The organism is Ferranicluibacter rubi (assembly GCF_011603255.1).
Lineage (GTDB): Bacteria > Pseudomonadota > Alphaproteobacteria > Rhizobiales > Rhizobiaceae > Ferranicluibacter > Ferranicluibacter rubi.
In genome coordinates this window covers 57672-113654 of record NZ_JAANCM010000013.1, presented here as the reverse complement: position 1 = coordinate 113654, position 55983 = coordinate 57672, and the positions used below count along the sequence as shown (strand labels likewise).

Sequence of the window (55983 nt, the reverse complement as noted above, 5' to 3'; positions counted from 1 at the left end):
CCGCATACCCATCTCGAAATGCCGTTCATGGGCACCTATTCCGCCGACGATTTCGAGAGCGGCACTCGCGCGGCTCTTGCCGGCGGCACGACGATGGTGGTGGATTTCGCGCTGCCGAACCCCGGCCAGTCGCTGCTCGACGCGCTCGATATGTGGCACAACAAGACCTCGCGGGCGGCCTGCGACTACTCTTTCCACATGGCCATCACCTGGTGGGGGGCGCAGGTCTTCGAGGAGATGGAGACGATCGTCCGCGACAGGGGCATCAACACCTTCAAGCACTTCATGGCCTACAAGGGTGCCCTGATGGTGGATGACGACGAGATGTTCGCCTCATTCCAGCGCTGCGCGGAACTTGGCGCACTGCCGCTCGTCCATGCCGAAAACGGCGATGTGGTGGCGCAGATGCAGGCCAAACTGATGGCGGACGGCAATGACGGGCCGGAAGCGCATGCCTATTCACGGCCGCCGGAGGTCGAGGGTGAGGCGACGAACCGCGCCATCATGATCGCCGACATGGCCGGCTGCCCGGTCTATATCGTCCACACCTCCTGCGAGCAGAGCCACGAAGCCATCCGCCGCGCCCGGCAGAAGGGCTGCCGAGTCTATGGCGAGCCCCTGATCCAGCACCTGACGCTGGACGAAAGCGAATATGCCAATCCCGACTGGGACCACGCCGCCCGCCGCGTGATGTCGCCGCCCTTCCGCAGCAAGCAGCATCAGGACAGCCTCTGGGCCGGCCTCTCCTCCGGCTCGCTGCAGGTCGTCGCAACCGACCATTGCGCCTTCACCACGCAGCAGAAGCGCTCCGGCCTCGGCGACTTCCGCAAGATCCCCAACGGCACCGGAGGTCTCGAAGACCGCATGCCGATGCTCTGGACCCACGGCGTCGCCACCGGCCGCATCACCATGAACGAGTTCGTCGCCGTGACCTCAACCAACATCGCCAAGATCCTCAACATCTACCCGAAGAAGGGCGCGATCCTCGTCGGGGCCGATGCCGATCTCGTCGTCTGGGACCCGAAGCGGACAAAGACTATCTCGGCAAAGACCCAGCAATCGGCGATCGATTACAACGTTTTCGAGGGAAAAACGGTCACCGGCCTGCCCCGCTACACGCTGACCCGTGGCGTCGTCGCGATCGAGGAGGATACGGTCAAGACGCGAGAAGGCCATGGCGCCTTCGTGCGCCGCCCGCCGGTGACGCCGGTCGCAAAGGCGCTCTCTACCTGGAAGGACATTACCGCGCCGCGCAAGGTCACCCGCACCGGCATTCCGGCGAGCGGCGTCTGATGCGTTCACTCGCGCTCTTTGCCGCCTGCGGCTGCGTCTCCGGTGTGAGCATCGCGGCGCCCACATTTCTCGACGGGGCCTATGGCAATGCGGAAGGCTGCCTCTACACCAAGACCGGGGAATCGAGCGGTGCAGACGCCTTCTTCCTCCTCAACGATGAAGGCATCACCACGGCCACGGTCTATTGCCAGTTCGAGGGAACGGCCGCGAAAACTGCGTCGGGCTTTACCATCCGCACCCAGTGCGACGCCGACGGCGAGGTCGGCCCGACGGAAACCGTCGCGCTCGACGAGGGCGCGAAGGGCTACACGATCCGTTTCAAGGACGGCACCACATGGGGACCGCTTTCGCAATGCCGCAGATGATACAAGATGCCCTCGTTCCGAAAGCCGGGTCTCCGAATACCCGCTCCGTTGTATCCGCCCGGGATCTCGGGCTCACCTTCAAGACAGACGACGGCCCGGTCACCGCGTTGACGGGTGTCAATCTCGACGTCCGCAAGGGCGATTTCGTCTCCTTCATCGGCCCCTCCGGCTGCGGCAAGACCACCTTCCTGCGCGTCATCGCGGATCTGGAAAAGCCGACCGCCGGTACCATCACCGTCAACGGCACGACGCCCGAGGATGCACGCAAGAACCGCTCCTACGGTTACGTCTTCCAGGCCGCAGCCCTTTATCCCTGGCGCACGATCGAGCAGAACATCGCCCTGCCGCTGGAGATCATGGGCTACAGTGAGGCCGACAAGCGGGCGCGGATCGAGCGCACGCTTGCGCTGGTCAACCTCTCCGGCTTCGGCAAGAAATTCCCCTGGCAGCTCTCCGGCGGCATGCAGCAACGCGCCTCCATCGCCCGCGCGCTCGCCTTCGACGCCGATCTCCTGCTGATGGACGAACCTTTCGGCGCGCTCGATGAAATCGTCCGCGACCACCTGAACGAGCAGCTCCTCGAGCTCTGGGCGCGCACCGAAAAGACCATCTGCTTCGTCACCCACTCGATCCCCGAAGCCGTCTACCTCTCCACCAGAATCGTCGTCATGAGCCCGCGGCCGGGCCGGATCACCGACGTCATCGAGTCGACTTTGCCGCGGGAACGCCCCCTGGATATCCGCGAGACACCGGAGTTTCTGGAGATCGCCAGCCGGGTACGGGATGGGTTGCGGGCGGGGCATAGCTATGACGAGTAGCGTGGGGTTGTGGGGGGAAAGAAGGAAGGCCCTCTCTGCCCTGCCGGGCATCTCCCCCACAAGGGGGGAGAAGACTTGGAGCGGGCCTTCTACTCCACAAAGCGGGTTTAGAATTTTACTGAACTGTCTTCACATGTGGCAGCATGCGCTCCGCACTGCACATCGAAAATGGATCAGGGAGCAGGCCACAAGTCCTCTCCCCCCTTGTGGGGGAGATGGCCGGCAGGCCAGAGAGGGCCTTCCTTCCCCAAACCAACACCACCGCCTCACCGGGACCACCCGAACCATGGCCCACTCCAACATCACCTCCCTCACCCGAACCCGCGCCAAGCGCCTCCGTCGGGAACGCACCAAGGCCGAGCAAATCATGTGGAACATCCTGCGGGATTTCCACCCCCGCGGCGCCCGCTTCCGGCGTGAAACGCCCATCGGCCCCTACATCGCCGATTTCGCGTGGCTCATCGCCCGCATCGTCATCGAGGTCGATGGTGACAGCCACGAGACCGACGCGGGAAAACAACACGATCGGCGCCGCGACGCCTTCATGATGCAACAGGGCTTCACTGTCCTCCGCTTCGACAACGATCAGATCATCGGCAACCCGGATCATCTCACGCAGCTGATCGAAAGCAAGATTGCCGAGCGTCTTGCCGAGGTGGGAGCGTCGTGATGCCTGTTCGAAAGAAACACCCTCTCTGGCCTGCCGGCCATCTCCCCCACAAGGGGGGAGAAGACGTGCGGCGAGGTCTTTCTCTCACCATCGGCATCCAGAATGAATTTGCCCAAAATAGGGCGATCGGCAGCCACCTGCAGGTCTCCCCCCTTGTGGGGGAGATGGGCGGCAGCCCAGAGCGGGACTTCTTTCATCACCCCATCACCGCCGGGGTGCCCTATCCATGACCACCCGCGAAAAAATCCTCCCCGTCTTCACCATTCTCGCAGCCCTGCTCGCCCTGTGGTACGCCGCCGCCGTCTTCCTCAACGCGCCGTTCGAGCGCGACACCGCCGCCCGGGCCGGCACCACCATCACCTTTTCGGAAATCGTGCCCCGGACGATGGCGCAGGTGCGGCCCGTTCTCCCGGCGCCCCATCAGGTGATAGCAGAGCTGTGGGACACCACCATCAACAAGCCGGTGACCTCCAAGCGCAGCCTTGTCTACCACGCGTGGATTACGCTCTCGGCCACGCTCGTCGGCTTCGGACTTGGCACGCTGCTCGGCATCACGCTTGCCGTCGGCATCGTGCACAACAGGGCGATGGATCGCTCGCTGATGCCCTGGATCATCGCCAGCCAGACCATCCCGATCCTCGCCATCGCGCCGATGATCATCGTCGTGCTGAACGCCATCGGCATTTCCGGCCTGCTGCCGAAGGCGCTGATCTCAACCTATCTCTCGTTCTTCCCGATTGCCGTCGGCATGGTGAAGGGTCTGCGCAGCCCCGAGCAGATCCAGCTCGACCTGATGCGCACCTACAATGCCAGCCCCTCGCAGCTGTTCTGGAAGCTCCGCTGGCCGGCCTCCATGCCCTATCTGTTCACCTCGCTGAAGGTGGCGGTGGCGATCTCGCTGGTCGGGGCCATCGTCGGCGAGTTGCCGACAGGTGCTGTTGCAGGCCTCGGCGCGCGCCTGCTGGCTGGGTCCTATTACGGGCAGACGGTGCAGATCTGGTCGGCCCTGTTCATGGCTGCAGGCCTTGCCGCCGTCCTCGTCCTCATCGTCGGCGCGGCCCACAGCGCGGTGTTGCGCCGCATGGGAGCCCGCCCATGAACGCCATCCTGCCCGCCATCCTCTTCTGGCTCGCCGCCTGGGCGCTCAACGAATGGCTTGTGCGTCAGAAACTCGCCTCGAAAACCGCAGAGCGCACGATCCGGCTTGTCGTACCGGTCCTCTTCGGCGTCAGCCTGCTCGTCCTCTGGGAAGGATTCGTACGCGGCTTTGCCGTACCGGCGGTTCTGTTGCCGCCACCCTCCATGATCTGGACGCGCCTCATTTCGTCGCTGCCGACGCTCTGGGCGGATTTCCGCCAGACGTTCCTGAAATCCGTGCTCACCGGCTATGTCGCCGGCTGCGGGCTCGGCTTCCTCGTCGCCATCGCCATCGATCGATCGCCCTTCCTGCAGAAGGGCCTGCTGCCGCTCGGCAATTTCGTCTCCGCCCTGCCCGTCGTCGGCATCGCTCCGATCATGGTCATGTGGTTCGGCTTCGACTGGCCCTCCAAGGTCGCCGTCGTCGTCATCATGACGTTCTTTCCCATGCTGGTGAACACGGTGACCGGGCTTGCCGCCGCGAGCAGCATGGAGAAGGACCTGATGCAGACCTATGCGGCATCCTGGTTCCAGACGCTCGTCAAGCTCCGGCTGCCGGCCGCCTGGCCCTTCATCTTCAATGCGCTGAAGATCAACTCGACGCTGGCGCTGATCGGTGCCATCGTTGCGGAGTTTTTCGGCACGCCGATCGCCGGCATGGGCTTTCGCATCTCCACCGAGGTCGGGCGCATGAATGTCGACATGGTCTGGGCGGAAATCGCTGTGGCGGCACTGGCCGGCTCGGTGTTTTATGGTGTGGTCGCGCTGGTGGAACGCGTCGTCACCTTCTGGCATCCGTCCGTCCGCGGTGGGCGGGCGTAAAAAAGACGAACGATAACAAAGGGAACGTACATGAAACGGACAATCGCATCGCTTCTCATGTCCAGCGCGCTGACGCTGGCCGCCTTCGACGCCATGGCGGCAGACAAGGTAACGCTGCAGCTGAAATGGGTCACGCAGGCCCAGTTCGCCGGCTACTACGTCGCCAAGGACAAGGGCTTCTACGAGGCGGAAGGTCTCGACGTCGAGATCAAGCCGGGCGGGCCGGATATCGCACCGCCACAGGTCATCGCCGGCGGTGGCGCCGATGTCGTGGTCGACTGGATGCCGTCGGCACTCGCCACGCGCGAAAAGGGCGTCGCCCTCGTCAACATTGCCCAACCCTTTAAGAAATCCGGCATGATGCTGACCTGCCTCAAGGAGAGCGGCGTCGCGACCCCGGCCGATTTCAAGGGCAAGACGCTCGGCGTCTGGTTCTTCGGCAACGAATATCCGTTCCTCTCCTGGATGAGCCAGCTCGGCCTGAAGACGGATGGCGGGCCGGAGGGCGTAACCGTGCTGAAGCAGGGCTTCAACGTCGATCCGTTGATCCAGAAGCAGGCCGCCTGCATCTCCACCATGACCTATAACGAGTACGGCCAGGTTCTCGACGCCGGCATCAAGCCCGAAGACCTCGTGACCTTCAAGTACGAGGACCAGGGCGTCGCGACGCTGGAAGACGGTCTCTACGTGCTCGAAGACAAGCTGAAGGACCCGGCCTTCAAGGACAAGATGGTCAAGTTCGTCCGCGCCTCGATGAAGGGCTGGAAATATGCCGAGGAGCATGTGGACGAAGCCGCCGGCATTGTGCTCGAAAACGACGCCACGGGCGCCCAGACCGAAGAGCACCAGAAGCGCATGATGGGCGAGATCGCCAAGCTCACCGCCGGCTCCAACGGCGCGCTGGATGAGGCCGACTACACCCGCACCGTCGCATCCCTCATGAAGGGCGGTTCCGACCCCGTCATCACCAAGGAGCCGGCCGGCGCCTGGACGCACGAGATCACCGACGCAGCCCTGAAGTAGGCCTGCAACACGAGCAAATTCGGCAGCGCGCGGCTTCGGTCGCGCGTTTTGCGTTCTGCCTGAAAAATGCCTGATCCCGACGCCATATACCGTAAAGACTGCCGCATTTGCGCGGGTTCGGCGACGTGCGAGGGCGGCCTTCGCCTCCATTTCGACAAGCATCCGACACGGGATGATGGTATAGACGCTCAAGGGTGCAGTGCCGCGGGGGCGTGGCGCGTGCCGGGAGACGACGGGGCGGCAAGGCGACACAGTCGCCTTTCAGCATATTTCGACAGTGAGGACAGGCCGATGGCTGGTGAAGGTACGTTTGCATACGGCATGCGCACGGCTGCGCGGGTTCCCGCACTTCTGACGGCGCTTCTGCTGGCGGCGGCACCCGTGTTGACGCGCGACGCCCTGGCGCAGGACGCAACGCCGGCCAAAACGGAAACACAGGCAGCGCCCGACACCGCCTACCCCTCCATCGTCGTCACCAAAGCCGAAATACGGACGGTCATAGACCGTGTCATCGCGACGGGAACCATCCAGGCCGTCGAGGAAACCTTCGTGCAGCCGCTGGTCGAAGGCCTGTCGATCCGCAGTCTCACCGTCGATATCGGCGATACCGTCAAGGCCGACGGCACCATGGCCACGCTGAACGACGACGCTCTGCTGCTGACCCGCAGCGAGAATGAGGCGAACCTTGCCAGGGCGCGCGCCTCGCTCGCCCAGTACCAGGCGCAGCTGGTGGAAGCGCAGGCCAATGCGCAGGAGGCCGTCCGCGTCTCCGCACGCAATGCCAAGCTGCGGGAAGCCGGCTCTGTCTCGACAGCGCTTGCCGACCAGACGGAAGCGGCCGCTGCCGCCGCGCTCGCCCGCGTCAACTCGGCCGAGCAACTGATCGCGGTGGCGCAGTCCGACATCAAGGTCGTCGAAGCCCAGATCTCCGATGTCGATCTCCGCCTCGCCCGCACCGTCATCAAGGCGCCCGTCGCCGGCGTGGTCTCGGCACGGACAGCCAAGGTCGGCGCCATTGCCGCGGGCTCCGGCCAGCCGCTCTTCACCATCATCCGCGATGGCGCGGTGGAAATGCGCGCCGACATCTCGGAAAGCGATCTTCTGAAGCTCGCAGTCGGGCAGAAGGCCAAGCTGAAGCTTGCGGATAGCAGCGTCACGCTCAACGGCACGATCCGCCTGATCTCGCCGACCGTCGACGCCGACACCCGCCTCGGCACCGTCTTCATCAGCATCGCCGAGCCGGAAAGAGCGCGTGTGGGCATGTATGCGAACGCCGACATCACGATCGAGGAAAAGCAGGCGCTGGCCCTGCCGCTCACCGCCGTGACCAGCGGCAAGACCGAAACCGTGGTGCGCAAGGTGCGCGACGGCGTGGTCGAGATGGCACGCGTCGAGACGGGCATTCAGGACGGCCGCTATATCGAGATCCTCTCCGGCCTCAAGGACGGCGACGAGGTCGTGGCAAAGGCCGGCGCCTATGTCCGCGATGGCGACCGCATTACCCCGGTCAAGGCAGCAGCACCCACCGACAAGACAGCCACCAACTGAGGCCACCAACCGAGGATCGACCCGCCATGAACTTTTCGGCCTGGGCCATTCGAAATCCGATCGCACCGATCCTCACCTTTGTGCTGCTGATGTTCCTCGGCTATCAGTCGTTCAACACGCTGCCGATCACGCGCTTCCCCAATATCGACGTTCCCATCGTCTCCATCGCCGTGTCGCAGAGCGGCGCAGCCCCTGCCGAGCTGGAAACGCAGGTCACCAAGGAGATCGAGGATGCCGTGGCCGGCATCGCCGGGGTCAAGCACGTCACCTCGACCATCACCGACGGGCTTTCGACGACCGCCGTCCAGTTCGAGATCGAGATCCCGACCAACCAGGCGGTGCAGGACACCAAGGACGCGATCGACCGCATCCGCGGCGACCTGCCGGCCGGCATCGAGGAGCCGATCGTCGCCAAGGTCGATGTCGAGGGACAGGCGATCCAGACCTTCGCCGTCTCCGCGCCGGACATGACGCTGGAGGAAATCAGCTGGTTCGTGGATGACACGGTGAAGCGCTCGCTGCAGGGCCAGACCGGCATCGGCCGGATCGACCGCTACGGCGGCGCCGACCGTGAGGTGCGCGTCGAGCTCAACGAAAGCCGCCTGAACTCCTACGGCATCACGGCGACCGACGTGAACGCGCAACTGCGCAAGATGAACACCGACCTCGGCTCCGGCCGCGGGCAGATCGGTGGCAGCGAACAGGCGATCCGCACGCTCGGCGACGCCCGCTCGGTCTCGGCGCTGGCCGATACGATGATCGCTATGCCGAACGGCCGCTTCGTGCGCCTGTCGGAACTCGGCACCGTCACCGATACCTACGAGGAGCCGAAGAGCTTTTCGCGCTTCGACGGCACGCCCGTCGTCACCTTCGCCGTCTTCCGCTCCAAGGGCGCCAGCGAAGTCAGCGTCGCCGAAACCGTTGCGAGGTCTCTGGACACGGTCCGCGCCGCCAATCCCGGCGTGTCGATCCAGCTCATTAACGACAGCGTCTACTTCACCTATGGCAACTATGAAGCCGCCCTTCACACGCTGATCGAGGGTGCGCTGCTGGCCGTGGCCGTCGTGCTTCTGTTCCTGCGCAACTGGCGCGCGACGCTGATTTCCGCCCTCGCCCTGCCGCTGTCGGCCATCCCCACCTTCTGGATCATGGACCTGCTCGGCTTCTCGCTGAACCTCGTCTCGTTCCTTGCTTTGACGCTTGCGACCGGCATCCTCGTGGACGATGCGATCGTCGAGATCGAGAATATCGCCCGCCACATCAAGATGGGGAAATCGCCCTATAAGGCGTCGATCGAGGCGGCAGACGAGATCGGCCTTGCCGTCATCGCCACCACCTTCACCATCATCGCCGTCTTCGTGCCGGTGTCGTTCATGCCGGGCATTCCCGGGCAGTACTTCATCCAGTTCGGCCTGACGGTCGCCGTCTCCGTATTCTTCTCCCTCATGGTCGCCCGCCTGATCACCCCGGTCATGGCGGCCTATCTCATGCGCTCCGGCGATGGCGACGGGCATGGCGAAGATCGTGACGGCCTGTTCATGCGCGGCTACACCTGGCTGGTCGCCGCCACCACGCGGCGCTGGTACATGCGCTACCTCACCTTGTCCGTGGCGCTCGCTTTCCTCGTCGGCTCCGTCATGCTGCTTCTTACCGTCCCCGGCAGCTTCCTGCCGCCGGAAGATGCCTCGCGCATCGTGCTCTCGGTCGAATTGCCGCCGGATGCCATGCTGGAGGATACCGACCGGACGAGCGCGGAAATCTACGACCGGATCAAGGATTTCCCGGGCGTCGAAGGCATCTTCGTGCTCGGCGGCGCCTCGCCGAAGGGCGACCTCGAGCTTCGCCGTGCCACCATCACCGTCATGCTGGACAAGCTCGACCATTCGCTCGTCAACAAGCTGGTCAATACGCTGCTCGGAAATCTGCCGCTGGTCGGGCAATATATGCCGAAGCTGCCGCCGGCAGGCCGCATCATTCCGCAGTCGCAGATCGAGGCCCAGGTTTTCGCCGCCATCCATTCCATCCCGGATGTTCGCGTTCTCAAGCTCAACGACCGCGGCGAGCGCGACCTCGCCTTCAACCTCCTCTCCAACAACGACGCTGCCCTGAACGAAGCGGTCGGTCTGCTGGAGGCCAAGCTGCGCGACGAGCCGACGCTCGCCAATGTCAGCCCGGATGGCGCCCTGCCCCGCCCGGAACTGCAGCTGCGCCCGCTTGCAGACCGCATGTCGCGCCTCGGCATCACGACGTCGCAGCTCTCCGACGTCGTGCGTGTCGCAACCATCGGCGATATCGACGCGGCGCTGACCAAGATCTCGCTCGACGACCGCCAGATCCCGATCCGCGTGCAGATCGACACCGGCCTGCGCACCGATCTTGCCGCCATCCGCAACCTCAAGATCCAGACGGCCTCCGGCGCGCTCGTTCCCATCTCCAGCGTCGCCGATATTTCCTATTCGGAAGGCCCGAGCTCCATCAAGCGCTACGACCGCTTCCGCGTCGTCACCATGGGCGCGGACCTTCCCGTTGGCGTCGCGCTCAACACGGCCTCCGACCGCTTCAAGCATGCGGCAAACGAGATCCGCCTGCCCGAAGGCGTCCGCTTCCTCGAAAGCGGCGATGCCGAAGTTCAGGCAGAAATGCAGTCCGGCTTCGTCCATGCCATGTTGCTCGGCCTGCTGCTGGTGCTCGTCGTGCTCATCCTTCTCTTCAAGGACGTCATCCAGCCTTTCACGATTCTCTTCTCGCTACCGCTCGCCATCGGCGGCGTCGCGCTCGGCCTGATCGTCACCAACAATGCGCTCTCCATGCCCGTCCTCATCGGCATCCTCATGCTGATGGGCATCGTCACCAAGAACGCCATCCTGCTGGTCGATTTCGCCATCGAGATGAAGCGGCACGGCATGGAACGCGTCGATGCCATGGTGGAGGCGGGCCGCAAGCGCGCCCGGCCGATCATCATGACCTCCATCGCCATGTCGGCCGGCATGCTGCCCTCGGCGCTCGGCGTCGGCGAAGGCGGCTCGTTCCGCGCGCCCATGGCCATCGCCGTCATCGGCGGCATCATCGTCTCCACGGTCCTGTCACTGGTCGTCGTGCCCTCGTTCTTCCTGATCATGGACGACCTCTCCCGCCTCCTCGGCTGGTCCTTCGGCCGCCTCGTCGGAAGCAAGGAGGCAGAAACAGTGCCGCTGGAGAACGTGGTGTTGACCGAGAAACTCGCCGAGCAGTCCGAAACCATCGAAGCCTTGCAGAGCCGCCTCGACCGTTTGGAAAACCGCACCTCCCCCGGCACCCTCCGTGCCGTCGGCGGCACCGTGGTCACGCATCCTGCGCTGGCGGCGGAGTAGACGGTAAGGCTGTGCACCGCGGCAGCCCCTCACCCTAGCCCTCTCCCCGCGCGCGGGGCGAGGGGACGTGGCCTGCTCGGCGTTTCAATGCGGGGTGAAGTGGTGCCTCAAGTCTCTTCTCCCCGTCAAACCGGGGAGAAGATGCCGGCAGGCAGATGAGGGGCAGACGCGCACCCCGACCGAACGGATGGGCGGAAAGCTAGCCGGCCACTCTACAGCCCACCTTCAACCCGCAAAAACTCCACGATCCGCTCCACACCCTCACCGCGCTTCATGTCCGAGAACACGAACGGACGGGACTGGCGCATGCGGTCGGCGTCGCGCTGCATGACGTCGAGGTCGGCGCCGACGTATGGGGCGAGGTCCTTCTTGTTGATGACGAGAAGATCGGACCGGGTGATGCCGGGGCCGCCCTTGCGGGGGATTTCCTCGCCCTGGCAGACGGAGATGACGTAGAGCGTGATATCCGCGAGATCGGGCGAGAAGGTCGCAGCCAGATTGTCGCCGCCGGATTCGATGAAGACAATGTCGAGGTCGGGAATGCGGCGGTTGAGGTCGGCGATGGCCTGCAGGTTGATCGTCGCATCCTCGCGGATGGCCGTGTGCGGGCAACCGCCCGTCTCCACGCCGACGATCCTGTCGGAGGGCAGCGCCTGCATGCGCACCAGCGCTTCGGCGTCTTCCTGCGTGTAGATGTCGTTGGTGACCACCGCGACCGACCATCTGTCGCGCATGGCCTTGCAGAGCTTATCCGTCAGCGCCGTCTTGCCGGAGCCGACCGGACCGCCGATGCCGACGCGGAGGGGGCCATTGGAGGATGCCATGAGATTGTCCTTTCAGGTGCGCATGTCGAGGTCAGCAGGTCCACCTGGACGTCGGACGATGCGTCGATACGAAGAGAGTGAGCCGGTCCTTGTCAGAAAAGGCTCCAGACCGGGCGGAAGAGATGCCGCACGGCCAAGAATTTATGTCCGCCCTCACGAGCGGAACAGCCGCGAGGGCAGCGTCTCGTGCCGGATACCGGCGATATCGGCGAGAAGTCCCGCAGAGCCGAGATCGTCCAGCGAACTTGCCGCCGCGCGCACGGCGGTCGCCGCGATCTCGCTTTCCAGCGCCGCCAGCACGGCCACCCCGGCACGCTGCCCGAGGACGCCGCAGCGGATCGCGACGGAGACCTGATTGGATGCCGTCGCATGCAGATAGGCTGCAATCGCAGGCTCGGCGCCGGTCGCATGCGCACCGGCAACCGCACCGACAGCAACCGGATAGGCCATCCGCAAAAGCATGTCATCGCCGACCGTCGGCCAGGCCGAGGCCGCCGCAATAAAGGCCTCGCCCTGCAGCATCGTTTCCATCTGCCGCTCCCGGCTCCCGGCCATCGCCTCCGCCAGCGAAGCGACCGCGTTAAGCCGCTGGACGTCCTCAGTCGCACGATAGCTTTCCGCCAACAGCACCGCATCGTTCCAGACGGCACCCTCGGCAATGGCGCCGGACAACCAATCCTGAAGCGAGGCCGCATCTGCAACACTGCCATCCGCCACCGCCTGCTCGAGCCCTGCCGAATAGGAGAAGGCACCGATGGGGAAGGCCGGCGACATCCAGGTGATCAGCCGGAGCAGGGCCTGCGTCCCGCCCGAAGCCGATGGCTGTTTCTGCCCGTCCTTGAGCATGTCAGTCATGGGGGTGGTGATGCCCTTTTCCGTCATGGCCATGCGTGTCGTGATCATGGTGGTCATGGCTGTGCCCGGCGTGGTCATGCTTCCCATGCTCGTGCCCACTCTGATCGTGAGACCCATGATCATGCCCACTGTGGTAAGCGCCGCGCATCGGCTGGAACTGCGCCGTCACATCGCTCACATCCGCGCCGAGCCCGATCAGCATAGCCCGGATGACCGGATCGCGCAGGATGACGATACGGTCTTCGCGGATTTCGGCCTGCAGGTGTCGGTTGCCGAGATGCCAGGCGAGCTCGATCAGGTGAAGCCGGTCGCGCGGCAGGATCTCGTAGAGCGGCTCCTCCACGGCGGCGATGAGGATATAGCCGCCACCCTCCAGCGCCAGCGCATCGCCATCCGCCAGCATCACGGCCTGCTTCAGGTCCAGCATGACGACATCGTCATCCGGAAGGTGCAGGAGCTTGCGCCGTAGATGCCGCTGATCGTGCGGCAGGCGCAACACCGCGACCGGCGTGATATCGGCCGGTGCCGGGGAAACGATGGAGGTGGAGCGATAGGGCATGGTGACCTCGATCAGTTGAATTGCGTGAGAGAAAAGGTGAGCGATAGCGGCAGCGGGTTCCACAATCCTGTGCGCAGGCCCGCGGCCCGCAGCCCCCGCGCCGTCCATGTGTTGCAGCCGGCCAGCGCCGTAAACCAGCCGATGGCCTCGAAGAACCGGTCGTTCTGCCCGTAGCGCACATCGGGCACGGGCACGACCTGCCCTTCCCGCGTTGCAAAACTTGCCGCGATCATGTCGAGCAGCCGCTTATAGCCGGCCGGTCCGATCTCGAAACCTTGCACGCTCAGTGACGGTTCAGCAAGCGCGCCGACGACATCCACATGCAGCACGGCCCGATCGAGCGTCAGCCCGCGCAGCAACGGCATCGGCTTCAGGTCGGCCCAGGTCGGTGTCTCCAGATAGAAGGTACGCCCGCCTCGGCCGAAGACGATCCACCGCGCGGCAGGATCATCGACCGGAACGCCGCTCTGGCCGAGAAACGGAAACCGCGCCAAGCTTTCCGCATCCACCGGAATGGCGATATCGGTGTGGATCGGGTTGGAAAGCACGAGGATGCGCCGCGTCTCTCCGCCTTCCCCTTCCCGTGATGCAAAGAGCGGCTGCGGCACGATGGTCCCGAGGCTCGCTGCCAGCGCGAGCAGCAGAACCAGCAACGGCAGGCCGATCGACAGCCTCCGCATGATCTTGCGCAGCCTCGTCATGCCAACACGGTATTGGCTGCTCATTTCCGGCAAGGCTTCGATGTGGCGGTCACGAGCATCTAGAACAGGAAATAGCGCTGCGCCATCGGCAGCACCGTCGCCGGCTCGCAGGTCAGCAGTTCACCATCCGCACGCACTTCGTAAGTCTCCGGATCCACCTCGATGACAGGCGTCAGGCTATTGTGGATCATGGAGGCCTTGCCGATGCCGCCGCGCGTGTTCTTCACCGCCATCAGCGTCTTCGCCACGCCGAGCTTTGCCGCAAGGCCGGCATCGAGAGACGCCTGCGACACGAATGTCACGGAAGAGTTGGTGCGCGCCTTGCCGAACGAGCCGAACATCGGCCGGTAGTGCACCGGCTGCGGCGTGGGAATGGAGGCGTTCGGATCGCCCATGGGTGCCGCTGCGATCATGCCGCCGAGCAGCACCATATCCGGCTTCACGCCGAAGAAAGCGGGGTTCCACATCACGAGATCCGCTCGCTTGCCGACCTCTACCGAGCCGATCGCGTGGCTGAGGCCATGCGCGATGGCCGGGTTGATCGTGTACTTCGCGATGTAGCGCTTCACCCGCATATTGTCGTTGTCGCCGGTTTCGCTCGGCAGGCGCCCACGCTGCCGCTTCATCTTGTCGGCCGTCTGCCAGGTCCGGATCGCCACCTCGCCGACGCGGCCCATGGCCTGGCTGTCGGACGAGATGATGGAGAAGGCGCCGATATCGTGCAGGATATCCTCGGCCGCGATGGTCTCCTTGCGGATACGGCTTTCGGCAAAGGCGATATCCTCGGGGATCGACGGCGACAGGTGATGGCAGACCATCAGCATGTCGAGATGCTCGGCCAGCGTATTGATCGTGTAGGGCCGCGTCGGATTGGTCGAAGACGGGATGACGTTCGGCTGGCCGCAAATCTTGATAATATCCGGCGCATGGCCGCCGCCCGCCCCTTCCGTGTGGAAGGCATGGATGGTGCGGCCCTTCAGCGCGGCGATGGAATCCTCCACGAAGCCGCTCTCGTTCAGCGTGTCCGTGTGGATCATCACCTGCACGTCGTATTCGTCGGCCACCGACAGGCAGCAGTCGATGGCGGCCGGCGTCGTGCCCCAATCCTCGTGCAGCTTCAGCGACGTCGCGCCACCGAGCACCATCTCCACCAGCGCACCCGGCAGCGAGGCATTGCCCTTACCGGCAAAGGCAAGGTTCATCGGGAAGGCATCCGCCGCCTCGATCATCCGCGCAAGATGCCAGGGACCGGGCGTGCAGGTGGTGGCGAGCGTGCCGTGCGCCGGGCCGGTGCCGCCGCCGAGCATGGTGGTGATGCCGGACATCAGCGCCTCCTCGATCTGCTGCGGGCAGATGAAGTGGATATGGCTGTCCATGCCGCCGGCCGTGATGATCTTGCCTTCGGCCGCGATCGCCTCCGTGCCGGGCCCGACGATGATATCGACATTCGGCTGCGTATCCGGATTACCGGCCTTGCCGATCGCGACGATCAGCCCGTCCTTCAGCCCGATATCGGCCTTCACGATGCCCCAGTGGTCGACGATCAGCGCATTGGTGATGACGGTGTCCACGGCGCCATCCGCCCGCGTCACCTGACTCTGCCCCATGCCGTCGCGGATGACCTTGCCGCCCCCGAACTTCACCTCGTCACCATAGGTGGTGAAATCCTTCTCCACCTCGATAAACAGCTCCGTATCCGCCAGCCGCACCCGGTCGCCCGTCGTCGGCCCGAACATGTTGGCATAGGCGGCGCGGGACATCTTGTAGGACATGATCTACCTCGAAAGTTCGGAGAAAAGGGGCGACCGCGCCGCAGCGCGATCGAAGGTATAGGTGGTCCGGCAGCCATTGCGGCTGTTGATCTCGCCGATCAGGTGGTCGGAAAAGTCACCGGGATGAAGTTCATAGAAACGCAGGGATGCAATGACCGCATCGCGATCCTGCACGACGATCCGCGGTCGGTTCAGCATGTCGAAAATGAACGCGGAAACCGCGGGCCGAGCCATCTTCACCTTCTGCCGCAGAAGCCAAACGACCTCGACGAGAACGACGTGATTGATGAAGACGGGCGCGATCTTCTGCTCAAGAAAGGCTGTCGCCTGCTCGCCCTGCTTTACGCCTTCCGCGTCGGTGATCGAGCCCAGGGCCAACCACCGCATCACCATGTTGGTGTCGAGACCGATCATTCCCCGCTCTCCCGAAAACCGGCATTCCGGGCTTCCCTGATCCAGTCATCCAGTTCCTCGCCGGTGATCGGCCTATCCAGCTTCACGATCCCGCGCAAATCCTCGAAACTCTTCCCCGGCTTGCGGATTTCGACCGCACCAGCCTCGTTGGCAACGAACTCGACCGCGTCCCCGTCTTTCAGGCCGAGTGCCTTCAGCACCGACTCGGGAACCGTGATCGTGCCTGCCTTGATCCTGACCGTCTCGCCCATGGCGTGCTCCTAGCTCCCGACTGCGAGAGACAAAGCCGGCGCCGCATCCAGCCGCCGGAGCCGGCCCTCGGCGATCCAGCGATCGACCAACTGTGCCTCCGCTGCGAAGGGATGCCCCTCCCAGCCGACATGAGCGAACCCGGCAAGCGCGATATCCGCTGCGGGATGCGCGCCAAGCATGTCGGCAATGACGACGATGCCGCTGCTCGGCACGATGTAGGGGGCGGGCGAAAAGCCGGCGAGAATCGTCTCCAGGAAACGCTGGGTTTCCGCATCGAGAACCCGGAACGTCTTGCCGGCCGCAAGCGCAAAGGCCTCGAATCCCGCCGTCTCGTCGTCGCAAAAATCATCGAGCTCCGGATGCGTGATGGCGAGCGGTGCCCGGAGCGCCGCGAAAACAGCGGGGTTGCGAACACACCAGATGCCGGTCGCCTCGACCACCGCGGGATGCGCGCCCCAAGCCGCCGGCCCGATGGTGGGGTGCAGGGCGGAGGAAACCGAGGTTCCCAGCATCATCTTCGCCGGCCGGCCGGTGTTGCAGACCGCGACGATATCGGTGCGCTCGCCCGGGCGATACGAGCGGCAATCGTTGAAACGGATGACGCAATCGGCAGACGCGATCGCGTTGGCGGCGCTGTCCGGCACCGGCCCATTGCCAACGATCACGATGCGCGCACCGGTCTTCACAGCATTCTGCCCTTGGTTTCCTGCTGGCCGCCGATCCTGAACGACCGGTCGAACCCACAGCCTGCTTCGTTTTCGAACCGCCGTGGCTGCGATCAGCGATCGGCCAGCGCCGCGTTCAGCTCGTCCGTCCGCTTGGTGGTGAGGTCCGCAAGGCAACCCGCCACCAGCATCGGCTCCATGGTTCCGCCTCGCGCCTCGAACCCGGCCAGTTCGCACTGGCCGTCGCGATAGGCGATCCAGGCGCGTTGCGCGGTCTTCAGGGCCTCGACGGCACCGACCATAGTGTCGCCGATCTCGGCGAAATCCTTGTCCATCGCCTGCGCACGCGCCATCGTCTTGCGATAGGCCGCGTTCAACGCCACATCCGCGGTCTCGTAATCCTGTTGCGAACACGCCGTCATGTCGCTCTGGGTCACCGCATTGCTGCAATCGAGATCATCCGGCCCAGCCGCCGAGGCAGCCCCTGCCCCGAGAAACAGGCACGAGGCCAGTGCCGCGCCGGGATAAGCGAGCCGCATCGCCATGTCAGAGCGCACCCATGACCTTTTGGCGGAAACCATAGACTTCCCGCTTGCCGGCGAACGGAATGAGCGTCACATCGCGCGTCTGCCCCGGCTCGAAGCGCACGGCCGTGCCGGCGGGAATGTCCAGCCGCTTGCCGTGGGCGGCCGCGCGATCGAAGGTCAGCCCGGCATTGGTCTCGGCGAAGTGATAGTGGCTGCCGACCTGCACCGGCCGGTCGCCGGTGTTCGACACCTCGATCGTCACCGTCTCCAGGCCCACATTCAGCTCGATCTCGCCCTCTGCCGCAAGGATTTCACCGGGGATCATCTTGTCTCTCCTGAAGGTCTCGATAGGCATGCTGCACGGTAATCGTGGCAGGCTGAGGGTGCTGGTGTTGCGGCATCACGCCGCCGCGGCACAGCCCCCGGCATTCACCACACGCTCCGTGGAGGCGGGGTTGTTCACCAGCTTTTCGGCCGGCCGCACAGGCCGGCGAACGAGTTCGCCCGTGCAGTTCGGGCAACGCCCGCCGAGCACGTCGCTCGCGCAGGCGGCACAGAACGTGCATTCGAAACTGCAGATCATCGCCTCGCGGCTATCGGCCGCCAGATCCGTGTCGCAGCATTCGCAATTGGGTCGAAGCGCCAGCATGGGAAACCTCAGCGGATGGGTTCATGAACGGTGACGAGCTTCGTCCCGTCCGGGAACGTCGCCTCGATCTGGATGTCGTGGATCATTTCCGGGATACCCTCCATCACCTGCTCGCGTGTGATCACATGGGCGCCGGCCTCCATGAGGTCGGGAACCGAACGCCCGTCGCGCGCGCCCTCGACCACGAAATCGGTGATCAGCGCGATGGCCTCGGGATGGTTCAACTTGACGCCGCGCTCCAGCCGGCGGCGCGCCACCATGGCCGCCATCGAGATCAGCAGCTTGTCTTTTTCGCGGGGAGTAAGGTTCATGCGACGCGATCCATCATCATCTTCGACATTCTCTACAGGCTCCAGACTTTCGGCACAGACGCGCTCCTGCGCAAGTGCGAAATCATCGGCACAAGGATTTTTCGCAAAGCAAAGCCGTCCCTTGCCACGATCCGCGCGACGAGCTTTTCCTGACCGCCGACCACGACATGGCTGACGCCACCCGACCCGTTGGCGGCACCATGATCCATCAGTTCGCGGAGAGGCTTCAGATACCGCTCGCAGCCGGCCGCGGTGAAGAGCAACGTGGCGAAAGCGACATGACCGCTCAGCGAAAAGGCCCGCCGGGTCAGCGCATCGATATCGCCGGACAGCCGCATGTTCTCGGCATGCAGCAGCGTACCGCCCTTCACGATGCGCCACCGGTCGCGAAAAAGGCCGCTGCGCATGCGCTCGCCCATGGCAGCGCGCCCGAGCAGCACGGCTTCGACGGCCAGAAACTCGGCATCGGCTGCCAGATCGACCTCAAGCGACCGCGTCATCGAAGCCCGATCGAACAGGATCGTCTCCTGCGGCAGCCAGTGAACGCGGGACCCCGCCTCCGCCCGGATGGTCGTCGTCACCGAGGTCGTGCCGGCGCTTGCCTTGTAGATCTTCTCGCAGGCCTGCGTCGTCAGCGTCAGCTCGGTATCCGCGCCGGCGCCGAACCGCCAGTCCATCACGTCGCCGCCGGTCAGCCCGCCGGAACTGTTGATCAGCACGGCCTCCATGCTGCCATCGAACATAGTCGGCAGACGCAGCTTGGCGCAGCCTTCCTGATAGAACTCCTGCAGCCGCGTCCGCCCACCGGCCGACTTCGCCACCAGCCGCCCGCGGCCAAAAGCGCGTTGCGGCGCCGCCGCCACCACTTCCGGCATGGGCTCAGACATCGGTTGCGCGATCAAACCGTGAGGTGCCGTCGGGCTTCCGGCGTGTCGAGCGTTTCGGCCGGGCCTTCATGCACTATCTCTCCGCGATCCATGATGTAGACATGGTCTGCAAGCTCGCGGCAGAAGTCAAGGTATTGTTCCACAAGCAAAATCGCCATCCCCGTGGAATCCCGCAAATACTGGATCGCACGCCCGATATCCTTGATGATCGAGGGCTGGATGCCCTCCGTCGGCTCGTCCAGCACCAGGATTTTCGGCCGCGTGACGAGCGCCCGGCCAATGGCCAATTGCTGCTGCTGCCCGCCGGAGAGATCGCCCCCGCGCCGGCCAAGCATGGATTTGAGGATCGGGAACAGCGCGAAGATCTCCTCCGGCACGAAGCGATCCTTGCGGGCGACGGGCGCATAGCCCGACTCCAGGTTCTCCTTGACGGTCAGCAGCGGAAACACCTCCCGCCCCTGCGGCACGAAACCGACGCCGAGCCGCGCCCGGTTATAGGGCGCCATGCCGTTCATGACCGTGTCGTTGAAGGTGACCTTGCCGGCGCTTGTCGCATGCTGGCCGGTGACCGCACGCAGAAGGCTGGTCTTGCCGACGCCGTTGCGGCCGAGCACGCAGGTGATCTTGCCCATCGGCGCCGTGATGGAGACGCCGCGCAGAGCCTGCGCCGCACCGTAGTGCAGGTTGATGTTGTCGACGGTCAGCATGGGGCACCTCGTTCGGTGGGCGTGGTCGGTGCGGCGGAGCTTGGGGAACTTGCGGGAAGGAAGGCCCTCTCTGGCTTGCCAGCCATCTCCCCCACAAGGGGGGAGAAGACTCGTGGCTGGGCGTCCGCCTCAAAGCGAGGCTGGAGCTTGGGTCCGTCGGAGGCGAAGTCCTGAACCGCGAACATCGAGACATTGTAATGCATGAGATCACCGCCCCAGATAGTTTTCGATGACTTTGGGATCGTTCGACACGAAGTCGATCGATCCCTCAGCCAGCACCGATCCTTCGGCAAGGCAGGTGACTTTGACGCCGAGATCGCGGATGAAGCCCATGTCGTGCTCGACGACGACGACGGAGCGGGTCTTGGCGATCTCCTTGAGGAGGATCGCCGTCTCCGAGGTCTCCGCATCCGTCATGCCGGCGACGGGCTCGTCCACCAGCAGCAGCTTCGGCTCCTGCGCAAGCAGCATGCCGATCTCCAGCCACTGCTTCTGCCCGTGCGACAGACTGCCGGCGAGATGGTCCTTACGGGCGGTCATGCGCACGGTCTCGAGGATCTCCTCGATCCGTGCCTTATCGGCGGGCGTGAGCGTGTAGAACAGCGTGGCGAAGACGCCGCGTTTGCGGTTCAGCGCCAGCTCGATATTGTCCCAGACCGTATGGCTTTCAAACACGGTCGGCTTCTGGAATTTGCGGCCGATGCCGAGCTGCGCGATATCGGCCTCGTCCTTCTTGGTCAGGTCGATCTGCCCGTCGAAATAGACGGTGCCGGTATCCGGCCGCGTCTTGCCGGTGATGATGTCCATCATCGTCGTCTTGCCGGCACCGTTGGGGCCGATGATCGCCCGCAGCTCGCCGGGCGCGACCACGAAAGACAAGGAATTCAGCGCTTTGAAGCCGTCGAAGGAAACCGAGACGCCGTCGAGATAGAGGAGGCTGTTGGTGATCTTCTGGTCCATGGCGCTCACTCCGCGGCTTGAGGTTGGAGGTCGACGGGGTCGCGGGTCGAAACGGTGCGGCCCTTTTCGGCTTCGGCTGCCGCCTTGTAGTCCCGACGGGAGGCAAAGCCCTGCTGGATGGTGCCGACGATGCCCTTCGGCAGGAACAGCGTGGTGGCGACGAAGAGGGCACCGAGCGCAAACAGCCAGAATTCCGGGAAGGCGGCGGTGAAAATGGACTTGCCGAAGTTCACGAGCACCGCGCCGATAATCGGCCCGATCAGCGTGCCCCGTCCGCCGACCGCCGTCCAGATGACGACCTCGATCGAGTTGGCGGGCGCGAATTCGCCCGGATTGATGATGCCGACCTGTGGCACGTAGAGCGCGCCGGCGACGCCTGCGATCATGGCGGAGAAGGTGAAGATGAAGAGCTTCATGTTCTCGACGCGATAGCCGAGAAAGCGCGTCCGGCTTTCCGCATCCCGCACCCCGATCAGCACCTTGCCGTATTTGGACTGAACGATGGCCGAGGAGAGGAGCAGCACGAGCGCGAGAACGATACCGGTGATCGCAAACAGGGTCGCGCGCGTTTCCGGCGCCTGGATATTGAAGCCGATGATGTCCTTGAAGTCGGTCAGGCCGTTATTGCCGCCAAAGCCCATCTCGTTGCGGAAGAAGGCGAGCAGCAGCGCATAGGTCATGGCCTGCGTGATGATCGAGAGGTAGACGCCGGTGACGCGCGAACGGAAAGCGAGCCAGCCGAAGACGAAGGCGAGCGCCCCGGGCACCAGCAACACCATCAGCGCCGCGAAGGGGAAGGAATCGAAGCCGGTCCAGTACCAGGGCAGCTCCTTCCAGTTCAGGAAAACCATGAAGTCGGGCAGGATCGGGTTGGCATAGGTGCCGCGCGCGCCGATCTGGCGCATCAGATACATGCCCATGGCATAGCCGCCGAGCGCAAAAAAGGCGCCGTGGCCGAGCGAGAGAATGCCGCAATAGCCCCAGACGAGATCGAGCGCGAGGGCGAGAAGCGCGTAGCAGAGATATTTCCCGAACAGCGGCACGACATGGGACGGCACGTGCAGTGGATTGCCGGGATCGAGCAGGAGGTTGGAGGCGGGAACCGCGATGGCGATGAAGAGGATCAGAGCGGCGAGCACCAGGACCTTCTTCTCATGGGCGTGGATGAGCCGGGTCGTAAACATTATTCGATCGACCTCCCCTTAAGGGCGAACAGGCCGCGCGGCCGCCGCTGGATGAACAGGATGATGAGGACGAGGATCAGGATCTTGCCGAGCACCGCACCCGCATAGGGCTCGAGGAACTTGTTGGCGATGCCCAGCGTCATGGCGCCGACGAAGGTGCCCCAGAGGTTACCGACGCCGCCGAACACCACAACCATGAAGCTGTCGATGATGTAGTTCTGCCCGAGATTGGGCGAGACGTTGTCGATCTGGCTGAGCGCCACCCCGGCGATGCCGGCAATGCCGGAGCCGAGGCCGAAGGTCATCGCGTCCACCATCGGCGTGCGGATGCCCATGGAGGAGGCCATGCGCCGGTTTTGCGTCACGGCGCGCATCTGCAGGCCGAGGCGGGACCGTTTGAGCAGCGTCAGCAATGCCAGGAACACGGCAAGCGAGAAGACGATGATCCACATGCGGTTCCAGGTGATGGCGAGACCGCCGAAATCGAACGTGCCCGACATCCAGCTCGGATTGTCTACCTGCCGGTTGGTCGGCCCGAAGATCGTGCGGATGGTCTGCTGCAGGATCAGCGACAGGCCCCAGGTGGCAAGCAGCGTCTCGAGCGGCCGGCCATAGAGAAAGCGGATGATGCCGCGCTCGATGGCGACGCCGACAAGCCCGGTAAAGAGAAAGGCGATCGGCACCGCAAAGGCGAGCGAGAAGGTGGAGAGACCGGGCGCGAACGAGGCGACCGTCTGCTGCACGACATAGGTCGTGTAGGCGCCCAGCATCACCATCTCACCATGCGCCATGTTGATGACGCCCATGACGCCGAAGGTGATGGCAAGGCCGATGGCGGCGAGCAGCAGCACAGAGCCGAGCGACAGCCCGTACCAGACGTTCTGCGCGACATCCCAGACGGCAAGGCTGCTGGCGATGCCGTCGATACGACTCTGGATCACCGGTACGAGGTCCGGCGGAGCGGTGGCAAGCGCCGCAGTCAGGATATTGAGCGCGCCGCGGTCACCGCGCGCTGCGACGTTCTCAATCGCCGCCTTCTTGTCCTCGGCGCTCGCATCCGTCTTCAGGATCAGCACGGCCCGGGCGGATTCCATCGCCGCCTTGACCTCGGCATCCCCCTCCTTCGAGAGGGCCCCGTCGAGCAGCGCGAGATTGGCGGTATCGCCGCTGGCCAGCAGCGCCTGGGCAGCGGAAAGGCGGGCATTGCGGTCGGGGCTGAGCAGGGTCAGCTGGCTCATGGCATCGCCGATGGCGCCGCGCAGCATGTTGTTCAGCCGGATCTTCTGCAGGCTGGTCGCAGTCACACCCTCGACAGGCGCACCGGTCAACGGATCGGACACGACGTCGCCCTCGACGAGATAGACTGCACCGCCCGCCTTCGGCGCAAACAGTTCGCCGGCGCTAAGCTTTTCGAGGATCTCGGGCACCTTCGGGTCGCCGGTCGCGGCAAGCTGCTTCACAGCCTCCACCTTCTGCGGAAACGCGGTGGCGCCCAGCCCATCGACCAGCGGTTTCAGCGCATCCTGCGCCCGCGCGCCTGTCGCAAAGGCGAGGCCGAGACCGAGGAGAAGAAGAACGATCCGAAGCGTGCGCGATGTCAGCTGCATATGTGTTCAAAGCCCCTTCACGCGGGCAGGACGGCGGCACCGCCGCGCATCTGCCCAAGAATTCCGCAGGAGCGACCTCTCAGGTGCGCCATCACGGGTACGACGTTGCAGGAAAGGCGTCATTCGGCCGAGCCCGGTCACGTCCATGCATGTTCCGTGCCATGCCCGGACTGCGGTCAACCGCACCTTCCCTCCGGAAAACGATCTCCGCCCGGCGAAGGCCGGACGGAGACGATGCCGTCTCAAATCGTCTGCAATAAACCTTGGCGGTGCGGCCCGGGGGCCGCACCGGAAATGCTTGCTTCATGAAAAGCCGTCTGGAAAATCAACCTCCGAAGGCTGAGATCAGGAGCCCTTGCCGCCGCACTTGCCCGTTGCAACGTTGAAGTTGCCGCAGGACATGGGCTTGCGCCAATCGGAGATCAGGTCCTTGCTGTCCGGCAGGAAGTCCGACCATTCGTCGCCGACGACCTGGGGGGTCTGCTGGACGATTTCGAACTGGCCATCCCCCTGGATTTCGCCGATCAGCACGGGCTTAGTGATGTGGTGGTTCGGCATGACGGTGGAGTAGCCGCCCGAAAGGTTCGGAACGGAGGTGCCGATGATCGTGTCGAGAACGGCATCCGTATCGGTCGTGCCGGCAGCCTCGACGGCCTTTACCCAGGCGGAAAAGCCGATATAGGCGGCTTCCATCGGGTCGTTCGTCACGCGCTTGTCGTTCTTGGTATAAGCATGCCACTGCTTGATGAATTCGGCATTGGCAGGCGCATCGACGGACTGGAAGTAGTTCCAGGCGGCGAGATGGCCGACGAGCGGCTTGGTGTCGAGACCCGCGAGCTCTTCTTCACCGACCGAGAAGGCGACGACCGGGATATCGGTGGCCTTGATGCCCTGGTTGCCGAGTTCCTTGTAGAAGGGAACGTTGGCATCGCCGTTGATGGTCGAGACGACGGCGGTCTTCTTGCCGGCCGAGCCGAATTCCTTGATCTTGGCGACTTCCGTCTGCCAGTCCGAGAAGCCGAACGGCGTGTAGTTGACGATGATGTCTTCCTTGGCGACGCCCTTGGCGATCAGGTAGGCTTCCAGGATCTTGTTGGTCGTGCGCGGGTAGACGTAGTCGGTGCCTTCGAGCACGAAGCGCTCGACGCCTTCGTTGGCGATCAGGTAATCGACAGCCGGGATGGCCTGCTGGTTCGGCGCGGCACCCGTGTAGAAGATGTTGCGCGAGGACTCTTCACCTTCGTACTGGACGGGGTAGAAGAGGATCGAATTCAGCTCTTCGAACACCGGCAGAACCGACTTGCGCGACGAGGACGTCCAGCAACCGAACACGGCCGCGACCTTGTCGACCGAGATCAGCTCGCGGGCCTTTTCGGCAAACAGCGGCCAGTCGGACGCGGGATCGACCACGACGGCCTCGAGCTTCTTGCCGAGAACGCCACCCTTCTTGTTCTGCTCCTCGATGAGCATCAGCATGGCGTCTTTCAGCGTCGTCTCGGAAATGGCCATCGTGCCGGACAGCGAGTGCAGGACGCCGACCTTGATGGTGTCTTCGGCAGCGTTGACGGCGGAGAATGCCGTCGTAGCCAAAGCCCCTGCCAGGAATGCGCTGAGGATATGAGATTTGAATGACATAAGAGAGCCCCTCTCGTTCGTTGGCGCCGTTTCCTAAGGGAGGGTTAACGGGTCGCAACGGGACTATCCGACAGGCCTTGTGCAATGCACATACGTCAATTGACGTAGGCGCGAACAGCACATGCCGCGTGCGTTCCCGCGGGAAACATGCGGTCTGTCTGGACAGGGGCCTGCATAGCCTTCAAGATCAACAGAACCTCAAGCCCTCCCGCGATGTCGCTTGCCGACAAGGATGTTGCTCCGCACCATGAAAACCTCGAAATGACAGCCCGGCAGCGCATCATTCCGGTCCGGCGCGAGTACAATCGCTGGGTCGCAGACCAGACGCTGGAGGACTATGCCCTGCGGTTCACCGCCAAGAGCGCCCGGCGCTTTTCGGCAAGCCGCATTTCCCAGACCGCCATCGGCGCGATTTCCTTCCTGGCACTGGAGGCGATCGGCGGCACGATCACGCTCTCCTACGGCACCACGAACGCGTTCTACGCCATCATCGCCGCCGCTATCGCGATGCTCGTCATCGGCATGCCGATCAGCCGCTACGCGATCCGCCACGGCGTGGATATCGACCTTCTCACGCGCGGCGCGAGCTTCGGCTATATCGGCTCCACCATCACCTCGCTGATCTATGCCAGCTTCACCTTCATGCTGTTTGCCATCGAGGCATCGATCATGACGGGCGCGCTGAACCTCGCCTTCGGCATTCCGCTCTGGATTGGCTACATCATCAGCGCCGTCGTGGTCATCCCGCTCGTCATCTACGGCGTCCAGCTCATCTCGCGCTTCCAGCTGATCACGCAGCCCTTCTGGATCGTGCTCAACATCCTGCCGTTCTTCTTCATCGCCTTTTTGGACTGGGAGAAGTTCGACCTCTGGCGGGCCTTCGCCGGCATCGGCCATTCGAATGCGCAGGTCGGCGGTGCAGCACCCTTCGACCTGATCGAGTTCGGCGCCGCCTCCGCCGTCATCCTCGCACTGATGCCGCAGATCGGCGAACAGGTAGATTTTCTGCGCTTCCTGCCGCCGGAGGGCGTGAAGAAGTGGCGGCACCGCTTCGCCGTCTTCCTTGCCGGCCCCGGCTGGGTGGTGGTCGGCGTACCGAAGCTGCTCGCCGGTTCGTTCCTTGCCGTTCTCACACTCTCCACTGGCGTGCCTGCCGGCGAAGCCGCGGACCCGTCGCGTATGTATCTCGCGGCTTTCGGCTACATGATCCCCAACGACACGGCGGCCCTCGTGCTCATGGCGGCCTTCGTCGTGGTCTCGCAGCTGAAGATCAACGTGATGAACGCCTATGCGGGTTCACTCGCCTGGTCGAATTTCTTCTCCCGCCTGACCCACAGCCACCCCGGCCGCGTCGTCTGGCTGGTGTTTAACGTCGCCATCGCCCTGCTTCTCATGGAGTTCGGCATCTACAAGCTGCTCGAAGCCACGCTCGGCGTGTTCTCCATCATCGCCATGTCCTGGCTCTGCACGCTCTCGGCCGATCTCTTCATCAACAAGCCGCTCGGCCTCTCCCCTGATGGCATCGAGTTCAAGCGCGCCCATCTCTACGACATCAACCCGGTCGGCCTCGGCGCCATGTTCACCTCCGCCGGCGTGGCGCTCGCCGCCCATTTCGGCCTCTTTGGCACGGTCATGGCGTCGCTATCGACCTATGTCACGCTCATCGCCTTCCTCGTCTCCCCCGCCCTCGCCTATGCCACACGCGGCCGCTACTATCTCGCCCGCAAGCCGCGCGCGCACTGGAAGATGCGCAGCACCATCACCTGTTCCATCTGCCAGCATCCGTTCGAGCCGGAAGACATGGCCTATTGCCCCGCCTATGCCGCGCCGATCTGTTCGCTCTGCTGCTCACTCGACAGCCGCTGCCACGACATCTGCAAGCCGCATGCGCGGCTGAACGCCCAGACGGCGGCCGTCGCCCGCAGGCTCCTGCCCGAACGCATCGTCGCAGCGCTCGCCAGCCGCCTCGGCCGCTACGCCACTGCCGTCGTCATCGCCGTCTCCGCCATCGGCGCCATCCTCGCCATGATCGCTTACCAGACCGGTACCGCCTCCCCCATTGCCGCAGAAGTCATCAACCGCACCATCGGCATCGTCTTCTTCGTCTTCACCGTCGTCACCGGCGTCGTCTGCTGGTTCTATGTGCTCGCCCATGACAGCCGGCTCGTGGCAGAGGAGGAATCCTCGCGACAGAACACCCTGCTCCTCAAGGAAATCGCCGCCCACAAGAAGACCGACGCGGCCCTGCAATATGCCAAGGAGACCGCTGAGGCCGCCAACCGCGCCAAGAGCCGCTACGTCGTCGGCCTGAGCCACGAGCTGCGCACCCCGCTCAACGCCGTCATGGGCTATGCCCAGATTCTCGAGCGCGACGAGACTATTCCCGCCCCACGGCAGGCCGCCATCCGCGTCATCAAGCGCAGTGCGGATCATCTCTCGGGCCTCATCGACGGCCTGCTGGACATTTCCCGCATCGAGGCCGGCCGGCTGCAGGTGTTCTCCAACGAGATCAATATCCAGGATTTTCTCGACCAGATCGTCGATATGTTCCGCCCGCAGGCCCAGGCCAAAGGTCTGGCCTTCGAGCATATCCGGGCGCCCGGCCTGCCGACGCATGTGCGCACCGACGAGAAGCGCCTGCGCCAGATCCTCGTCAATCTTCTGTCAAACGCCATCAAGTTCACTGATCGCGGCACCGTGCGCTTCGAGGTCGCCTATCGCAGCCAGGTCGCGACCTTCACCGTGACCGATACCGGCCGCGGCATCTCCGAGGCCGACCGGCCGCGCATCTTCGAGCCGTTCCAGCGCGGCGAAGCCGAAACGATCCGCCCCATGCCGGGCCTCGGCCTCGGTCTGACGATCACGCGGCTTCTGACCGAGACGCTGGGCGGCGAAATCCTGGTCACCAGCGAGCGCGACAAGGGCTCGACCTTCCGCGTCCGGCTGATGCTGTCGACTGTTGCCCGCCCCGCCGCCGTGCCCCCGCCCCAGCGAGACGTCACCGGCTATGCCGGCCCGCGCCGTACCATTGTCGTGGTTGACGATAACGAGGATCACCGGGAGCTGATGCGCGAGGTGCTGATCCCGCTCGACTTCGTCGTCCTCACCGCCATCGGCGGCGCCGAATGCCTGACGCTGATCGAGGGTATCGAGCCCGATCTGTTTCTGGTCGATATCTCCATGCCTGGCATGAGCGGCTGGCAGCTCGTCTCGCGCCTGCGCGAACTCGGGCAGGCGGCGCCCATCATCATGCTGTCGGCCAATATCGGCGACGGGAGTCTGGCCAGCCAGCATACCGGCCACAACGATACGCTCGCCAAGCCCTTCGTCATCCGCCAGCTCCGGGACAAGATCGCCGTCAATCTCGGCCTCGAATGGACGCATGATGTCCCCGCACCGCCAACCGACACCGCAGAACCCCAGCCAATTCTCGTGCCCGAAGCATCCCATATCGAGGAGCTGATCCGGCTGGGCGAAATCGGCTATATCAGGGGCATCGAGGCCAAGCTCGCCGAGCTCGCGCGCGACACGACCCACCAGCCCTTTGCGGATGCCGCGCGGGCCTATGTACAGGCCTTCGACATGGCCGGCTACGCCACCTTCCTCGAAACCGCCGCCGTGCGAAGCGACCCGCCGCCGGAAGGAGACCACCGGTGAGTGACGCCCCCCGCCCCCGTGATATCGTGTTGATCGTCGACGACAGCCCGGAAACCCTCGGCTTCCTCACCGACGCGCTGGAGCAATCCGGCTTCTCCGTGCTGATCGCCACATCCGGGCCCGCGGCCTTGAAAGTCGTTGACAAGATCACGCCCGACATCGTGCTGATGGACGCCGTCATGCCGGAGATGGACGGATTCGACACCTGCCGACGGCTGAAGGCGCTTGCCGACATCGCCCCCGTGCCTGTGATCTTCATGACCGGGCTGACCGAAACCGAGCACATCGTGCACGCGCTCGAATCCGGCGGCGTGGATTACCTCTCCAAACCCATCAACATCGATGAACTGCGCGCCCGCATCCGCGTCCACCTCGGCAACGCCCGCTCCACCCAGAGCGCCCGCGTCGCACTGGACGCGGCCGGCCGGCATCTGCTCGCGGTGCGCGGCAATGGCGCCCTGCACTGGTCGACGCCCCAGGCGACCCGGCTGGTCGATACAGCCATCGGCTCGGAAGACGGACTGGACGCCGTCTCCGACCAGATCGCCCTCTTCCTGCTCGAGCGCACGCTTGGCAAGGACGCTCCCCTCGTGATCGAAAATGCCGGTGTGCCCGTCCTCCAACTCGCCTTCCTCGGCACCATCGGCAGCGACGAATACCTGTTCCGCCTCACCGCCGTCAGCCAGACCACCGACGAGGAAGCCCTGCGCCGGCATTTCTCCCTGACGATGCGCGAAGCGGAAGTCCTCGTCTGGATTGCCAAGGGCAAATCCAACCGCGACATCGCCGAAATCCTCGGCCTCTCCGCCCGTACCGTCAACAAGCACCTTGAGCAGATCTATGTGAAGCTGGGCGTGGAAAACCGGGCGTCGGCCGCGGTGAAGGCGACGAATGCGTTGAGCCAGAGTTGATGGGTTGTTCGTGCTGGGGGTGATCAAGAAAAACCCTCTCTGCCTTGCCGGGCATCTCCCCCACAAGGGGGGAGAGGACCTGTGGCTTGCCGCTCGCTCTTTACGCAAACCTCGAAGATTCGTGCCGAGGGCGTCCCGTGAGTCTTCTCCCCCCTTGTGGGGGAGATGGCCGGCAGGCCAGAGAGGGTTTTCCTTTACCCCCAAACACGGAAAAGCCCGGCACAGGGCCGGGCTCTCCTCGTCTCGAACACGACGGCCGAAGCCGTGGTGTCTTACATCTGCGGGAAGTAGCTGTACTTGCCGTCCGGGCCCTTCTTCCACTCGTACATGATGTAGCCGGGAAGCTTCGGGTCGCCCTTTTCGTCGAAGGACATGTCGCCGAGAACGGTCTTGAACGGGCCCTTTTCCTTCATCGCCGTTGCGACGGTTTCGGAATCGATGGAGCCGGCAGCCTTGGCAGCTGCTGCGATCGTCTGCAGGGCGGCGTAGGAGTAGAGCGTGTAGGCCTCCGGGTTGAAGCCGGCGGTCTTGAACTTCTCGACCAGTTCCTTGTTCTCCGGGCGGAGCGTCGGATCGGGGCCGAAGGTGTTGAGCGTGCCGGCAACGGCGTCGCCAGCAATCGAGGCGAGTTCGTTGGAGACGATGCCGTCACCAGAGACGAGCGTGGCCTTGAGGCCCTGGTCAGCCGACTGGCGGATGATCAGGCCGGCTTCGGTGTGGAGACCGCCCCAGTAGATGATCGAAACGCCGGCTTCCTTCATCTTGGCGATGAGGGCCGAGAAGTCCTTGTCGCCGGTGTTGACGCCTTCGTACAGGACTTCCGTCATGCCGGCAGCGTTCATCGCCTTCTTGGTTTCGTCGGCAAGGCCCTGGCCGTAAGGCGTCTTGTCATGAATGACGGCGACCTTGGCGTCCTTGAACTTTTCGGCAAGGTACGCGCCGGCAACGCCGCCCTGCTGGTCGTCACGGCCGCAGGTGCGGAACGTGTTCCAGAGGCCGCGCTCGGTGAACACCGGGTTGGTTGCAGCCGGGGTGATTTCGAGGATGCCGTTTTCGGCATAGACTTCCGACGCGGGGATCGAAACGCCCGAGTTGAAGTGACCGATGACGTACTTCACGCCGTCGGCCACGAACTTGTTGGCAACCGAGATGCCCTGCTTCGGGTCGGACACGTCGTCGCCGAGAACGATCTTGATCTGCTCGCCGTTGATGCCGCCGGCGGCGTTGATGTCAGCGGCTGCCTGCTCGGCACCCTTCTGGAGCTGCGCGCCGAAAGCGGCGTTCGGGCCGGTCAGCGGACCGGCAACAGCGATCGTGATGTCCGCCCAGGCCTGGCCGCTGAACGCGACCATCGCCGTCAGCGCAACAGCCGACAAAAGTGACTTCTTCATCCTGTAACTCCCAATTTTCAAGCGGGTCTGTTGCCATAGCCAACGCAGTTCCCACTCTGACTGCGCCGGTGTTCGTTGTGGCCGAGGCGATGCGCCTGCGGCTGTTCCCTTTATTATTTATTCTTCCACGAGAAGGGCGATGCCTTCTCGTAAAGCCAGTAGTAGCTGCTGACCATTTGGCGTGTCCGGTAGAAACGGAACCCAGCGGTAGAAAACAGCAAAAGAATGATCGTGTCCACGACGTAGTAGTGCAGGCTGAACATCGTGCCGTTGAACAGTGCGTGATGCACGAAACGGATGCCGAGACCGAGCAGCAGCGTATAGACCACGACGGTCGTATAGGTCTGCCAGCCGTCCGCGACGCTCTTGCCTGTGCGCCAGGCGGTCCAGCCGCCGAGCACGCAGGTGATCAGCATAAACTGAAGGATCGAAGGCTCTTCGTGGAGAATGCCCTGCATGTCAGAAACTCCCGATGAAAGGGATAAGGGAAGCGGGGCTCAATGGTGCCCGCCTTCGAGATAGGCGGCGCGCACTTCCGGATTGGCCAGCAATTCCCGGCCGCCGCCGCTCATCGTCACCTGTCCGTTGACCATGACGTAGCCGCGATGCGACAGCTTGAGCGCGGCGAACGCGTTCTGCTCGACGAGAAACACGGTCAGCCCCTCTTCCTCGTTGAGCTTCTTGATTGCCGCGAAGATGCCCTTGACGATCAGCGGTGCAAGGCCCAGCGACGGCTCGTCGAGAAGGAGAAGCTTCGGACGCGCCATCAGCGCGCGGCCGATCGACAGCATCTGCTGCTCGCCGCCCGAAAGCGTGCCGCCGCGCTGCGACTGGCGCTCCTTCAGGCGCGGAAACAGCGTGAAGATCTTCTCGATGTCCTCGTTGAAATATTTGAGGTTGTCGAGGCTCGCGCCCATCTGCAGGTTTTCATAGACCGTCATGCGCGGAAAGATGCGCCGGCCCTCGGGCGACTGCGCGATGCGCAGCCGGGCGATCTCGTGGGTCGGCATGCGGGTGATGTCCTGACCATCGAAGATGACCGAGCCGGTGCGCGCCTGCGGGCTGCCGCAGATCGTCATCATCAGCGTCGATTTGCCGGCGCCGTTGGCGCCGATCATGCAGACGATCTCGCCAGGTTCCACGACGACATCGACGCCGCCGAGCGCCCGGATGTTGCCGTAATAGGTTTCGACACCCTTGACGTGAAGAAGCGGGCTCATGGGCGCTCTCCCGTGCTGCCGGTTCCATGACCGACCGTCGCCGCAACCTGTTCCACTTCCGCGATCACCTCGTCGACCTCATCATCCTCGACGCCGAGATAGGCCGCGATGACCTTCGGGTCGTTCTGTACGAATTGCGGATTGCCATCGGAGATCTTCTGTCCGTATTCCAGCACGACGACGTGGTCGGAGATTTCCATGACAACCGACATGTCGTGCTCGATCAGCAGGATCGACGTGCCGGTGTCGGTGCGGATGTCGCGCAGCAGCGTGTTGAGCGCCAGCGACTCGCGCGGGTTGAGACCGGCTGCCGGCTCGTCCAGGCAGAGAAGCTCCGGCTGGGTGCACATCGCACGGGCAATTTCCAGACGGCGCTGGGCACCGTAGGGAAGATCGCCGGCCGGGTCGTCGGCACGGTCGGTCAGGGACGCCTTGTCGAGCCAGTATTTCGCAAGCTCGATGCTGGCGAGCGACGCCTTCTTGTAGGCGGGGAAGCCGAACAGGCCGAGGATCGTGTAGCCCGATGCGCGCATCAGCGCATTGTGCTGGGCGACGAGCAGGTTTTCCAGCACCGTCAGGCCCGAGAACAGGCGGATGTTCTGGAAGGTCCGGGCAACCTTTGCCCGCTTGGTGATCTCGAAGTCCGGCAGGCGCTCCAGCAGGAACTCCTTGCCGCCCTTCTGCCGCATCGTGATCATGCCCATGGTCGGCTTGTAGAAGCCGGTGATGCAGTTGAACACGGTGGTCTTGCCGGCCCCGTTCGGGCCGATGAGCGCGGTGATCTCGCCGCGCGTTGCTTCGAACGAGAAGTCGTTGATGGCCATCAGGCCACCGAAGCGCATGGAGAGATGTTCGACCTTAAGGATTGGATCCTTGGACATTGTCGTCGCCGTTCCCGTAACCATCAGCCGTGCCCTTCCTTGGTAAAGCTTCCCGACACGTTCTTTTGGGTGTGGAGGAAGGCCGACGGTGCGCGGGAGCCGACGAAGCCACGCGGCTTGAACAGCATCACGACCACCATGGCGAGACCGAAGATCAGCATGCGATAGAGTTCCGGGGTGAAGTCGGGGCCGAAGATGGCCTTGAGGAAGTTCATTTCACGCAGCAGTTCCGTGCCGCCGACCATGACGACAGCGGCGATCGCGATGCCGGTCAGCGACCCCATACCGCCGAGAACGACGATGGCGAGGATGACGGCGGACTCGATGAACACGAAGCTTTCCGGCGACACGAAGCCCTGCCGCGCGGCGAAGAACGAGCCGGCGAAACCGCCGAACATGGCGCCTGTGGCAAAGGCCGTTAGCTTGGTCGTGACCGTATTGATGCCGAGCGAGCGGCAGGCGATCTCGTCCTCGCGCAACGCTTCCCATGCACGGCCGATCGGCATGCGGCGCAGACGGATGGTGACATAAGCCGTGAGCATGCAAAGAAACAGGATAACGTAGAACAGGAAGATCTTGTAGTAGGCGGACGACATCGGCAGTCCGAAGGACTTGGCGAAGTTGGACGGCGAGCCGACGTCGAACGACCAGATGCCGAAGATCGATGCCTTGGCGATGCCGGAGACGCCGAACGTGCCCTTGGTCACTTCCGTCCAGTTGATCAGCACGAGGCGGATGATTTCACCGAAGGCGAGCGTTACGATAGCGAGATAGTCGCCCCGCAGGCGCAGAACCGGGAAGCCGAGAATGATGCCCCAGAGGGCAGCGAAAATACCCGCCAGCGGCAGGAGCACCCAGAAGGACAGGCCGAAATGGGTGGACAGCAGCGCGTAGGAATAGGCGCCGACGGCATAGAAGGCGACATAGCCGAGATCGAGCAGGCCTGCGAGGCCGACCACAATGTTGAGGCCCCAGGCGAGCATCACGTAGATCAGGATCTGGATGCCGAAATTGTCGACCAGCAGCAGCGAACCCTGAACGCCGCGCAGCATGACCGACACCGGCGGATAGATCAGCAGCGCGATCAGCGCGATCTTGAGGAAGTGGCGGTGGAAGAAGCCCTTGTCCTCGGACACGTCGAGGATGCCGCTCTTGGCCTTTGCGAGCTTCCGCTTATCGAGCGCCGGCCGGATGAAGGCGACGTTAAGGAAGCGACCGACGGCAGCGACCCCAACGAACACCGCGAGCAGGCCCCAGCGCATGCGCCAGACGAGTTCGTTGTTGATGTTCTGGTAGGTCTCGACACCGACGAAGAGGCAGAAGAGGCCGAGCGAGACGAGGCCTGCGAAGAAGGCTTCCTTGAGGGCGCGCGCCAGGACGCTGGGTTCGGCATGTGGCTCGGAGACGGGAGAGGAAATGTTCGCCATGGACTTATACCTTCTCCACTTCGGGCCGGCCGAGAATGCCGGTCGGCTTGAAAATCAGAACGACCGCGAGGATGACGAAGGTTGCGACGTCCTTATAGGCGATGGAGAAATAAGCGGACCACAGGCTTTCGATGAGGCCGATGAGGATGCCGCCGAGAACGGCGCCCGGCAGCGAGCCGATGCCCCCGAGAACGGCCGCCGTAAAGGCCTTCACGCCGGGGATGAAGCCGTCGGTGAAGACGGAAACGCCGTAATACATCAGATACATCGTACCGGCGACGGCGGCGAGCGCAGCACCCATGATGAAGGTGATCGAGATCGTCCGGTCGACGTCGATGCCGAGGAGCGCCGCCATCTTGCGGTCCTGCTCGGTGGCGCGCTGCGCCCGACCGAGCGGTGTCTTGTTGACGATGTACCAGAAGATGGTCAGCAGCACGGCCGTCACGACGATGATCACGATCTGCTTCAGCGAGATCGAGATGCCGAGCACCTGATAGTTGGAATTCACCAGCGGCGGGATCGGCTTGTTGCGCGGCCCCTGCACGACCTGGATGAAATTGGACAGCGCGATCGACATGCCGATGGCGGTGATCAGCGGCGCAAGCCGGAACGAACCGCGCAACGGCCGGTAGGCGATCCGCTCGATCGTCCAGTTCCACAGGCCGGCCAGCAGCATGGCCACGATCATCATCACCAGAAGAGCGAGGACGACGGGGATGCCGGCAAACAGGGTCGTGAGAATCAGGAAGACGATAAGGGCCGCGAAACTGCCCAGCATGAAGATATCGCCATGGGCGAAGTTGATCATGCCGATAATGCCGTAAACCATCGTATAGCCGATGGCGATCATGCCGTAGATAGATCCAAGAGTCAGCCCGTTGACGAGCTGTTGGACGAAATACACCATCTATTTTCCCCTGGACCAGATCCCTTACCGGGTCCGGCCTCTTGTTCTGCAGTCCTTTGCGGACGCGACGTTTGCGGGGATTCCATACTGTTTTCGCTCGAAAAGAAAAGCACAAAAAGAAGGCACCCAACAGATTCTTTTCCATTCAGAAAATTTCTGGCGGTTTCCTCGGCAATCGGCTGAGTGGGAAGCAGTCGGCGCTTACATTTTAAGCATATCAGCATGTTGGCAATGGCACCCAGCTTGCGTCTCTCACCCCATCAAACTGTATGTGCTAACGAAACGCGCGATGCTCGTAGCTGGCCACATCATTGAGCTCCCAAGCCTCAGCGCACGACACCACGAATTGTAACGCCCGGTCACAGGGATTTGCCTGACGAATGAGGCAGAACCCTGTAGGGTTGTGGTGATAACGCGGTAGGCGCCGGGACGCAGGCCACCGCCAGACCGAAAAGGAGCGCGGCGAGCGCAATGTTGGACGTGTTGGAGAGGGCGGCGGTAGAGGCCGGGCGGGCGGTCATCGACGTCTATAATGTGGGTGCGGAGGTCCGTTACAAGGAAGATGCATCGCCGGTGACGGATGCGGATGAAAGCGCGGAACGCATTATTCTGCGCCATCTTCAGGGTGCGTTTCCCGGCATTCCCGTGGTTGCGGAAGAGGCCGCTTCGGCGGGCCTCGTTCCCGATATCGATGGACGCGCCTTTTTCCTTGTCGATCCGCTGGATGGCACGAAGGAATTCGTCGGCCGCAATCACGACTTCACGGTCAATATCGCGCTGATCGAACAGGGCGCGCCGACGCTCGGCGTGGTCTATGCGCCGGCCCTCGGTATCCTCTACGCAGCGGAGCGCAACCGGGCCCGCAAGTCCGTCGTGTCCGGCCAGACGGATATCGGCACCCCCACCGTCATCGGCTGTCGCCAGCGCGGCGACCGCATCGTGGCGCTGGCCAGCCGCTCGCACAACAGCGCGGAAACCATCGCCTACCTCGCCGAACACGGCGTCACCGACTACGAGTCGGTCGGCTCCTCCCTGAAATTCTGTCTTCTCGCCGAAGGTCTCGCCGACATCTATCCGCGCCTCAGCCGCACGATGGAGTGGGACACGGCGGCCGGCGATGCCGTGCTGCGCGCGGCCGGTGGGGAAACCGTGACCATGGACGGCAACCCGCTCTTCTACGGCAAGCGCAACCAGACCTATGATGTGGACTTCGCCAATCCCCACTTCGTCTCCCGCGGCCGGGCCTGACGCTTGCTGCGCCTCAAAGCATGGGGCGCCGCTTCGTTCTCACCCGCGAAGCTCTGACGCCGCGGGGAGAGAAATCCACAAAAGGCGCATGAAAACAACGCTGCACCACCCTGCGGCTCCCCGCCCCCGACATCGCGCGCAGACTACCGGCACCCCGACAGGAGATGCCGATGAGCGAGATAACCCCGAACCTCGAAATGCCTTACATCCTGCCATCGCAGGCGCAGAAGCATGTCACGCACAACGAGGCGCTGCAGCGGCTGGATGCCGTGACGCAACTCGTGATCGCCGCCCGTCTGGCGCATCCCCCTGTGAATCCCGGCGAAGGCGCCTGCTACGAAATCGCGCTTTCGCCGACGGACGAATGGACCGGCAAGGCCGGGAAGATCGCCGTGTGGCAGGATAGCGCCTGGACCTTCGTCACGCCCCGCCCCGGCTGGCGAGCCGTTTTTGCGGGCGACGCCCGCCTGTACATCCATGACGGGACAGCCTTCCGCGTCTACGATGCCACGGCCGGTCTCGAGCGGCTGGGTGTCAACGCGACCGCCGACGAGGTCAACCGGCTCGCGGTGTCGGCAGATGCAACGCTGCTCAGCCATGCCGGCCACGGCCATCAGCTGAAGATCAACAAGGCAACGCCCGGCGACACGGCCAGCCTCCTCTTTCAGAGCGGCTGGTCCGGCCGAGCGGAAATGGGCCTGAACGGTACGGAGACCTTCGCGATCAAAACGAGCGCCGACGGCACCTCCTGGCTGGAGGCCCTCAGCGTGGACGCGGCCGGCCGCGTTCACCTGCCGCAAAGGCCTATCGCCCGCGCGAGCACGCCAGCGGGCACGGCAACGCCTGCAGATGCCAGCGAAAGCGGCTTTGCGACGATGCCGCTCTCGCAAGGCGGGTTCGCGCTTGGGGCAACGGTGGCTGGCGGCGGCAGGAGCCTGATCGTGCCGGCAACGGGTATCTATCTGGTCACCCTCAAAGCGGAGGTCGAGCCGAGCGGCGCCTTCTCGCTCGCCGTGAAGGCGGGAACGCAAGCCGTCGCCACCCTGCGTGCATTTTCAGGCCCCTCAGCCCGATATGCCGCGACCGTTACCGGCCTTGCAGCCATGACGGCAGGAGATCCGGTGACGTTGTCCCATACGGGTAGCGCCACCTTCACCTTCGGCGAAGACCGGACGGACGTGCTTATCGCAATGCTTTAGAAGAGGCTTCGGCGGGTGCCTCGCCGGCATCCGCCACGCCCGACACGGAGGCGAGCAACTGGCTCATCGACGTCTCGTTGAAGGGCTTGGTGATGCGTGGCCGGTCGCGGTGGCTACCGGGGAACATGGCGCTTTCGCCATAGCCGCTGACGAAACCGAACGGCGTGTCGCGGGACACGAGAATGTTGGCGAAATCGAAGCTCGTCTCGCTACCGAGATTGACGTCGAGCAACGCGAAATCGAACGCATGCTCATCAACGAGCTGTTTGGCCTGTGCGACATTCGTGGCGATATCGACCGTCTCGACGCCCAGCGTGCGTAGAATATCCTCGGCTTCCATCGCAATGATGAAATTGTCTTCCAGCACGAGAACACGTTTGATTGACAAGAGTGTTTCCAAACGCAGCACCAGGATCCCATCGTAAAGAGGCTTCAGATCGACCAACCCACAGATATGATTCGACGTCCTCGAAATCAACACTAGTGCTTATCACGCATGGTCACATTTAAATAAGACATAGCGAAGGTTGGAGCCGGTAACGGCAGGCGGTACGCTACCATCAAGATACCCCTAGGAATAGCACCAAGAATGGGAAAACAGCAGCGTATTTTCGAGAGCCCTCATGTTGGACTGGAACTTTTAACCCTTCGGGCGCATTATGTTTTTCGGGGGAACCAAAGGGAGGAAATCATGACAGCCAGCGATATCGAAAGACTGGAACAAGCGGCACGAAGCGTGTTCGGCCATGATGACGGCGATACTCTGATTGTCGAGGAACATCAGAGCTTTACCGATCGTCTCCGAGCCTTTTTCCAGAAGCGGCTACCAGCCCGCCCGGCATCCGCACCGAGCGTCTAAGCCTGACGCTCGTCAGATAAACGGACGCCGGACGGCCTCCAGACCGTCCCAGTCCGCAACCCGCATCAAGCCCTCGGCGTCCAGCACATCGCAGCCGCGATCCGCCCAGCGAATGAGATTGCGCTCGGCCAGCTTTTTCAGCGTCTTGTTCGTGTGAACGATCGAGAGCCCCAGCGTATCGGCAACATGCTGCTGCGTGAGCGGGATAGACACGCGCTCGCCTCTGAAAAGGTTCGACACCCCCGCCCTCTGCGACAGAAACGACAGCAGATAGGCTGCCCGCTCCAGTGCCGTACGCCGTCCGATGCTCAGCAGATGTTCATCGAGTATCCGCTCTTCCTGCGACGCGATCCAGGTCACGTCGAAAGCAAGATCGGGGTGGTTGCGATAGACCTGACCGAGACGCTCGCGCTCGAACACGCAGAGCGTCAGCGCGGACAGCGCCTCCACCGAATGCTTCATCTCCCCCATCAGACTGCCTTGCAGGCCGACGAGATCGCCCGGCATGATGTAATTCAGGATCTGCCGGCGGCCGTCGCCCAGCATCTTGTAGCGAAAGCCCCAGCCCGACAGCACGGTGAACAGATGCGCGCTGTGGCTTCCCTCGCTCAGCACCGTGGTTCCCGCATCGACCGAGAGTTCGCCGGTCTTGAAGTGCGAAACGAATGCAAGCTCCTCAGGCTGAAACTCGCGGAAGGTCGGCAGATGACGCAGGGGACATTGTTCGCACGGCGTCTGCCGGCTATTGCGCGTTCTCGGGGGATACATGGGGACTCGAAGAGGGAGCGGATGGATGACGGGAGCGGAAGAGCAGGCCAGGTAAAGAGCAGGCTGGGCGAGCCAGTCTGGCGCTGGAGGATAGAGGAAACGCAGGCGGAGCCAAGAGGATGGACTTGAGCCTTCTCCTTACCTAGTTTCGCGGGCGACACTATTAAATTTGCTAACCGCACGCCTCATAAATGGGGCCGCAGAGCTCGGACCGACCATGACACATGCCGCCTTCGCCGCCAATGCCGTTGCCGTCGTCACCGGAGCCGCCTCCGGCATCGGCCTTGCCGCCGCCCACCGCTTCGCATCCCTTGGCATGAGGGTCGTGCTGGCCGACCGCAAGGGCGAGCGACTGGCCGATGCCGCACGGTCGGTTGCAGAGGTTTCCCCGCAGGGCACCGAGGCCGTTCTCGCCTGCGCAACGGATGTTTCGGAACTGGAAGCGCTCGAAGCCTTGCAGGAAGAGGTGATCGAGCGGTTCGGCAAGGTCAACGTGCTCATGAACAATGCCGGGATCCAGCCCGGCAGCACGCTCTTCGGCCCGCTGGAAAACTGGGAGCGCGTGATGGCCGTCAATCTCGGCGGCGTCGTCAACGGCACGCGCGTCTTCGGCCCCGGCATGATCGCGCATGGCGAACCCGGCCTCATCATCAACACCGGCTCCAAGCAGGGCATCACCACGCCGCCGGGAGATCCGGCCTATAACGTCGCAAAAGCCGGCGTCAAAGCCTTCTCGGAAGCGCTCGAGCACGAGTTGCGCAACACCGCCGGCTGCCGCATCGCGTCGCATCTCCTCATTCCCGGCTTCGTCTATACCGGCCTCACCGCCAACGGTCGCACGGAAAAGCCGGATGCAGCGTGGACCCCGGAGCAGACGGTGGACTTCATGATGGACAGCATCGCGCGTGGCGATTTCTACATTCTCTGCCCCGACAATGATGTCAGCCGGGACCTCGACGAGAAGCGCATCCTCTGGGCTGCCGGCGACATCGTGGAAAACCGCCCGCCCCTCTCCCGCTGGCACCCCGACCATGCCGAAGCTTTCCGCACCTACCTGACCCAGGACCTTCCGCGGCAGTCGGGTGACCCTGCATGACGACGATCCCCACAGGCACCAGCGGCCTCCACCACATCACGCTCATCACGCGAAAGGTGCAGGCGAACGTCGATTTCTACGTCGGTTTCCTTGGTCTGCGCCTCGTCAAGCGGACGGCGGGGTTCGAGGATGCAGCCCAGTTGCACCTCCTTTATGGCGATCGCCTCGGCACGCCTGGTTCGCTCGTCACCTTCCTCGTCTGGGAAGACGGCGGGCCCGGCCGTGTCGGCGAAGGCCAGCCGAGCGAGATCGCCTTCGCCATCGCCCCCGGTTCGATCGGCTTCTGGCTTCAACGCGCCTTGCGCTACCTCGTGCCCGTTTCCGGCCCGGCGCCGGAATTCGGCGAGCCCGTGCTGCGCCTCAAAGATCCGGACGGCGTCATCGTCAAGCTGGTGGGAACGACGGATATTGCGGGCGTCGAGCCCGCCTATGCCGCCGGCATCCCGCCGGAAGACGCAATCCGTGCGCTGCGCGGCGCCACCATCCTCACCAGCCGACCTGCGGAAACAGCCGCCTTCCTCGAACGTCACACCGGCTTCCGGTCAGCGGAGAGAACCGAAACGATCGAGCGTCTGCGCTCGGATGCGGGCGACGTCATCGACGTTCGCGACGCCACCGGTTTCTGGACATCCGCCCCCGGCACCGGCACCATCGACCACATTGCCGTGCGCGCGCCCGACCGTGCTGCCGTGAAGGCTCTGCGGGATCGCCTCGGCGCGGAGGATGCCGGCCCGACGCCCGCGCATGACCGCACCTATTTCTTCTCTCTCTACGTCCGAGAACCCGGCGGCAGCCTTATCGAGGTCGCGACAGACGGCCCGGGCATGGGGATCGACGAGGATGAAACCACTCTGGGCACCCGGCTCTTCGTCCCCGGACAGAGCGAGGACGGGCCCGAAGAGGACATAACCGTCCTTCTCCCGCAATTCGGCCTTCCCGGCGAGGAGCGTTTCGCCGCCCGCGAACTGCCCTTCGTCCACCGCCTTCACCAGCCGGCCGAGCCGGACGGCACCACGCTGTTTCTGCTGCATGGCAGCGGCGCCAATGAGCTGAGCCTCCTGCCGCTCGCGCGCAAGGCAGCGCCGAATGCGCTGCTCGTCGCCCTTCGGGGTCGCAGCCTCGAGGAAGGCGCGCCGCGTTTCTATCGGCGGCTTGGCGCCACGACATTCGATCAGGCCGATATCGCAAACGAAGCGGAAGCCCTCGCCGCCTTCGTCGAAGGCGCGGCATCCGGCTATGGCATCGATCTCGAACGCGCCACGTTTCTCGGTCACTCCAACGGCGCGAACCTGATCGCCGCGACGCTGTTCCTGCAGCCGGGCCTCATCCCTCGCGCCGTCCTTCTGCGCAGCATGATGCCTCTGGAAACGATACCGCGGGCGGATCTCTCCGGCACCGATGTGCTGATCGTCTCGGGAGCCGACGACAGTTTCGACGCCTACCGCCCGGCACAGGTGGCAGCGCTGGAAGGCGCCGGTGCCGAAACGACCGTCGTCATGCTGTCCGCCGGCCACGAGCTGTCGCCGGAGGATGCAGGCACGATCGCCGGCTGGCTTCGTGCGCTCCAGGCGCAACAGCCGCTATAGGGAGCGGTGTTCGGCTACTTGCGAAAGGCAATCTTGACCCGGGCGACGGGCAGGATCGTCTTCCACACCACAGCCGTGTTCGACATGGTCTTGCCGTCGCGCGAGAAAGTCAGAGTATCGAAGAAGCGGTAGACATCCTGTTTCGGACCCGGATCGAGATCCACGAGATAGTTGAATCGCACGACATTGCCATCCACCCGCACCGTCGTGCCGCCGATGACGTCCTCGCGCGTTCCGCTATAGGTCGCAGGGCCGGTGCGGACGAAATGCCAGGTCTTGCGCTCCTTCTGTCCGTCGTCGTAGCGGATGTCCTCCCGCAGCGTCAGCCCGGTTTTCGTCACCGTACCGCGCAGTGCGATATCGAGGTCCCGCCGTGTACCGTTGATGGCGCGAAAGGTTCCCTCGGCCTGCGTCTGCCCCCGGAAAAAGCGCTCCATGACGGTCTCCCGCATACCGCCCGCAGTCTGGGCAAAGGCGCTGCTGGACGCAGACAGGAGGCTTGCTGCAAGGCTGGCGGCGAAAACGGCGGTCGATGCGATCTTCATGATGATCTCCATTCTGTCATGAAGACGATACGGATCTTTCGGCAGAACGGTTTTCCACGACATTGGCAAAACATCACTTGGCCACGAAACCGTCGTCGGCCTTTTATCCTGGAACGGCTTCTGGAAATGTCCGGGAAATCGTCTTACGTTCGGACGAACCCCTTTCCGGCGCAAATCGGCCACCATTCTCCCTGAACCCTCAAGCTCGCCATCTCTTTCGACGCTGATCCGCGGCGGCCTCCCAACCTCCGGACCAGCGTCACCGCACAGGAACGAACCCATGCCGAAATTCAATCCGCTGGTCGCCCGGCTGTCGCCGCCGCCCGTTCCCTCGGTTGCCGCCTGGGCCAAAAGCTATGACGGAAGCCGCGGCCCGTTGCTCGACCTCAGCCAGGCCGTGCCCGGCTACCCGCCGCATCCCGACATGCTGGCATGGCTCGGCGAAGCCGCGGCTTCCAAACAGGCGGCCGGCTATGGGCCGATCGAAGGGGAAATCCCCCTGCGCACCGCCTATGGCAGCCACGTCGCCGGGCTCTACGGCGCGCCGCTCACTGGCCGCAACGTCCAGATCACCGCCGGCTGCAATCAGGCTTTCGTCGCGACTGTCATCGCGCTTGCCGGTGCCGGCGATACGATCCTCATGACCAATCCCTATTACTTCAACCACGAGACCACGCTGTCGATGCTCGGCATCAATGTCGATATCGTGCCTTGCGATGCCGCAAGCGGCTTCATTCCGGATGTGGATTCGATCGAAGCGTCGCTGCATGCGGGCGTGAAGGCGCTGGCTTTGGTTTCGCCCAACAATCCGACGGGCGCCGTCTACCCCGCCGCTCTTCTTGCCGATATCTTCGACCTCTGCCGCCGCAACGACATCTGGCTGATCCTCGACGAGACTTACCGCGACTTCCTGACCGACACGGCAGAGCCGCCGCACGGCATCTTCTCCATCGAAGGCTGGCAGAACCACTTCGTCAGCCTCTACAGCTTTTCGAAGTCCTATTGCATTCCCGGCCACCGGATCGGCGCCATCACCTGCGGCATGCAGACGGTCCACCAGATCGCAAAGATCATGGACAACCTGCAGATCTGCCCGCCCCGCGCCGGCCAGATCGCACTGGTGAAGGCGATCCCGGCTCTTGCCGACTGGCGTGAGGAGAACCGTCTGGAAATCGGCCGGCGCAGCGCCGCCATGCAGGCCGTGATGGCGGGCCTCGATGGCTGGAAGCTCGAATCCATCGGCGCCTACTTCGCCTATGTCCGCCATCCCTACCCCGATATCAGCGCCGAATTCGTCGCGGGCAAACTCGCGACGCTTGCCGGCGTCGTCTGCCTTCCCGGCGATTATTTCGGCGAGATCCAGGAAGGTTTTCTGCGCTTCGCCTTCGCAAATGCCGATGTCGAGACCATCAGCCTCCTGCGCCAGCGCCTCGAGGACTTCAAGCTGCCCGGGATCTGACGTCGAAGGGCGTCTGACCGTTCCAAAACGACAAAACCGGACCGCGGCTTGGAGCCACGATCCGGTTTTGAAATGTCAGAGATCAAAGAGCGCTCAGATCGCTCCGAAGACACAGGCGCCGATGAAGGCGAAGGCCGCAACCAGCGTCAGCGTGCGCAGCACGGCATGAAAGCTCGGCAGGGCTGCCGTCGATGCGGCATTGGAATATCGGGCGTGGGGACCGTGCAGGACCTGTTTCGACGTTCGCATCATATCCTCCAGAACAAGCGAGCCGCGTTCACATTTCGCAAGGTCGACCGTGATCGGCTCTGCGTCTACATTCGTGGATTTCCACCGATTTCATAGACAATATATTCCACGTCACCGGTCGTTTTCAGAATTTCCTACTTTTCTCTCGGGGACCATCGCAGCCAAAACGTTAACGCGCGTTCATGGTTCCCGGCCACCCTATCATTTATCCGGCCCGGCAATGGCCGCACCGGGCACGGTGGGCTGCGCACAGTCTGGAAGCCCTCACAAAGGCCGAAAATCCCCCTCGTCCCGCCGGTCATAGCGTCATGAAAACAGATGACTTTCGGCCGGGCTTACCTATATCTCCCCCTCAGGATGCTCTCGGGATGCGAGGAGCGACCGAACCCACTTCGAGATGTCCTATGCCGAGTTCTCTCCCGCCCGAAACCGTCGATACGCCGCCTGTGTCCGGCAAGCGCTGGACGACGGTCGCAACGTCCCGGAGCGAGATCGCGGCGCTTCTGGAAAGCCGGGACTGGAGCCGGACGCCGCTCGGCGCGCGCGAGACGTGGCCGGCATCGTTGACAGGCCTTGTCCGCACCGTCCTGTCGTCGCCGGTCGCCATGACGCTGCTGCTGGGTCCGGACGGCATCATGATCTACAATGCCGGCTATGCCGCCATCGCCAGCGGCCGCCATCCGACATGCTTCGGCATGTCGGCCATCGCGTGCTGGCCCGAGGTCGCCGATTTCAACCGCACCATCATCGATGGCGTGCTTAGCGGCGAGTGCTTTTCCTACGCCGATATGGAAATGACGCTGAACCGCAGCGGCGAGCCGGAACGCGTCTGGTTCGATCTCGACTACAGCCCCGTCTTCGACGATGAGGGCGCCATCAGCGGCGCGCTCGCGGTCGTCGTGGAAACGACGAAGGCGGTGGAGGCCAAGCAGGCGCTCGCGCGCAACCGCGAAAAGCTGTCTCTCGCCCTGCAGGCCTCCGGCGTGGTCGGCATCTGGGACTGGGATGTCGTCGCCGACCGCGTCTATGCCGACGACAGATTCGCATCCCTCTACGGCGTCGATCCCGAGACGGCGGCAACAAACGGCGTACCGATCTCCGGCTTCACCGCCGGCATTCACCCCGACGATGCCGAGCGCGTGTCCAATGTGCTGCAAGGCGTCATGAAAACGGGCGAGAAGCTCTCGATCGAATACAGGCTCGTCCAGGCCGACGGATCCGTGCGCTGGGTGCTGGCCGAAGGGCAGCCGCTGCTCGAAAACGGCACCTGCATCCGCTTTCCCGGCATCGCCGTCGATATCACCGCGCAGAAGGAGGTGGCCGAGGCCTATGCGCAGTCGGAGACCGGGTTTCGCACGCTGGCCGACACCATGCCGCAGATGGTGTGGTCGACGCGGCCCGACGGTTTTCACGATTACTACAATGCGCGCTGGTACGAATTCACCGGCGTTCCCCCGGGTTCGACCGATGGCGCCGGCTGGAGCGGCATCTTCCATCCGGAGGATCAGGACCGCGCCTGGGCGCTCTGGCGCCACAGCCTCGAGACGGGAGACCCCTACCAGATCGAATATCGGCTGCGCCATCACAGCGGGGCCTATCGCTGGGTGCTCGGCCGCGCCCTGCCCATCCGCGATGCCGACGGCCGGATCACGCGCTGGTACGGCACCTGCACCGACATTCACGACGCCAAAATGGCGCAGGCGGAACGCGAGGTCGTCGCGCATGAACTCAGCCACCGGATCAAGAACATCTTCTCCGTGCTAAGCGGCATCATCAGCCTGTCCGCGCGTTCCGAGCCGCAGGCCCGGGGTTTTGCCGAACAGTTGCGCAAGCGCATCGACGCCATGGGTCGCGCGCATGATTTCGTGCGTCCGCACAGCGAGGCGTCGCGCCCGACCATGCCGGACACGACCTTGTTCAACTTTCTCGCAAGGCTGCTCGAGCCCTATTGGGGCGAAGAAGGCAAAGGTGCGATTAGGCTGCATGGCGACGACACCGCCATTGCCGACAGCGCCGCCACGCCTCTGGCCCTCCTCCTGCACGAACTCGGCACCAACTCGGCGAAATACGGCGCCCTCTCAACGGCCGATGGCCGGGTCGAGATCACCGGACGCATCGACGGCGAGACCTATCATTTGCGCTGGAAGGAAAAGGTCCAGGGCGTCGTCATTTCCGCGCCGGAGAAGGACGGCTTCGGGTCACGGCTGATGAAGATCAGCGCGGAAGGCCAATTGGAAGGACAACTGGAGCGCTTCTGGGAACCGGATGGCTTGAGGATCGAGGCGTCTATACCTTTGAGCGCATTGACCCGCAGCGGTCGTCTCGGACGCCGATAATCGCCTTATCTCAAGCGAACACGCGAAGACGTGCCGGCGCATGGGCCTGCCGCGCTTCGCGCAGCGCAACCGTGTAACGCACGGCCGCTTTCAGGTCCTCCTCCGCCACGGGCTTCGGCAGCACGCCGACGGCACCCGGAAACGCTTCGCCGACCTGCGAAGGATTGGCGGTCATGAAGAGAACGGTCATGCCGTGACGCTCGGCAAGCATCCGGCCGATATCGCGGCCCGTGGCGCCATCGCGCAGGTTGAGATCAACGAGGGCGATATCGGCGAGCGGGCCGAGCTTGATCGCCGATGCCGTATCGGCAGCGATGCCGACAGGCCGGTAACCCAGTTCCTCGACGACATACTCGATCTCGGTCGCAACGAAAATCTCGTCCTCGACCACCATGATATTACAACTCATATTGACATGCCCACTTCACCGAAAGTGCCCCGTCGCTCCCGTGTATGGATCCGAACAAACGGCTCCATTTGCCCCCGGGAACAAGACGGCGACGCTCGTGAATGCGGCACGACGTCAAAAGTTCCGTGTCATTTCGCCCGAAGAAACTCTTCCAGACACTCTTTTTTTCAGCCCACGCCTGTGGTGTAACCCGCGCAACGCGATCGACCGGGAAAGGTGGCGCATGCCCCTCAGTGACGACATGCCGGTTTTGAAACGATGGAAGCGCCGTCTCCGCAAGCTGCGCAACAGGCTTGCGCGCCGCGCCTTTGCCACCCGCTACGGGCGGGAACTGCTGATCCAGTGCATCAGCCCTCGCGTTCTCACCATGACGGCGGATTGCGGCGATCACGTTATGACGTTTTCGCCGCATGACTATATCGGTCGCAAGATCTACCGGAAGGGCCAGTTCGAGCGCGATCACGTCGTCCGCCTGCTCGCCGTCCTGCGGGAGCGGAATATCGACCTCTCGGGCGCTTTGCTGGAGGTCGGCGGCAATATCGGCACGCAGACGCTCTATTTCGCCCTTGGCAGCGATATTCCGCGCATCGTGACGGTGGAGGCCGATCCGCGCAACTACGCCCTGCTCACAGAGAACATCCGCCAGAACGGGCTGGAAGACCGGATCACCGCCATCCCCTGCGCGGCCGGCGAGACCGCAGGCACGATCGATTTCTTCCAGCATCCCGACAATCACGGCAAGAGCAGCGCGACGCGGCAGAGCCCGCGCGACCGGCAGATCAGCGTGCCGGTGCGCCCCGTGATGGAGATCCTTGCGGACGCGGACATCGCGGCCGATGGCGTGTCACTGATCTTCATGGATATCGAAGGCTACGAGCCGGTCGCCGCCCGCTCGATGATCCCGCTTCTCGAACGCCAGACGCCGTTCTATCTCGAATTCTCGCCGGTCTTCTACGGCCGCGATCAGGCCCGCGTTTTCGCAGAGTGGCTTGGCACCTTCTATTCCCACTGCATCGTCTTCACCGAAAACGACATGACCGAAATGGCGCTCGCCGATATCCCGCTCGACGCGGACCAGTTCGACCTGCTGTTGCTGCCCGACGCGCTTTAGCGGCGGCGATAGAGATAATAGCGCCTGGGGTCGATCCCCTCCGGCACCGGCAGGGGCGCGAGGTCGGCATGGTCCAGCGGCAGGCCGCTGGCGACGATGCCGCCGGAGGCCAGCGCATCGGCAAGCGCTGGCGGCAACCAGCGTTTCGTTTCCGCATCCACCTCGGGATAGGCCGTGCCGATATCGGCATGGGCGAACGCCACCCCCATGCCGGCCACGCTCTTCAGCGTCTCCGAGATTTCGCCAAGCACGAGGTCGCCCTCATCCGGCGTCGATTTGGGATGCGACCCCACCGCCCGATCGAAGGCGATGATGCGACGGCCGGGGAAGATCTCGCGGATATGATCGTAGGTACGGCCGTTTCCAAGCCCGATTTCGAGCACCGCGCCTTCGCCCGGAAGCGCCATGTCATCCCGAATGTGGTTGAGGATAGAGCGCTGCGCCTGCAGGCGGGCGATAAAGCTGTCGAGACGACTCATGAAGGCGCTTCCCGTTGCCGAGGCAAATCCGGCAAAACTGCGCAGCGGTTTGCGCCCGGAATTGCGTGAAACCAAAGAGATGGAGCGTTTTCGCGATTCGGAGAAACGCCCTAAAGAGGCCCTCTATAGGGTGCCTGCCGCCCAACAGGCAACATCGCCGCGCGCTGCACGCAAAAGTCATCCGGCGCGGCCCTGTCGGACGGAGACGGCTGTGCTACCTTAAATCGCATGGCACAGATGCAGAGCGACCAGTTCTTTTCCGCACTCCCCGTCTTCACGGCGTTCGAGGGCGTGGCGGATGCGGAGAACTACCGCCCGCTGCCCATCGACTGGTGGATCGCCAGCGCCGATATCGTCGATTCCACAGGCGCCATCGAGGCCGGTCGATACAAGGCCGTAAACATGGCCGGCGCCAGCGTCATCTCGGCGGTGCTCAACGCGGTCGGCCATTTCGACCTTCCCTTCGTCTTCGGCGGCGATGGCGCGCTCGTGGCGCTTCCTCCCTCGGCCCTCGTCGCGGCCACATCGGCGCTGGCCGCCGTGCAGCTTTACGCCCGCGAAGAGCTCGATCTCGACCTGCGGGCCGCCCTCGTCCCGGTCTCCGACATCCGCAAAGCCGGGCTCGATGTGCGCGTGGCACGCTTTCAGGTCAGCCCGGACGTGTCCTATGCGATGTTTGCCGGCGGCGGTGGCGCATGGGCGGAGACGGAGATGAAGGCCGGACGCTATCTCGTCGCGCCCGCGCCCGCAGGTGCCCGCCCCGACCTCACCGGGCTCTCCTGTCGCTGGAACCCCATCGCCTCCCGTCACGGCGCCATCGTCTCGATCATCGCGGTGCCCTGCCCCGGCAAGGAGGCCGGACCGTTTTCGGCGCTGGTTTCCGATGTCGTCGCGCTGGCCTCGGGCGAGGAACGCGAAGGCCATCCGGTCCCGGCGGAAGGTCCGACGCTCGGCCTCTCCCGCGAGGGTCTGGAGACGGAAGTGCGCACGGTCGGAAAACCCGGCCGCCTGCGCCAGCGCGGCCGCATCCTCGTGGAGGCGGCACTGACCTACAGCTTGGCAAAACTTGGAATGACGCTCGGCCGCTTCGATCCGAAGATCTACCGCCAAGATGTCGCCAGCAATTCGGACTTCCGCAAGTTCGACGATGGCTTGAAGATGACCATCGACATTGATGCGGGGCGCCTCGTCAGTCTGGAGGCGCGGCTGGAACGCGCGGCGTCCGAAGGCGTCTGCCGCTACGGCCTCCACCGGCAGGACGAGGCACTGATGACCTGCATCGTGCCGACCGCGCTCAGCCGCGACCACATGCACTTCATCGACGGCGCCAATGGCGGCTATGCCATGGCGGCAAGCCACCTGAAAGCACCCATGCAGGCCGCACCCGCGGCCTGACGCCTCAGGCCTTCACGATCAATCCACCTTGAAGGCCGCGGCGGGCAAAGACGTTGCGCGTGTCGATGATCAGCGGCGCCTGCTGCGCGATCAGCGCATAATCGACATCGTCGTGATCGGTGGCGACCAACACGGCATCGAAACCGGCAAGTTCGCTCAGCGGCACAGAGCGCCGACCCTTCAGCGACAGATATTCGCGCGTCCTCGGGATCTCGTCCACATGCGGATCATGGAAGGATGCGCTGCCGCCGCGCTCCTCGATCAGCTCAATCAGTTTCAGCGACGGGCTCTCGCGGATATCAGGCACGTTCTTCTTGTAGGCGAGCCCAATGATCAGCACGCGCGACCGGCTGAGGGCCTTGCCGAGGTGAATATCGAGCGCTTCCGCAAGCCGCCCGACGATATGTTTCGGCATGGCCGAATTGATCTCGCCCGCAAGCTCGATGAAGCGGGTCGGCATGTCGTATTCACGGGATTTCCAGGTGAGATAGAACGGATCGATCGGAATGCAGTGCCCGCCGAGACCGGGGCCGGGATAAAACGGCATATAGCCGAACGGCTTGGTCTTCGCCGCGTCGATCACCTCCCAGATGTCGATGCCCATGGCTTCGAACACGGTCTTCAGCTCGTTGACCAGCGCGATATTGACCGCCCGAAAAATGTTCTCCGTCAGCTTCACAGCCTCCGCCGTCGCCGTCGTGGAGACGGGCACGACGCGCTCGACCACGGCCGAATAGAACGCTTCCATCGCTTCCGCTGCCGCATCGCCGTCACCGGCGACGATCTTCGGAATGCTGGTGGTCGAGAAATCGCGATTGCCGGGGTCTTCGCGTTCCGGCGAGAAGCCGAGGAAGACCTCCCCCCCGATATCGAGCCCGGTGGCGGCCAGGATTGGCCGCACGACATCCGTCGTCGTGCCGGGATAGGTGGTGGATTCCAGCACCACGAGCTGCCCCGACCGCAGCCGCAGGGCGATCTCCTGGCAGGTCTTCACGATATAGGTGAGGTCGGGATCGCGATGCCGCGTCAGCGGTGTCGGCACGCAGATGACGATGACGTCGCAGGCGGCAAGGCCATCGAAATCGACCGTCGCGGAAAACCGTCCGGCGTCCCGCTCGGCGGAGAGAACGTCGTCGCCAACCGCCTCGATATAGGACCGGCCCGCTTCGATGGCGACGATCTTGCCGGGGTCGATATCGAAGCCGGTGACGGTGAAACCCTTGCGCGCGATGGCGATGGCCAGCGGCAGTCCGACATAGCCAAGGCCGATGACGCCGGCATGCGCCGTGCGATCGGCGATCCGCGACAGAAGAACCGCGTGGGAGGACGTGCTCATCGGGTGCCTTGCCTGTTGGGCGCGCCTCGCACGCCGGAGCCATGGCAGATGCGGACTTGGCCTGCCGCTGTCAAGGCCAGGATATCGGGGCCAGGCCATCATGCGAATTCCCTCGCGGCAGCCATCGCCAACTTTTCGTCGTCGCCGTTCTGGTTTCCGCCATACCGCGTCATTATATCGTGAAGACGATCGCGTCATGCCGGGGGGTTGATATCGGCCTGTGGTGATCGTTCGCAGCAAACAGCGGGAAGATCGACATGACCCAGATGCAGCAGGTTTCCACCCATCTGCTCGATCGCGTGTCCCTATGGCTCAAGCAGACGGCGCTCAACGGCGCCTCGCTCGAAATGCTGGTGACGGGCTTCTGCGAACGGCTGGCCGCCGCCGGCGTGCCACTGTCGCGCGTGCATCTGAGCTTCGCCATGCTCCATCCACTTTACGACGCGCTCGGCTTCACCTGGCAGCGCGGCAAGGGCGTCACCGTCGAGGGCTTTCGCGCCGGTCAGAGCGAGACGGATGCAGAGCGCTTCCTGCGCAGCCCCTATTACTACCTCTATTCCCACGACCTCGACCATCTGCGCCGCCGCATCACGCCGGAGTCTCCGATCGAGTTCCCGATCTTCGAGGAACTGAAGCGCGACGGCGCGACCGATTACTTCGCCTTCGTGCAGTCCTTCAGCGAAAGCCACGGACAGGGCATGGTCGGCTCCTGGACCACGGACGCGCCGGAAGGTTTCTCCGACCAGCTGATCGAGGCCATGCTGCGGCTCCAGAGCAGCCTGGCCGTTGCCGCCAAAATGGCCGTGCTCGGCAAGCTCGCTGACAACATGCTCACCACCTATCTCGGCGAAAACGCCGGCAAGCGCGTGCTGTCCGGCCAGATCCGGCGCGGCGACGGTGAAACCATCCGCGCCGTGCTCGTCATGGCCGACATGCGCCAATCGACCGTCCTTGCCGAACGCGAAGGCCGTCAGGCCTATATCGACACGCTCAACCAGTTCTTCGACGCCATCGCCACGCCGTTCAACCGCGGCGGTGGCGAGATTCTCAGCTTCCTCGGCGATGGCTTTCTCGCCGTCTATCCCTGCGGGCGCCACCGCGAACCGTCGCAGGCCGCGGCCCTTGCCGCCATGGAGGCCGTGCGCCAGGCCACGGCGCGCATGGCCGAGATGAACAGCGAACGGCGGGAAAACGGGCTGAGCGAGGTCGGCTACGGCATCGGCCTGCATATCGGCAACGTCATGTTCGGCAATGTCGGCCTGCGCGACCGCCTCACCTTCTCCACCTTCGGCACCGCCGTCAACGAGGTCTCCCGCCTGCAGGGGCTGACCAAGAAGCATTCCACCCACATCGTCGCCAGCCAGGCCTTCACCGCCTATGCCGGCGGCGAGTGGGAGACGCTCGGCGAGGAAAAGCTGCGCGGCGTGAGGCAGAAACTGACGGTGCTGGTGCCGAGCGAAAAGCTCCTGAAGATCGATCAGGCGGAGGCCATACGCCACCGGACGCAGGAAAGCAGCTCCGAGGCGGAGCAGGTCATGCTGCTTTACCGCAACCGCAACACGCCCCAACGGGACATCTGGAACAAACTGCTGCAATAGAAATTGTTTAGCCGCGGGGCATCATTTCAAAAAAACGATACATGACGACGCTAGACCCGCAGCCGACGCCGGGAAGGCGTGACCGTGCGGTTTACATTGCGGTCATGGACAGGCCGAAATGCCTGCGATAGTCTTCCCATAAGGTATTGGCGCAAAGCCAGCCACCATCCGCACCGGATGGAGAGAATAAGTGGGGAATGGCAGGCATGACATCAGGCGGAGACCTGCTGCGGATCGAGGACCTGAGCGTTTCTTTCGCCATGTTCGGCGGCCAGATCGACGCGGTTCGAAAGGCCAGCCTCCGGGTCCTGCCGGGCAAGGTCACGGCGCTCGTGGGCGAGTCCGGGTCCGGAAAATCCGTGATCAGCCAGGCCGTCATGGGCATCCTGCCGAAATCGGCGAGGATCGGCGGCAAGATCCTCTTCAAGGATGAGACGGCACCCGGCGGTGTCATCGATCTTGCAGCGCTCGCGCCCGAGGGTGCCGATATGCGCGCCTTTCGCGGCAACCGCATCGGCATGATCTTCCAGGAGCCGATGACCTCGCTGTCGCCACTCCACACGATCGGCGACCAGATCAGCGAAAGCCTGCGCATCCACCGCAACGTCGACAAGCCGGGACAGCGGGAACAGACCGAAGAGATGCTGCGTCTCGTCGGGTTCCCCGACCCCAAGCGTGCCTTCGGCATGTATCCGTTCGAGCTTTCCGGCGGCATGCGACAGCGCGCGATGATTGCCATGGCGCTGATCTGCAAGCCGTCGCTTCTCATTGCCGACGAGCCGACGACGGCCCTCGACGTGACCATCCAGGCGCAGATCCTGCAATTGCTCAAGGACCTGCAATCGACCTTCAACATGGCCGTGCTGCTCATCACCCACGATCTCGGAATCGTCGCCAACATGGCCGACGAGGTCGTGGTGATCTATCACGGCGAAATCATGGAGGCGGGTTCGGTTGAGGATATCTTCCGCAATCCGTCCCACCCCTATCTCAAGGGGCTGATGGCAGCCGTGCCGCATTTCGACATGAAGCCCGGCGAGCGCCTGAAGGCGCTGCGCGAGGTACCCGTCAACGTCGAGAGCCTGATCGTGCGGCGCAAAGGCGAACGTGCGCCTGCGCGACCGCTGCCCCGCGTCGAGGACACGCTTCCGGCACCGGGCGAGGATGTGCTGCTCTCCGTGCGCCATGTCGGCAAGACGTTTTCCAGCCGCAAGTCCGGCTGGTGGAAGAAGGGGGAGGCCCACCAGTATCGTGCGGTAGACGACGTGAGCTTCGACATACGTCGCGGCGAATGTCTGGGGCTTGTGGGCGAAAGCGGCTGCGGCAAGACGACGCTCAGCAAGATCCTGATGCGGGCGCTCTCTCCCGACACCGGCTCGATCATGCTGAACTCGGCCGATGGCCCGATCGACATCCGCGAGGCCCATGGCAAGTCGCTGGCCAAACTGCGCACCCGCATGCAGATGATATTCCAGGATCCCGTCTCATCGCTCTCGCCGCGCATGACGGTGCAGAACATCCTCAGCGAACCGCTCGAGATCCACCGCCGCGGCGATCCGAAGAGCCGGCAGCAGACGGTGAAGGCGCTGCTGAAGGCCATCGGCCTCAATGAGCGGCACATGAACCGCTATCCCCACAGCTTCTCCGGCGGGCAGCGCCAGCGCATTGGCATTGCCCGCGCTCTAGCACTCGGCCCCGAACTGCTGATCTGCGACGAGCCGGTCTCCGCACTCGACGTGTCCGTGCAGGCGCAGATCCTCAACCTCCTGAAGGACCTGCAGGCGGAACTCGGCCTGACCTATCTCTTTATCTCGCACAATCTCGCCGTCGTCGATTACATGGCCGACCGCATCGCCGTCATGTGCGCCGGGCGGATCGTCGAGCTTGCACCGCGCGAACAGCTGATGCGCGCGCCGGTGCACCCCTACACCAAGGCGCTGCTGGCCGCCGTGCCCTTCCCGGATCTTGACCGGCCGCTCGACTTCGTCGCGCTCAATGCCGGCGGGGCCTCCGACAAGAAGCGCTGGAACGCCGCCTTCCGGCCGGGCGAAAGCGATGCCGGCCTTGCGCCCGCCGATCTCGGCAATGGTCACTGGGTGCTGGCGAGCCGGAATGCCGACGTGAAGGAGCTCCAGCCGTGATCAAGCGCCGCACCACCCTCGGCCTCCTCGCCTCCGCCATCGCCCTGCCCCGGCTTATGCTTCCGCGCGACGCCATGGCCGCGGGGACAGAGCCCGAAATCCTTCTCGAAAAGATCACTGCCGGAACCCTGCCGCCGATGATCGAGCGCGTGCCGAAGACGCCGCGCATCGTCAACCTTGCCGCTATGGGCCGCACGCCCGGCAGCTATGGCGGTTCCATCCGCATCCTCATCGGCAGCC

Annotated in this window: 54 protein-coding genes (2 of these 54 running past the window's edge); 23 read left to right on the top strand and 31 right to left on the bottom strand. The window is 63.8% G+C overall.

What is annotated here, in order from left to right; translation table 11 throughout:
* The 9 genes from hydA to G8E10_RS21365 all read left to right on the top strand — a co-directional run.
* Window positions 1-1293: the 3' portion of a dihydropyrimidinase gene (gene hydA, locus G8E10_RS21405; protein WP_167130607.1), read on the top strand. Its footprint begins 162 nt before the window's first position; the window shows 1293 of its 1455 coding nt (coding positions 163-1455); the start codon falls outside the window, past its left edge; its stop codon occupies window positions 1291-1293.
* On the top strand, window positions 1293-1658 hold the full coding sequence (locus G8E10_RS21400) for a hypothetical protein (protein WP_167130606.1): 366 nt from the start codon (window positions 1293-1295) through the stop codon (window positions 1656-1658). Before hydA ends, G8E10_RS21400 begins: the two co-directional genes overlap by 1 nt.
* Window positions 1655-2476: an ABC transporter ATP-binding protein gene (locus tag G8E10_RS21395; protein ID WP_167130644.1), complete on the top strand. Its 822-nt coding sequence runs from the start codon at window positions 1655-1657 to the stop codon at window positions 2474-2476. The genes G8E10_RS21400 and G8E10_RS21395 overlap by 4 nt, the downstream gene beginning before the upstream one ends.
* A 286-nt stretch (window positions 2477-2762) precedes the next feature.
* Window positions 2763-3146, top strand: coding sequence for an endonuclease domain-containing protein (locus G8E10_RS21390; RefSeq protein WP_167130605.1), 384 nt, complete (start codon window positions 2763-2765; stop codon window positions 3144-3146).
* A gap of 226 nt (window positions 3147-3372) precedes the next feature.
* Window positions 3373-4245 (top strand): ABC transporter permease, encoded by an 873-nt coding sequence (locus G8E10_RS21385; RefSeq protein ID WP_167130604.1) that lies wholly within the window; start codon window positions 3373-3375, stop codon window positions 4243-4245.
* The gene (locus G8E10_RS21380; protein WP_167130603.1) at window positions 4242-5105 is read left to right on the top strand and encodes an ABC transporter permease; all 864 of its coding nucleotides are present in this window, start codon (window positions 4242-4244) and stop codon (window positions 5103-5105) included. The genes G8E10_RS21385 and G8E10_RS21380 overlap by 4 nt, the downstream gene beginning before the upstream one ends.
* A gap of 30 nt (window positions 5106-5135) precedes the next feature.
* Window positions 5136-6128, top strand: a complete 993-nt coding sequence (locus G8E10_RS21375) for an ABC transporter substrate-binding protein (protein ID WP_167130602.1) — start codon at window positions 5136-5138, stop codon at window positions 6126-6128.
* A 321-nt stretch (window positions 6129-6449) separates the two neighbouring features.
* Entirely contained in the window at window positions 6450-7676 is a 1227-nt protein-coding gene (locus G8E10_RS21370) for an efflux RND transporter periplasmic adaptor subunit (RefSeq protein WP_167130643.1), read from the top strand.
* 26 nt (window positions 7677-7702) lie between these two features.
* Window positions 7703-11026: an efflux RND transporter permease subunit gene (locus tag G8E10_RS21365; RefSeq protein ID WP_167130601.1), complete on the top strand. Its 3324-nt coding sequence runs from the start codon at window positions 7703-7705 to the stop codon at window positions 11024-11026.
* 212 nt (window positions 11027-11238) lie between these two features.
* Here G8E10_RS21365 and ureG read toward each other — a convergent pair whose 3' ends face one another.
* The 18 genes from ureG to urtA all read right to left on the bottom strand — a co-directional run bounded on the left by ureG (window position 11239) and on the right by urtA (window position 25535).
* Window positions 11239-11850: an urease accessory protein UreG gene (gene ureG / locus G8E10_RS21360; protein ID WP_092934936.1), complete on the bottom strand. Its 612-nt coding sequence runs from the start codon at window positions 11848-11850 to the stop codon at window positions 11239-11241.
* 153 nt (window positions 11851-12003) lie between these two features.
* Window positions 12004-12705 carry an urease accessory protein UreF gene (locus tag G8E10_RS21355; protein WP_425530864.1) on the bottom strand — a complete coding sequence of 234 codons (702 nt, stop codon included), beginning with the start codon at window positions 12703-12705 and terminating at the stop codon, window positions 12004-12006.
* Complete coding sequence (locus G8E10_RS21350) at window positions 12698-13264, bottom strand: urease accessory protein UreE (protein ID WP_167130600.1); 567 nt, start codon at window positions 13262-13264, stop codon at window positions 12698-12700. Before G8E10_RS21350 ends, G8E10_RS21355 begins: the two co-directional genes overlap by 8 nt.
* Window positions 13265-13275: 11 nt before the next feature.
* Window positions 13276-13965 (bottom strand): TIGR02117 family protein, encoded by a 690-nt coding sequence (locus G8E10_RS21345; protein WP_281517721.1) that lies wholly within the window; start codon window positions 13963-13965, stop codon window positions 13276-13278.
* Window positions 13966-14024: 59 nt separating this feature from the next.
* The gene (gene ureC / locus G8E10_RS21340) at window positions 14025-15737 is read right to left on the bottom strand and encodes an urease subunit alpha (protein WP_167130599.1); all 1713 of its coding nucleotides are present in this window, start codon (window positions 15735-15737) and stop codon (window positions 14025-14027) included.
* 3 nt (window positions 15738-15740) lie between these two features.
* Window positions 15741-16151, bottom strand: a complete 411-nt coding sequence (locus tag G8E10_RS21335; protein ID WP_167130598.1) for a type II toxin-antitoxin system VapC family toxin — start codon at window positions 16149-16151, stop codon at window positions 15741-15743.
* Window positions 16148-16402, bottom strand: a complete 255-nt coding sequence (locus G8E10_RS21330) for an AbrB/MazE/SpoVT family DNA-binding domain-containing protein (RefSeq protein WP_167130597.1) — start codon at window positions 16400-16402, stop codon at window positions 16148-16150. The genes G8E10_RS21335 and G8E10_RS21330 overlap by 4 nt, the downstream gene beginning before the upstream one ends.
* A 9-nt stretch (window positions 16403-16411) precedes the next feature.
* Window positions 16412-17068: a Urease operon accessory protein gene (locus G8E10_RS21325; RefSeq protein WP_167130640.1), complete on the bottom strand. Its 657-nt coding sequence runs from the start codon at window positions 17066-17068 to the stop codon at window positions 16412-16414.
* 113 nt (window positions 17069-17181) lie between these two features.
* Entirely contained in the window at window positions 17182-17607 is a 426-nt protein-coding gene (locus G8E10_RS21320; RefSeq protein ID WP_281517732.1) for a lysozyme inhibitor LprI family protein, read from the bottom strand.
* Between the two features lie 7 nt (window positions 17608-17614).
* Window positions 17615-17920: an urease subunit beta gene (locus tag G8E10_RS21315; protein WP_110728474.1), complete on the bottom strand. Its 306-nt coding sequence runs from the start codon at window positions 17918-17920 to the stop codon at window positions 17615-17617.
* Window positions 17921-17995: 75 nt separating this feature from the next.
* On the bottom strand, window positions 17996-18244 hold the full coding sequence (locus G8E10_RS21310; RefSeq protein WP_167130595.1) for a DUF1272 domain-containing protein: 249 nt from the start codon (window positions 18242-18244) through the stop codon (window positions 17996-17998).
* A gap of 8 nt (window positions 18245-18252) precedes the next feature.
* On the bottom strand, window positions 18253-18555 hold the full coding sequence (locus G8E10_RS21305; protein ID WP_062591957.1) for an urease subunit gamma: 303 nt from the start codon (window positions 18553-18555) through the stop codon (window positions 18253-18255).
* A 32-nt stretch (window positions 18556-18587) separates the two neighbouring features.
* Complete coding sequence (locus tag G8E10_RS21300) at window positions 18588-19430, bottom strand: urease accessory protein UreD (protein ID WP_167130639.1); 843 nt, start codon at window positions 19428-19430, stop codon at window positions 18588-18590.
* Window positions 19431-19453: 23 nt separating this feature from the next.
* Complete coding sequence (urtE, locus tag G8E10_RS21295) at window positions 19454-20149, bottom strand: urea ABC transporter ATP-binding subunit UrtE (RefSeq protein ID WP_110728476.1); 696 nt, start codon at window positions 20147-20149, stop codon at window positions 19454-19456.
* Between the two features lie 207 nt (window positions 20150-20356).
* A complete protein-coding gene (gene urtD / locus G8E10_RS21290; protein ID WP_110728477.1) occupies window positions 20357-21109 on the bottom strand; it encodes an urea ABC transporter ATP-binding protein UrtD in 753 nt (250 codons plus the stop codon).
* 5 nt (window positions 21110-21114) lie between these two features.
* Window positions 21115-22293 (bottom strand): urea ABC transporter permease subunit UrtC, encoded by a 1179-nt coding sequence (urtC, locus tag G8E10_RS21285; protein WP_132447762.1) that lies wholly within the window; start codon window positions 22291-22293, stop codon window positions 21115-21117.
* Window positions 22293-23900, bottom strand: a complete 1608-nt coding sequence (gene urtB, locus G8E10_RS21280; RefSeq protein ID WP_167130594.1) for an urea ABC transporter permease subunit UrtB — start codon at window positions 23898-23900, stop codon at window positions 22293-22295. Before urtB ends, urtC begins: the two co-directional genes overlap by 1 nt.
* Window positions 23901-24245: 345 nt before the next feature.
* The gene (gene urtA, locus G8E10_RS21275) at window positions 24246-25535 is read right to left on the bottom strand and encodes an urea ABC transporter substrate-binding protein (protein WP_110801808.1); all 1290 of its coding nucleotides are present in this window, start codon (window positions 25533-25535) and stop codon (window positions 24246-24248) included.
* A gap of 261 nt (window positions 25536-25796) precedes the next feature.
* Here urtA and G8E10_RS21270 point away from each other — a divergent pair, with 261 nt between their 5' ends.
* Together G8E10_RS21270 and G8E10_RS21265 are read left to right on the top strand one after the other, a co-directional pair.
* Complete coding sequence (locus tag G8E10_RS21270) at window positions 25797-29192, top strand: hybrid sensor histidine kinase/response regulator (RefSeq protein WP_167130593.1); 3396 nt, start codon at window positions 25797-25799, stop codon at window positions 29190-29192.
* Complete coding sequence (locus G8E10_RS21265; protein ID WP_167130592.1) at window positions 29189-30103, top strand: response regulator; 915 nt, start codon at window positions 29189-29191, stop codon at window positions 30101-30103. Before G8E10_RS21270 ends, G8E10_RS21265 begins: the two co-directional genes overlap by 4 nt.
* Window positions 30104-30375: 272 nt before the next feature.
* Here G8E10_RS21265 and G8E10_RS21260 read toward each other — a convergent pair whose 3' ends face one another.
* The 6 genes from G8E10_RS21260 to G8E10_RS21235 all read right to left on the bottom strand — a co-directional run bounded on the left by G8E10_RS21260 (window position 30376) and on the right by G8E10_RS21235 (window position 35929).
* The gene (locus tag G8E10_RS21260; protein WP_110801810.1) at window positions 30376-31494 is read right to left on the bottom strand and encodes a branched-chain amino acid ABC transporter substrate-binding protein; all 1119 of its coding nucleotides are present in this window, start codon (window positions 31492-31494) and stop codon (window positions 30376-30378) included.
* A 113-nt stretch (window positions 31495-31607) separates the two neighbouring features.
* The gene (locus G8E10_RS21255; RefSeq protein ID WP_110728483.1) at window positions 31608-31952 is read right to left on the bottom strand and encodes a DUF6867 family protein; all 345 of its coding nucleotides are present in this window, start codon (window positions 31950-31952) and stop codon (window positions 31608-31610) included.
* A 39-nt stretch (window positions 31953-31991) separates the two neighbouring features.
* Window positions 31992-32714 carry an ABC transporter ATP-binding protein gene (locus tag G8E10_RS21250; protein WP_062591936.1) on the bottom strand — a complete coding sequence of 241 codons (723 nt, stop codon included), beginning with the start codon at window positions 32712-32714 and terminating at the stop codon, window positions 31992-31994.
* Window positions 32711-33619 (bottom strand): ABC transporter ATP-binding protein, encoded by a 909-nt coding sequence (locus G8E10_RS21245; RefSeq protein WP_132713296.1) that lies wholly within the window; start codon window positions 33617-33619, stop codon window positions 32711-32713. The genes G8E10_RS21250 and G8E10_RS21245 overlap by 4 nt, the downstream gene beginning before the upstream one ends.
* Window positions 33619-35022: a high-affinity branched-chain amino acid ABC transporter permease LivM gene (gene livM, locus G8E10_RS21240; protein ID WP_167130591.1), complete on the bottom strand. Its 1404-nt coding sequence runs from the start codon at window positions 35020-35022 to the stop codon at window positions 33619-33621. The genes G8E10_RS21245 and livM overlap by 1 nt, the downstream gene beginning before the upstream one ends.
* A gap of 4 nt (window positions 35023-35026) precedes the next feature.
* Window positions 35027-35929, bottom strand: a complete 903-nt coding sequence (locus G8E10_RS21235; protein ID WP_110728486.1) for a branched-chain amino acid ABC transporter permease — start codon at window positions 35927-35929, stop codon at window positions 35027-35029.
* 471 nt (window positions 35930-36400) lie between these two features.
* Here G8E10_RS21235 and cysQ point away from each other — a divergent pair, with 471 nt between their 5' ends.
* Entirely contained in the window at window positions 36401-37177 is a 777-nt protein-coding gene (gene cysQ / locus G8E10_RS21230) for a 3'(2'),5'-bisphosphate nucleotidase CysQ (protein WP_110801814.1), read from the top strand.
* 170 nt (window positions 37178-37347) lie between these two features.
* Entirely contained in the window at window positions 37348-38376 is a 1029-nt protein-coding gene (locus tag G8E10_RS21225; RefSeq protein ID WP_167130590.1) for a DUF2793 domain-containing protein, read from the top strand.
* Here the strand turns inward: G8E10_RS21225 and G8E10_RS21220 are convergent.
* Window positions 38360-38764, bottom strand: coding sequence for a response regulator (locus G8E10_RS21220; protein WP_280953107.1), 405 nt, complete (start codon window positions 38762-38764; stop codon window positions 38360-38362). The genes G8E10_RS21225 and G8E10_RS21220 overlap by 17 nt on opposite strands.
* 303 nt (window positions 38765-39067) lie before the next feature.
* On the opposite strand from G8E10_RS21220, the gene G8E10_RS21215 reads away from it, so the two are divergent.
* On the top strand, window positions 39068-39235 hold the full coding sequence (locus G8E10_RS21215; protein WP_167130589.1) for a hypothetical protein: 168 nt from the start codon (window positions 39068-39070) through the stop codon (window positions 39233-39235).
* A 12-nt stretch (window positions 39236-39247) separates the two neighbouring features.
* Here G8E10_RS21215 and G8E10_RS21210 read toward each other — a convergent pair whose 3' ends face one another.
* On the bottom strand, window positions 39248-40003 hold the full coding sequence (locus G8E10_RS21210) for a Crp/Fnr family transcriptional regulator (RefSeq protein WP_092934979.1): 756 nt from the start codon (window positions 40001-40003) through the stop codon (window positions 39248-39250).
* 217 nt (window positions 40004-40220) lie between these two features.
* Here G8E10_RS21210 and G8E10_RS21205 point away from each other — a divergent pair, with 217 nt between their 5' ends.
* Both G8E10_RS21205 and G8E10_RS21200 read left to right on the top strand, forming a co-directional pair.
* The gene (locus G8E10_RS21205; RefSeq protein WP_167130588.1) at window positions 40221-41099 is read left to right on the top strand and encodes an SDR family NAD(P)-dependent oxidoreductase; all 879 of its coding nucleotides are present in this window, start codon (window positions 40221-40223) and stop codon (window positions 41097-41099) included.
* Window positions 41096-42685 carry a VOC family protein gene (locus tag G8E10_RS21200; protein WP_167130587.1) on the top strand — a complete coding sequence of 530 codons (1590 nt, stop codon included), beginning with the start codon at window positions 41096-41098 and terminating at the stop codon, window positions 42683-42685. Before G8E10_RS21205 ends, G8E10_RS21200 begins: the two co-directional genes overlap by 4 nt.
* Before the next feature lie 14 nt (window positions 42686-42699).
* Here G8E10_RS21200 and G8E10_RS21195 read toward each other — a convergent pair whose 3' ends face one another.
* Window positions 42700-43230, bottom strand: a complete 531-nt coding sequence (locus G8E10_RS21195) for a DUF3833 family protein (RefSeq protein ID WP_167130586.1) — start codon at window positions 43228-43230, stop codon at window positions 42700-42702.
* Between the two features lie 280 nt (window positions 43231-43510).
* On the opposite strand from G8E10_RS21195, the gene G8E10_RS21190 reads away from it, so the two are divergent.
* Window positions 43511-44689, top strand: a complete 1179-nt coding sequence (locus tag G8E10_RS21190) for an aminotransferase (protein WP_167130585.1) — start codon at window positions 43511-43513, stop codon at window positions 44687-44689.
* A 93-nt stretch (window positions 44690-44782) separates the two neighbouring features.
* Here the strand turns inward: G8E10_RS21190 and G8E10_RS21185 are convergent, their stop codons facing one another.
* Window positions 44783-44938: a hypothetical protein gene (locus tag G8E10_RS21185; protein WP_165910711.1), complete on the bottom strand. Its 156-nt coding sequence runs from the start codon at window positions 44936-44938 to the stop codon at window positions 44783-44785.
* A 404-nt stretch (window positions 44939-45342) separates the two neighbouring features.
* Between G8E10_RS21185 and G8E10_RS21180 the strand changes: the two genes are divergently transcribed.
* A complete protein-coding gene (locus G8E10_RS21180) occupies window positions 45343-47274 on the top strand; it encodes a PAS domain-containing sensor histidine kinase (protein WP_167130584.1) in 1932 nt (643 codons plus the stop codon).
* Window positions 47275-47284: 10 nt separating this feature from the next.
* On the opposite strand, the gene G8E10_RS21175 is transcribed toward G8E10_RS21180, so the two are convergent.
* Window positions 47285-47683 (bottom strand): response regulator, encoded by a 399-nt coding sequence (locus G8E10_RS21175; protein WP_132447774.1) that lies wholly within the window; start codon window positions 47681-47683, stop codon window positions 47285-47287.
* 223 nt (window positions 47684-47906) lie between these two features.
* Here G8E10_RS21175 and G8E10_RS21170 point away from each other — a divergent pair, with 223 nt between their 5' ends.
* Complete coding sequence (locus G8E10_RS21170; RefSeq protein WP_167130583.1) at window positions 47907-48794, top strand: FkbM family methyltransferase; 888 nt, start codon at window positions 47907-47909, stop codon at window positions 48792-48794.
* Here the strand turns inward: G8E10_RS21170 and G8E10_RS21165 are convergent.
* Window positions 48791-49273, bottom strand: a complete 483-nt coding sequence (locus G8E10_RS21165) for a class I SAM-dependent methyltransferase (RefSeq protein ID WP_167130582.1) — start codon at window positions 49271-49273, stop codon at window positions 48791-48793. The genes G8E10_RS21170 and G8E10_RS21165 overlap by 4 nt on opposite strands.
* Before the next feature lie 228 nt (window positions 49274-49501).
* Between G8E10_RS21165 and G8E10_RS21160 the strand changes: the two genes are divergently transcribed.
* The gene (locus G8E10_RS21160) at window positions 49502-50668 is read left to right on the top strand and encodes a DUF3095 domain-containing protein (protein WP_167130581.1); all 1167 of its coding nucleotides are present in this window, start codon (window positions 49502-49504) and stop codon (window positions 50666-50668) included.
* Between the two features lie 4 nt (window positions 50669-50672).
* Here G8E10_RS21160 and G8E10_RS21155 read toward each other — a convergent pair whose 3' ends face one another.
* Complete coding sequence (locus G8E10_RS21155; protein WP_167130580.1) at window positions 50673-52004, bottom strand: nucleotide sugar dehydrogenase; 1332 nt, start codon at window positions 52002-52004, stop codon at window positions 50673-50675.
* 257 nt (window positions 52005-52261) lie between these two features.
* Between G8E10_RS21155 and G8E10_RS21150 the strand changes: the two genes are divergently transcribed.
* From G8E10_RS21150 to G8E10_RS21140, 3 genes are all read left to right on the top strand, one after another.
* Window positions 52262-53602 (top strand): adenylate/guanylate cyclase domain-containing protein, encoded by a 1341-nt coding sequence (locus G8E10_RS21150; protein ID WP_110801827.1) that lies wholly within the window; start codon window positions 52262-52264, stop codon window positions 53600-53602.
* 206 nt (window positions 53603-53808) lie between these two features.
* Window positions 53809-55743, top strand: coding sequence for an ABC transporter ATP-binding protein (locus G8E10_RS21145; RefSeq protein WP_167130579.1), 1935 nt, complete (start codon window positions 53809-53811; stop codon window positions 55741-55743).
* Window positions 55740-55983 carry the start of an ABC transporter substrate-binding protein gene (locus G8E10_RS21140; protein WP_167130578.1) on the top strand. 1679 nt of this gene lie beyond the right edge of the window, so the window shows 244 of its 1923 coding nt (coding positions 1-244); it begins with the start codon at window positions 55740-55742; the stop codon falls past the right edge of the window. The genes G8E10_RS21145 and G8E10_RS21140 overlap by 4 nt, the downstream gene beginning before the upstream one ends.

Excerpts from the sequence above, each read along its gene's own strand:
- G8E10_RS21400 (WP_167130606.1), top strand. The coding sequence starts at position 1,293 with ATGCGTTCACTCGCGCTCTTTGCCGCCTGCGGCTGCGTCTCCGGTGTG.
- G8E10_RS21395 (WP_167130644.1), top strand. The coding sequence starts at position 1,655 with ATGATACAAGATGCCCTCGTTCCGAAAGCCGGGTCTCCGAATACCCGC.
- G8E10_RS21390 (WP_167130605.1), top strand. The coding sequence starts at position 2,763 with ATGGCCCACTCCAACATCACCTCCCTCACCCGAACCCGCGCCAAGCGC.
- G8E10_RS21385 (WP_167130604.1), top strand. The coding sequence starts at position 3,373 with ATGACCACCCGCGAAAAAATCCTCCCCGTCTTCACCATTCTCGCAGCC.
- G8E10_RS21380 (WP_167130603.1), top strand. The coding sequence starts at position 4,242 with ATGAACGCCATCCTGCCCGCCATCCTCTTCTGGCTCGCCGCCTGGGCG.
- G8E10_RS21375 (WP_167130602.1), top strand. The coding sequence starts at position 5,136 with ATGAAACGGACAATCGCATCGCTTCTCATGTCCAGCGCGCTGACGCTG.
- G8E10_RS21370 (WP_167130643.1), top strand. The coding sequence starts at position 6,450 with ATGCGCACGGCTGCGCGGGTTCCCGCACTTCTGACGGCGCTTCTGCTG.
- G8E10_RS21365 (WP_167130601.1), top strand. The coding sequence starts at position 7,703 with ATGAACTTTTCGGCCTGGGCCATTCGAAATCCGATCGCACCGATCCTC.
- ureG (WP_092934936.1), bottom strand. The coding sequence starts at position 11,850 with ATGGCATCCTCCAATGGCCCCCTCCGCGTCGGCATCGGCGGTCCGGTC.
- G8E10_RS21355 (WP_425530864.1), bottom strand. The coding sequence starts at position 12,705 with ATGACTGACATGCTCAAGGACGGGCAGAAACAGCCATCGGCTTCGGGC.
- G8E10_RS21350 (WP_167130600.1), bottom strand. The coding sequence starts at position 13,264 with ATGCCCTATCGCTCCACCTCCATCGTTTCCCCGGCACCGGCCGATATC.
- G8E10_RS21345 (WP_281517721.1), bottom strand. The coding sequence starts at position 13,965 with ATGACGAGGCTGCGCAAGATCATGCGGAGGCTGTCGATCGGCCTGCCG.
- ureC (WP_167130599.1), bottom strand. The coding sequence starts at position 15,737 with ATGTCCTACAAGATGTCCCGCGCCGCCTATGCCAACATGTTCGGGCCG.
- G8E10_RS21335 (WP_167130598.1), bottom strand. The coding sequence starts at position 16,151 with ATGATCGGTCTCGACACCAACATGGTGATGCGGTGGTTGGCCCTGGGC.
- G8E10_RS21330 (WP_167130597.1), bottom strand. The coding sequence starts at position 16,402 with ATGGGCGAGACGGTCAGGATCAAGGCAGGCACGATCACGGTTCCCGAG.
- G8E10_RS21320 (WP_281517732.1), bottom strand. The coding sequence starts at position 17,607 with ATGCGGCTCGCTTATCCCGGCGCGGCACTGGCCTCGTGCCTGTTTCTC.
- G8E10_RS21315 (WP_110728474.1), bottom strand. The coding sequence starts at position 17,920 with ATGATCCCCGGTGAAATCCTTGCGGCAGAGGGCGAGATCGAGCTGAAT.
- G8E10_RS21310 (WP_167130595.1), bottom strand. The coding sequence starts at position 18,244 with ATGCTGGCGCTTCGACCCAATTGCGAATGCTGCGACACGGATCTGGCG.
- G8E10_RS21305 (WP_062591957.1), bottom strand. The coding sequence starts at position 18,555 with ATGAACCTTACTCCCCGCGAAAAAGACAAGCTGCTGATCTCGATGGCG.
- G8E10_RS21300 (WP_167130639.1), bottom strand. The coding sequence starts at position 19,430 with ATGCCGGAAGTGGTGGCGGCGGCGCCGCAACGCGCTTTTGGCCGCGGG.
- urtE (WP_110728476.1), bottom strand. The coding sequence starts at position 20,149 with ATGCTGACCGTCGACAACATCAACCTGCACTACGGTGCGGCGCAGGCT.
- urtD (WP_110728477.1), bottom strand. The coding sequence starts at position 21,109 with ATGGACCAGAAGATCACCAACAGCCTCCTCTATCTCGACGGCGTCTCG.
- urtC (WP_132447762.1), bottom strand. The coding sequence starts at position 22,293 with ATGTTTACGACCCGGCTCATCCACGCCCATGAGAAGAAGGTCCTGGTG.
- urtB (WP_167130594.1), bottom strand. The coding sequence starts at position 23,900 with ATGCAGCTGACATCGCGCACGCTTCGGATCGTTCTTCTTCTCCTCGGT.
- urtA (WP_110801808.1), bottom strand. The coding sequence starts at position 25,535 with ATGTCATTCAAATCTCATATCCTCAGCGCATTCCTGGCAGGGGCTTTG.
- G8E10_RS21270 (WP_167130593.1), top strand. The coding sequence starts at position 25,797 with ATGACAGCCCGGCAGCGCATCATTCCGGTCCGGCGCGAGTACAATCGC.
- G8E10_RS21260 (WP_110801810.1), bottom strand. The coding sequence starts at position 31,494 with ATGAAGAAGTCACTTTTGTCGGCTGTTGCGCTGACGGCGATGGTCGCG.
- G8E10_RS21255 (WP_110728483.1), bottom strand. The coding sequence starts at position 31,952 with ATGCAGGGCATTCTCCACGAAGAGCCTTCGATCCTTCAGTTTATGCTG.
- G8E10_RS21250 (WP_062591936.1), bottom strand. The coding sequence starts at position 32,714 with ATGAGCCCGCTTCTTCACGTCAAGGGTGTCGAAACCTATTACGGCAAC.
- G8E10_RS21245 (WP_132713296.1), bottom strand. The coding sequence starts at position 33,619 with ATGGTTACGGGAACGGCGACGACAATGTCCAAGGATCCAATCCTTAAG.
- livM (WP_167130591.1), bottom strand. The coding sequence starts at position 35,022 with ATGGCGAACATTTCCTCTCCCGTCTCCGAGCCACATGCCGAACCCAGC.
- G8E10_RS21235 (WP_110728486.1), bottom strand. The coding sequence starts at position 35,929 with ATGGTGTATTTCGTCCAACAGCTCGTCAACGGGCTGACTCTTGGATCT.
- cysQ (WP_110801814.1), top strand. The coding sequence starts at position 36,401 with ATGTTGGACGTGTTGGAGAGGGCGGCGGTAGAGGCCGGGCGGGCGGTC.
- G8E10_RS21225 (WP_167130590.1), top strand. The coding sequence starts at position 37,348 with ATGAGCGAGATAACCCCGAACCTCGAAATGCCTTACATCCTGCCATCG.
- G8E10_RS21215 (WP_167130589.1), top strand. The coding sequence starts at position 39,068 with ATGACAGCCAGCGATATCGAAAGACTGGAACAAGCGGCACGAAGCGTG.
- G8E10_RS21210 (WP_092934979.1), bottom strand. The coding sequence starts at position 40,003 with ATGTATCCCCCGAGAACGCGCAATAGCCGGCAGACGCCGTGCGAACAA.
- G8E10_RS21205 (WP_167130588.1), top strand. The coding sequence starts at position 40,221 with ATGACACATGCCGCCTTCGCCGCCAATGCCGTTGCCGTCGTCACCGGA.
- G8E10_RS21200 (WP_167130587.1), top strand. The coding sequence starts at position 41,096 with ATGACGACGATCCCCACAGGCACCAGCGGCCTCCACCACATCACGCTC.
- G8E10_RS21195 (WP_167130586.1), bottom strand. The coding sequence starts at position 43,230 with ATGAAGATCGCATCGACCGCCGTTTTCGCCGCCAGCCTTGCAGCAAGC.
- G8E10_RS21190 (WP_167130585.1), top strand. The coding sequence starts at position 43,511 with ATGCCGAAATTCAATCCGCTGGTCGCCCGGCTGTCGCCGCCGCCCGTT.
- G8E10_RS21185 (WP_165910711.1), bottom strand. The coding sequence starts at position 44,938 with ATGCGAACGTCGAAACAGGTCCTGCACGGTCCCCACGCCCGATATTCC.
- G8E10_RS21180 (WP_167130584.1), top strand. The coding sequence starts at position 45,343 with ATGCCGAGTTCTCTCCCGCCCGAAACCGTCGATACGCCGCCTGTGTCC.
- G8E10_RS21175 (WP_132447774.1), bottom strand. The coding sequence starts at position 47,683 with ATGAGTTGTAATATCATGGTGGTCGAGGACGAGATTTTCGTTGCGACC.
- G8E10_RS21170 (WP_167130583.1), top strand. The coding sequence starts at position 47,907 with ATGCCCCTCAGTGACGACATGCCGGTTTTGAAACGATGGAAGCGCCGT.
- G8E10_RS21165 (WP_167130582.1), bottom strand. The coding sequence starts at position 49,273 with ATGAGTCGTCTCGACAGCTTTATCGCCCGCCTGCAGGCGCAGCGCTCT.
- G8E10_RS21160 (WP_167130581.1), top strand. The coding sequence starts at position 49,502 with ATGGCACAGATGCAGAGCGACCAGTTCTTTTCCGCACTCCCCGTCTTC.
- G8E10_RS21155 (WP_167130580.1), bottom strand. The coding sequence starts at position 52,004 with ATGAGCACGTCCTCCCACGCGGTTCTTCTGTCGCGGATCGCCGATCGC.
- G8E10_RS21150 (WP_110801827.1), top strand. The coding sequence starts at position 52,262 with ATGACCCAGATGCAGCAGGTTTCCACCCATCTGCTCGATCGCGTGTCC.
- G8E10_RS21145 (WP_167130579.1), top strand. The coding sequence starts at position 53,809 with ATGACATCAGGCGGAGACCTGCTGCGGATCGAGGACCTGAGCGTTTCT.